The organism is Atlantibacter hermannii, from assembly GCF_009907385.1.
GTDB classification, from domain to species: Bacteria; Pseudomonadota; Gammaproteobacteria; order Enterobacterales; family Enterobacteriaceae; genus Atlantibacter; species Atlantibacter hermannii_A.
The window spans coordinates 1-53,394 of the sequence record NZ_JAAATR010000077.1; the positions used below are offsets into that span (position 1 = coordinate 1).

Below are 53,394 nucleotides of genomic sequence, written 5' to 3' on the forward strand. Positions count from 1 at the left end.
TCCATCACCGACGACGCGGCGCTGTTCGCGTTATTACCGATGTTAAATGCCGCCGCTGATGCTGATGTGCGGCTTCCCGCGTAAGCGATCCCTGGCGTGTTACTTGACGACAGGCGAAGCAACATCGAGCCGGCGATATTGGCATTACCCAGAACGGGGACATTGCCACCTGCCACGCCCGTGTCGCGCGTTGCCACACTACCGAGCCCCAGCCCGGTTCGCGCAGCTGCTGGCGTTGTGCCGCCCGTTCCGCCCTGCTCAACCGGTACCGCGCCACCCACGCCGCGCTGCGCAAGTTTGCCGAGAGCCGGAATAGCGACGGAAATGCCGTTAATGGTCACTGTCACGGTCTGATTTGCTGATGTGCCAGCAAAAGTCTCCCACGCATCGCTGCTCGCGTCGTAGTCCCGGACAAGCTGCGCGATACTTTGCGCAAGACCATCTACAGACAGCGCGTCAGTGGTAAGGATTGCGTACTTCGTGCCAGCCGCGAGCCAGGGATTTGCTGCTGCGGTGAGTGTCAGGGATGTGGCACTGTTTACGGTCGCAATCTCAAAAATCTGCGGCGGGGATGTCAGGACAAGAAGTGTCTGGCCAGCGCGAACCTGACTTGCCGCGGACGTGAAATTCGTACCGGTGCCTGTTACACCTGCACCTGCAATCGCAATAGTACCTGCGCTATAGATCATATTTACTCCGGACATAAAAAACCCGCCGGATGGCGGGTCTGGGTAAGTGTTTTTTGTTAATACATTGAGGGGATGCATGGCACGGGGATGTTTGCCAGACGCTGGCCAACCAGCGCGTATTTGTCAGTCCAGCGCCAGCGCACGCGACCGCGCCCACACCGGACGGCGTTTCCTGACCTGACGATGCCCGCCAGTTTCATATAGTCCCACCCGCCGTTGGTGTTGCTGTCGTAGCCGTAGACGCCCAGCATAATCATGGTGTCGCCGATGTCCGTCCATGACCATGACGGCGTCCATGTCTTCCGGTTATAGATGAACGGGCGGTTTGTTGTTGAAAACACGCATGCACCGTTTTTGAAGAAATTAAGACCCGGTCCGGGGGTAGGTGCAATACCCGACGCAAATATCGCGATTGTTATCGTCACTGTCGCCGGGACGTCCTCGCCGTTCCTGTCCTCGAATGCTGTAACGACTGTGCCGTCGCACTCAACCGTGGCGCTCGGGTGCGACCATTTCCCAAACACGACATAATTGGATTTTGGTGCAATCGTGTCAGGCAGAGTCCAGGTCCCGGTGAACGTTACCGAACCGCGCCAGACGCAGAACCCGGCCATGCTGTTAACGGCAATGCTCATGAAATCGGTTGAGTCCTGAATCAGCAGGCCTCCGCCCGCGCTGGCTGATGCGGGCAGTATTTGCCAGACCGATGCATCAAACCCCCTGACAAGTTTATCACCAAGCGAAGTCCAGTAGGTCTGGGTGACCGTCGCACCGTTCTGCGTAAACCCGGTCAGGACACCCACCGCCGGAATAATCGACGGACTGACAGGCGGGGCGTACCCGGCACAGACGCGGGGTAGCAGTATCACTTCACTCCCGGGGACATAATTCGCCATATCCAGCGAAACAGAAGTTGAAGCTGCCGTCCACTGCCCGCTAAACGTCGGGCACCGCAGGCCGGATGTAATTTCCATCCGGGGGCCGCCATCATTCAGATCAATCAGTAATCCTGCCGGCATCACCACATCCCCAGTCTGATCAGGCCGCCACCCGGCAGATTAACGGTTACCCCGCTGCCATCGATGACGACGGTATTGTTCGCGCCGTTAAAACTGAAATTGCCCGAAGTGGCGTAAAGATTGCCCCGCACCGTCACTCCGTTAAATGTGGCGAACCCCGATTTATTGATATGCCAGCCCACATTGCCGGTACTGCGGAACGCGAAAGCCTGGAATGTTTCCGCATAGCCCTTGCCGCGCTGGAGTCCCGCGCGGATGCGGAGCCGGTAGCGTGGCCAGAAATTCCTTTCACGTATGATGAGTTGGTAGGTATGCACGGAAAGGAATTTGCAAACGGATATATGCGAGGGTGGGAAAGAAAATGTCGTTCAGTGAAAATGAAAGGCCCACTCTACACCCGACCGCAGCCAGCGCCAACGGTCATTGATTATCGCAACATCGTCGAGAGAGTAGCTATCGCATTGCACGGTTCGGTTACTGATTTGGCATTGCTGCCGGTTACAGCGCAATCCGTAATGAATAAAGTCGCAGCACCAGAAGTACAGTCTGAACAGCGCAACTATCCGGTGATTTCTGATAGCTCAGAAGACTCGAAGCGCCTGGACTGGCTTGATGCGCAGAACAAAAGGCTTAACGAGTATTACGGTACTACATACGGGTGGAAATTTGACGCGAATTTCCAGCGCAATGCCATGATGCTTAATGACGGCAATTACCCGGTTATGAATGTCCGGCAGGCCATTGACGAGGCTATGCGCACTGCCACACACCTACAGGAGGCGCAGGAAGTAAAGAAGTAGATCGCTGCGGTATCTGTTTTGACTGGGCCCGCAATGGTTGCGGGACCTGTATTTTTAAAGAGGACCGGGTGCAGCCGGTGAAGTGGAGGAATTATGCTGAACCTCGATTGTGTTCCGATCTCGACTTATTGCAAAGAAACCGGCGAGACCCTTGAAGCCATTAATAAACGGGTGCAACGCGGCGTCTGGTTTGAAGGTGTTCAGGTGCTGAAGGTGGAAGGCGTTAAGGAAAGATGGATTGATCTTAGTGAGGTTGCTAAATGGGCAAGGCAGAGTCGCCAAAACTACCGCGCGGCGTAACTATCAGAAAGCATAGTCAGGGCGAAACCATCAATATCACTTTCACATACAGAGGGGTTAAATGCAGGGAGCCCCTTTCTAATCTTGAAGTGAACAGTAAGAATATTAAATACGCCGAGCGAACCCTCGGCGAAATCCATAATAAAATAGAGCGAGGAACATTCGTTTACGCTGAATATTTCCCGCGCTCTGCTCGCTTAAAATTATTTGGGAATGCGGCTGCAGGAAAAACAGTAAAAATGTATCTGGATGAATATATCGATATATGCGAAACGCGAAAACTTTCCCCGTCCACTATTGGCGGTTATAAAAAATGCCGTAGCGCGCTGTCCGCGCTGCATTCACTTCCGGCAAGCGAGCTCACGCCGGCGGCAATGAAAGCATGGATCCAGAGCCGCACCACCACATTGAAGACGATCCGCAATCAGCTGTCTTTTTTGCGATCAGCGCTTGATGAGGCTGTCACAGATGGAGTTTTGCAAATCAACCCCGTATCCCTCGTAACAGCATCCCGGTATCAAAGCGACAAATCGACTGCTGACAGCGACTATATTGTCGATCCGCTTTCACCAGCAGAAGTAGATGCACTCCTCTCCTCTGCCGGTAATAAGCAGTGGGAAAATTTATTTATGTTCGCAATCCAGACGGGGTTGCGCAGCTCAGAATTATGCGCGCTGCGCTGGCGCGATATCGATTTTATCGGGAAGACTGCGCATGTTCAGAACGCGAGTGTGGTAGGGGTTATTAAGGGGACGAAAACAAAGGCAGGGACACGCAAGGTAGAACTTAACGATGTGGCGATGACTGTGCTGGCAAATCAGAAAACCTTCACCTTTATGAAAGATGCGACGATATTCGAGGATCCGAAAACGAATATGCCGTGGGCCAGCGCGGATGCTATCCGTAAAAAAGCATGGGTGCCAACATTACGCAAAGCAGGGATCAGATACCGCAACCCATACCAGACTCGGCATACATTCGCGACACGCCACATCAGCCAGGGGGCAAACCTTTTCTGGCTTGCTGGGCAGATGGGGCACAAGGGGCCAGAGATGCTCTTCAGGCATTACGGATCCTATCTGAAAGAGTACGACGGAAACACCGAGCGGAGACTACTCAAGGTCAGCGGCGGGACACGAAAGGAGCCGTAAAGGAGCCGCAGAAATTTTTACAGTAAATTAATTACACTCAATCAATGGGTTACAAAATTTCGGACACGGGTTCAACTCCCGCCAGCCCACCAAAATTCTTGGTTGATGGTCACCAGAGCCACTCAACAAAGTCCTGAAAGCCCGAAAGGTTAAAACCTGGCGGGCTTTTTTGTGCCTTGAATTTGTCCCGCGAAGTCTGGTACCAACTGATTAAATCCGAATCTTTTAGGCACTTCGTAAAGCGTTATTGTTTTTGAGGTGCCTAAAACTATGGAACTCCGGCAATGGCAAGACAAACCTCTTTCCGTTAAGGAAATCGAATCCGCCAAACCCAAAGAAGCGGACTACTTTCTCTATGATGGTGATGGTGTAAGTATCCCGCATAATCGTGCCATTCACATTTAGAGATCCTCCGACATAATCAATCTGCCAACGAAGGAGATCGCTATGCGTAAATCCCGTTTTACTGAGCATCAGATCATTGCTGTAATTAAATCGGTTGAAGCCGGACGAACCGTTAAAGATGTCTGCCGGGAGGCCGGTATTTCTGAAGACACCGGTTACAACTGGAAGTCCAGATACGGCGGCATGGAGACTTCTGATATTGAAAAGATAAAGGATCTTGAGGACGAGAACCGGCGTCTCAAACAGATGTTTGCCGGCCTGAGTTTTGAGAACCGGGCGCTGAAGCTTTAAAACCAGCCTTTAAGCGTGAGCTGGTCACTCATCTGATAGCGACATTTGGACTCAGTATCCGCCAGGCCTGCCAGAGCCTGAATGTAGCGGCACACTGCATTTGACCACCAGAACAGAGATAATTTCCTCACCTCAAAACAAAACAGGTGTCCCGAAGAAAAGAAAAAATGTCAGCGCAGCGTTTAAACGCAAAGCCGCGTCTGGCCTCTGTCCGGCAGCGGTTAAAACGTCGTTATCCTGCGCGCAAAAAATGAATATCTTTTTCTCTGCTCAGCCAGCAACTCAGGGCTTCGCGAAAATAAGCGGCGGCACATTAGCATCCTTCACCCCAATGCCTTCCCCCTGAATACCAGTTCCGCCTTCGCTGTTCCTCCCTGTTCAACAACCTTTCCTTCCAGCGCAGCCACCATCAACTGGCAGGCTTTTGCAGCGAGTTTTTTTTCATCCTGACGCATAGACCAGAGATTATTCGCCAGAAATCCCAGCATGATGTTGTCATCGAAGGTGCCGATATTGATATCGTTTGGAATATACCCGCAACGTTCACGCAGTACGCTGAGCGCGCCCTGGAGGATCGGCAGGGATGACGCGATAAAATTTTGCGGCCAACGGCCATGAAGATCGATGTACTGCGCCATAAGATCTGCACCGTCGCTAATACGGTTGTGCTCCGCGCAGGTAATATCGGACGGAGAAACCGTCATCCCCAGCTCAGCCATAGCCCGCTTAAAGCCGCTAAGACGATCGATAATCGTTGGTGACGTCATGTCAGCAGTAAAAAAATGCAGCGGTTGCCCCAGGTATTCCACCATCGCTTTGGTTAGCTGGTAGCCACTGTCGCTGTTATCCGTGGTAACACACGCAGCATCCTGAATGCCAAAATCCCGGTCGAGAAACACCAGCGGTTTTTTACGGTGTTTAAGATGATGCGCCTGGCAGGCTGCGTCCGTTGACACGACAAAAATACCATCGACGTTTCGCTCTTCGAGCGACTTTACCAGCCGGTTTTCATATCGCGGTTCGCCGTTGGTGCAGCTGATCATCAGCTGATAGCCCAACTCCCGGCACGCCGCTTCCAGCTGTTCCGCCAGCGCGGAGAAAAAGGGGTTAGAGAGTCGCGGAATAACCAGCCCGAAGACATCAGTTTTATTGAGCTTCAGGCTGCGGGCGGTGAGGTTGATGGTATAACTGTGTTCCTGCACATACTCATTAATTTTGTCCTGCGTTTTCAGGCTGATGCGATACTTTTTGGCATTACCGTTCAGGACGGCGCGTACCGTTGTGATGGAAACGCCTAAATCCCTCGCGATTTCCTCAACTGTTTTTGCCATAAGTGTGCATTCCTTACTTGATGAAAAACGGGCCACCGTCGGCAGCCCGTGAATAAGTGCTATCAACCCGGTTGCTTACGCCACATGGCCTTCAGACGGGGGCCGAAAATCGGCATCAGCAGGGTGATCAACGCAATGGCCAGGAAAACAGCGCAGACCGGGCGCGTCAGAAATACGCTCGGGTCGCCTTCAGACATCACCAGCGCACGCCGGAAGTTCGATTCCGCCATTGGCCCCAGAATAATGCCAATCACAATAGGCGACATTGAGAAATCAAGCTTAATCAGGATATAAGCCGCTAATCCGGAAGCCATCATCACAAAGACGTCCGTCATATCGTGGTTTACCGAATAGGCCCCCACGGAACAGAGTACAAAGATAATGGGCACCAGTACCCGACGCGGCACGTTCATCACTTTGGCAAACAGGCGCATCCCCATAAAGCCCATGATGCCCATAAAGATATTCGCCGCGAACAGGCCGATAAAGATGGCATTCACTTCAACCGGATGCTCAGTAAATAACTGCGGCCCCAGCGCCAGCCCTTGCACCATAAATGCGCCCATGATGATCGCGGTTGCGCCATCCCCAGGGATACCCAGCGTCATCAGCGGCACCATTGCGCCGCCCGCCACCGAGTTCGCGCCAGCTTCCGGAGCGGAAACCCCTTCCGGCGAACCGTGGCCAAACTCTTCAGGATGTTTTGACCAGCGCTTGGCTTCGTTGTAGGCAATGAAAGAGGCGATATCGCCGCCGGTCCCCGGCACCGCACCGATGCCAGTGCCAATCACCGAGGAGCGAATATAAACCGGCATCACCCGCTTCAAATCTTTCCAGGTGGGCAGGATGCGCTGAATTTTGCTCTGCATGCTATGCACCACGCCAGCGACGCGTTCCCGGTGATCTTCCTCAAGGCTAATCAGCCCCTGAGAAAAGGCAAATAACCCCACCAGCACCGGAATAAACGATATGCCGCCCATCAAATAGACGGAATCAAAGGTAAAACGCATCCCGGCGGTCATCGGGTCCAGCCCGATAGTGGCGATAAATAACCCCAGCGCGCCGCCCATCAATCCTTTAATAATGGATTGCGAAGAAACGCTGGTAATAATGCTGATCCCAAACACCGCCAGCGCGAAATATTCAGCGGAGGAAAAACCGGTGGCGACTTTCGCCAGCAGCGGCGCAATGAGCACCAGCGCGATAGTACTGAAAACGCCGCCGAACATTGAGGCGCCAGTGGATAATCCCAGCGCGCGTCCGGCTTCTCCGCGTTTCGCCATCGGATAGCCATCCAGCACCGTGGCGGCAGAGGCGGGCGTGCCCGGCGTGCTGATCAGGATGGCGGTAATCGATCCGCCATAGACCGCGCCGCAGTACACCCCAAGCAGCATCAGAATACCGGTCATCCCCTGGAAGGAGTAAGTCAGGGGCAACAACAGCGCAATGCCCATATTGACGGTAAGCCCCGGCAGCGCGCCGATAATAATCCCCGCCAGAACCCCCATCAGGATCATTGCGGTGGTTTCGAAACTGAAGACCAGCAACAGGGCATCTAAAACTTCGTTCATTATGATTCCCTTATTAATTCACTCGGAAAACACCGATTCCGGCAGCGGAGAATTAAAGATCATGGTGAAGGAGATATAAATACAGACGACGATCAGCACCGAACACACGCCCAGGAACCAGGGGCGTTTTTCGCCCATAATACGCATCACAATCGGGATCAGGATCAGCGATGAGGCGATAAACCCGCCATAGCACAGCGCGATCGCATACACGCCCATTAACCCGGCGACCCAGTAGGCTTTACGAACCGGCGCCGAGGAAAGATCTACGGATATATCCACTGCGGCCCGCTGTTTATAGACGTTAATCAACTGCAAAATCCCAAGGCCAATGAACAGCCATGCCAGACAATATGGCCAGAAGCGCTCCCCTAACATGCCGCTTTCATCGAATAAATGCATATCGCGTGAGAGCACAATGATGCCCAGCCCGACTATCACGGAGACGGCACCAACAACAATATTCTGCTTTCGCATAAACCCACCCCGATAATTTCCCGGCCAGTGCCACGCCCGACCGGGAATAAGCGTTATTTTTTCATGACGTCGGCAATCAGGGCGCCATACATTTCGTCATCGTCCTTCATCATTTCGTAAGCGTCGTCACCGGTGATCACCACCGGCATAATGCCCTGCTTCTTCAGCGCTTCCTGATAAGCGGGCGTTTTCACCACCTCAGTAAAGGTGTCCACCAGCTGTTTTTTCACGTCATCGCTGACTTTCGCGGTGGTGGCCAGTACCGCCCAGGCGCGCATTTTCACGTTCACGTCCAGATTCAGCGCTTCTTTAAAGGTCGGCGCGTCCGGGAACAGCGGGAAGCGTTGCTCATCCATCACACCAAGCACTTTTAACAGCCCGGCGTCAGCCTGCGATTTCACCGAGCCCGGCGTAGTCAGTACGGCATCGATGTGCTCACCCACCAGCGCAGCAATGGAAGGTCCGGTGCCTTCGTTGTAAGGAATATGGTTAAACTTCGCGCCGGTGATTTTCTCAATATTAACCGCAGCCAGGTGATAGATCGCGCCGTTGCCGGAGTTACCCACTTTCAGCTTGCCCGGGGCTTTTTTCGCGGCATCGATAAATTCCTGTAGCGTGTTGTACGGTGATTTAGCGTTCACTACCACGGCAACCGGATCGGCGATGGTGGTAACAATCGGGGTAAAGTCTTTATAGGTCACCGGGGATTTCCCCTGGTGCGGGAACATTGCCAGCTCGACGGTGGTCATGACCAGCTTATAGCCGTCCGGGCGCGCTTTCGCGACTTCCAGCAGCCCGGTGATGCCGTTGCCCGCCGGTTTGTTGACCGGGACCAGCATGGTGCCTTTCGGCATTTTATCCCGGGCGAACTCAATCACGGTGCGCGCGGAGGTATCTGTGCCGCCGCCCGGATTTTTCGGGATCACGACTTCAATATTTTTTTTGGGATAGGTTAGCGTCTGCTCTGCCTGAACGGCGGCAAACGGCATCATCATCAGTAAGGCACACAGTAAATTCTTCTTCATCAGGTACTCCGCACTTTTAATTATTGTCGGTAAGGGTTTGGTAAATGATGTTCTTGCGATTCCATGTCCAGGTCAGGTGAATCACGCCTCCTTGTTGTACGATGGCCGGGTAGGAAAACTCGCCCTTCCCCTCTTCCAGCACCCAGGGTGGCGACCAGGTCGCGCCGTTATCCACCGAGCGCAGCAGCGCAACAGGATAACGACGGCCCCAGTTTCCCGCGACAGGATTGCAGGCAAGCACAATATCGCCGTTATCCAGCCGCACCACATCGATGCCGCTATTGTTATTCGGTAGCGCCGTGGCATAGGCCGGACACCAGCTTCTGCCATAATCTGTAGAGTCAGCGCGATAGATATACCCCCGGGTACTGCGCATAAGCGCATGAATATAACCGGGTTTTGATTCCCATAATGTTGGCTGTATAACACCATCCCACTGCATAACCTGCGTGAGATCGCATTCCCATAAAGCATCCTGTTTTAAACCCTGCCACAGGGCGCTTTCATCCGCCGCCTCGCCATGCTGATGCTCAATCGGGATCGCCACCTGATACCAGCTTTCCCCCTGGTCCGCCGAGATATCCACAAACGCGTCCCAGAAGCGGGCATTTTCTGTCGAGGCCGGGGCGATCCATTCGCCGTTACTCATCACCAGCAGCTTATTTTTGACCGGGCCGCGCGGCTGCGCATCGCCGGCGACCAGTTCACGAGGGGCGCTCCACGTTCGGCCTTCGTCATCAGAAACCGCGACGCGGGTGGTCCAGCTGTGTACATCTTTGCCCACTTTGTAGAACAGCCACAGCCGCTGATGCTGGTAATGCAATACCGGGTTCCAGTGCGCCACGCCCGGTTGCGACATCACTTTCACCGCAGGCTGCCAGACGCCGTTTTCGCTGCGGGAAAGCCAAATCGCCGTATCGCCGCTGCCCTCTTTGCTTCCGGCGAAGAACGCCGCCACCAGGGTAGGCTTCTCCGGCAGCGCCACCAGCGTCGAGGCGTGGCACTGTGCGAAATCCTGCTGGTCGTCTGCCAGCAGCGGCTGGCGTTTCTTCAGGGTAAATGCCATGGCTACCCCTCAATATGCAGCTGTTTCTGGAGATCGCGCCCCAGCCGCACCATGCTGTCGATGGCTTCCGGGTAGAAGGTGTCATCATAGTGTTGGCTATCGCGCACCCGGCAGGTCAGCGTGGAGAAATTGCCGATTTGCTGCTGGAACGCTTTGGCGCATACCGGATAATCCAGGTTTTCAACCAGCGCCGCAGTGGAAAGATAATCGGCCAGCCGCTGCGCTTTTTCCGGCTCCTGCCGCCAGTTCTCATACAGCCATACGTACAGCTCGGGATGGAAATTCGCCATCACGCCGCTGTAGGCCTGGCACCCGGCCTGCAACGAGGGAAGCAGCGTCTGGCTGTTGGCGTTCGCCAGGTGCAGCCTGCTGCCCCGGGTGAGCGCCAGCCGACGTTCAATGATCGGCAGGCTGCAACAGGTATCTTTAATAAAGGTGAAGCGGTTGCTTTGGGCGCACCAGGCGACAATCTCGTCAGACAGCAGGCGCTTGTACGGGAACGGGCATTCATAAATCCCCAGATCCACATTCTCGGGCACGTCGGCGATAAGGCGCTGTAGCGTTTCCAGCGCCAGCTCGTCGCTTTCTCCGGCCAGCGCCAGGCGATTGCTGATCAGAATGACGCCGTCGACCCCGGTTTCCGCCATTTGGGTGAGCTGCTCGCTCTGATGATGAAACGCGTTGGCGGTATGCCCTGAGGCCACCACCGGCACGCGGCCATCCACCCGCTCGATGATAAAGCGCACCAGCCGGCGGGACTCTTCATCGCTCAGAAAAAACATCTCGCTGGACTGGCAGTCAGCAAACAGACCGTGGACGCCCGCCGCCAGATACCAGTCAATCAGCCGCTCCAGCGATGTCCAGTCGATCTCTTTTTGCCGGGTAAAAGGCGTTAACATCACCGGCCAGACGCCAGCGTACTTCGTCGTATTCATGGCAGTTTCCTTTTACAGCAGATCAATGGCGGTACCCGCCACGGCAACCCGGATACCCTGGGTGAGCGCCTGGGCGACAAACGCCTGGAACACCGTTTGCAGCACCGGCTCATCCACATAGGCAATCGTCAGATGGTTGCTCTGATGGCCCGCCATTAATTCATCGCGGCCAACCCCATCAAGCACCGCGTTGAGCAGCGGCCATTCGTAGCAGGTGGCGCGGTGGCGACGTTCGAACTCCTCTTCCGGCAGCTCCACGCCCCGTCCGGTGCCGATGTGCATAATCACCTCGGTCCCTTCATAGTGGGCGCGCGCCCAGATAAAACGCCCGGCTTTGCCTTGACCGCAAATCGTCGAACCGCCATACGGGAAGTACATCGCAGGCTGGCGATAGCCCGTGGCGCCTTTGATGCCGCCTTTTAAATGCTCGAACGGGACGGCGCCGGAGATTTCCAGATCCCAGTAGAAGGTGCCGTTGTATTCGCTACCCCAGCGGATATCGTGCAGCGTGGTTTCTGCGGGCAGCGAGAGCGAACTCAGCAAACGCCACAGCATGGTCTGCGGGATGGCGGTGCCCATATCCACTTCATTAATGCAGGGGATCGGCTGGCCGTCGCAGATGATATTGCCGTGTTCATCCGGCAGCGGGAAACGCGCGGTGGAGCCAATCGCGCCTTCCGCGAAATCTGACGCCGCACAGCTGTCCTTCAGCCCTTGCTGATACTGAACGCCCACGGCGGACAGTCCAAAGCGCTGCACAAATCTCGCCATCGCGATCATCATGGCGCACTGCTCTTTCACCTGTTCACGGGTGAGCTCTTTGCTGCCGTCCTCGCCGAAGCGGAAATCCATCCCCTGGTCGATATACCATTGCAGGCACGCTTCACGCAGTGAATCCGGCACTTTTGCCATCTCCACCAGCAGCGCCGACTGGGAAAGCGACTCAATCGGCATACCGATATTCACCATCGCCTGTTGCGGGAAGACGCCGTTAATCATTCCCATGCAGAAGGTGTCGAACAAACCGATAATTTCTTTATGGCGCAGAACATATTCACCCACGTTACGCCCCAGCTGACCCGCCTCGGTAGCCATGACGGGATGCGTCGCGGGAACGGGATGCAGATAGCTCAGAGAATGTTGTAACGAACCGTAGCGCAGCCAGGTTTTCAGGCCGTCGACAAACAGCTCATCGTCGAAATTCTCAGACCATAAGCGGGAATAGGCTTTCCCCAGGCTGGTTAACGACCCGGCCAGGCAGAGCATGCCCACCAGCCCCGGCCAGGTGCCGTCGAAATTCGCCAGCAGCAGGACGGGTCCTTTGTGATGCACCAGCGACGGCGCGATGTGATGGGAATACTGCCAGGCGGTGAGCAGTACAATCAGCGGCGCGTTTTCATCAATTTGAGCAAACAGATCGCTTCCCTGGCGCTGGCTGCTGATAAATCCGTGGCCGCGCTGGTGGTCGACCGCGTGGGCGCGTTTCATCTGATAGCCAAGTTTGCCGAGCATATCCTGCAATTTGGCCTCGTATTTTTCCTGCATCGGCCAGCAGGCCAGGTTTGCAGACTCGCGCAAGTCCGCATTGGTGATCATCAGAATTTCATTTTTCCCTGCGCTGATTTTTTCCGGTGCGGCAGGTAACGTTTGTGTCATCACGTCAGCATTCCTTTTTAGTCAGATACGAGAAGTCGCCATCAGCGCCTGATAGCGCTGCTGATCCTGATACATCTGCAAATAAACCTGGTATTTTGCGTCGTGGAACGCCCTTTTCTCCGGGTTCGGCGTAATGGTGCGGTCGCGCTTAACCATGCTGCGCGCGGCGGCGCTGAGATGGGTAAACGCCCCGCAGGCCACTGCGCCAGTCAGCGCCGCGCCCAGGGTTACCGCGTCTTCTTCCGCGACCAGATGGATGGCGCGCCCGGTGGCGTCGGCATATTCACGCAGCCACAGCGGGTTTTTACTGGCGCCACCGCACAGGGTGATGGTGTCGATCTTTTGTCCGTGATCTTCCATGGTATCGATGATATGGCGCGTGCCATAAGCGATAGCCTGTAGGGTGGCGAGGTAAAGCCGGGTGAGCTGTTGCGGGCCGCTTTCCAGCGTCAGACCCGCCACCATGCCTTTCGCCTGCGCATCGGCGCGGGGCGAGCGGTTGCCATGGTGATCGCCAAGCACGTGCAAACTTTGGGTCGGATTTGCTTCTTGCGCTTCAAGGGCTTCCACGCGTTGATTCAGCAATGCATAAGGGCTACAGCCCAACGCAACGGCTTCGTCATTCAGTCCGCGCCAGTGTTCGCTCTGCTGAAGCGTCCATTCCACCAGCGCGCCAGCCGCGCTTTGTCCGCCTTCGTTCAGCCACGCGTTGGGGTACATCGCGCCAAAATAGGGGCCCCACACGCCGGGGATAAACACCGGCTGCGGGCTGATGATCATGTGACAGTTAGAGGTGCCGCTGATAAGCGCAAGATTTTGCAGCGGATTTTCAGCCACCAGCGCCAGCCCGCCTGCGTGGGCGTCGATCATGCCGCTGGAAACCACAACCCGCTGCGTCAGACCAAGCTGTTGTACGGCTTCAGGCTGAAGTGTTCCGAGCGCCTCGCCGATGTTGGCGATACGGCCGGGAATTTTCGCTGTGACGTCACCCAGTTCTACCGCATCCAGCAGGGTCTGGCTAAAGCGTGATTCATGTGCGAGGTAGTTCCATTTGCAGGTCAGCGTGCAAATACTTGCCGCGTCAATGCCGCTGGCGCGCCAGGCAAGATAATCCGCGAGATCGAAGAAGCGCCATACGCTGTGATAGCGTTCCGGGTAATGAGTTTTCAGCCACAAGATTTTCGGCAATTCCATTTCGATGCTGACGCTGCCGCCTACATATTCAAGCGCCGGATCCTGGGTGGCGTTGATTCGCTGAGTTTGTTCGCCGGCCCGGTGATCCATCCACATGATGATATCGCGCTCGGCCTCGCCGCCCTGCGCCACGGATACCGGTTCGCCGTGCTGCCCTACCGCCACCAGCGAACAGGTCGCGTCAAAACCGATGGAAGCGATACGCGCGGGGTCTACTTGCGCGAGAGACACGGCTTCGCGCACGACGGCACAAACCTGCTGCCAGATATCTGTTGAGGACTGTTCCACATAGTTAACGGCAGGGTGAAACTGCTGAACAGGACGAACAGCAAAGGCCAGGCGCTCGCCATGCGGCGTATAAACCCCCGCCCGAACGCTGGCCGATCCGACATCCACACCGATAAATAACTGGTCCATCACATGCCCTCTCAAAGTTGCTGCTTCGAGAAAGCATGATGTTTAAGACACTGGTTAAAAACAATGCACGAATGTGTAATTTGTGATCTGCACTTGATATTTCATGGTAAGCCAGAAAATCTAAAAGCACTTAAATTTATGTTTTTAAACATAAAATAACGAGGTCATTCGCCAGGAAAAATCTTATCTTTTTTGCAGGCCGCACCGCAGCGAAGCGCTAACCCAGGCTGAAAGCGCTTATGCAACCCGTCGCTCAGAATAACGGCGCAAAGAGAATCGCATTTTTCCCGCTCAATCCCGCCGGGCGCAATTATCTTTTTACACGCCCCTGCGTTGAGGACGTGAAAGCGTAAAATCCAGGAATCCGTGAAATTGCCTTTTAACCGCAGCGGGCATAATTTCAAAGTGCACCCGCACTTAGAAGGAAAACATCATGTCCAGTCAGCGTCGTTTACGTCTCGCTTTAGCGGCGGTTATCTCACTCTCAATGCTCGCCACGCCGGTGATGGCGAATCCGGGCAACGGGAATGGAGGCGGTAATGGCAATAGCGGCAATCATGGCAACAACGGTGGTAACCACGGCAATAGCGGTAATAAAGGCAACAGCGATAACCGTGGCAACAGCCAAAAAATGAACGGCAATTCATCCGACAAAGGCGCGCCGGACAAGCGTAAAAATTATGGCAAACCGGATCACGTTGAGGCGGATATCAGCTTTAACACGGCTCGCCAGCTGGCGGTGAATTATGGCCTGACCGGCTATGACTCGCTGCCTCCCGGCATCGCAAAGAATTTAGCCCGCGGTAAACCGCTTCCTCCGGGGATCGCCAAAAAAGCGGTTCCGGTCTCAATGCGCGACAGCCTGCCTTACTATCCCGGTTACGAATGGCGGATTGTCGGCGACGATCTGGTACTGATCGCGCTGAGCACCGCCGTGGTGACGGCCATTATTAACGGCGTATTTGATTAACCTCCCCTAAGCCCCGCACTGCGCGGGGCTTTTTTTGCAATCAGTCGTAGGTCAGGGTAAAGGTCGCCGTCCCGTTGGCCGTTCCGCCCGTAATAGTATTCTCCGTCTGGTAATAGCGCGCTTTCAGGGGAATGATGTAGCGTCCCGTGACGCTGGCGGTGCCGGTGGAAATCGGCGCGGCAAGCCGCAACGGCGCGTTGTTATACAATACCTGGATCCCCACGCCTCTGGCGCTGCCTTCGCCCGTACTGCTGAGATTCAGTACGCCGCGCGTCGCGTCCTTCACGTTGCCATCAATCTGCATCGCGACGTGGGTACCGGCGAAACAGGTCAGCGGCAGTTCAACATCCTGCGTGTGGCTGTCTCCCGGTGAGGTTCCCTGCCCCCGGAACGCGTTGCCGGGGACATTGCCCATCGCTACGGAAATAAGCGGTTTATCCACCGTGCAGCCCAGGGTCGTAATAGTGAAGGCGCTGGACGTGACCGTCACCGCAGGCTCTTGCCACAGCAGGCTGTTATTGAGCAATACCAGCGCCCCGGCCTGTTTCGCGGCGACCATTCCTGATCCTGTCACCGCTGCGGTTTTATAGTAAGTAATAAAGACCTGCCCTTTAATCGGTTGCGTGGAAAACATGCCTTGCTGATGGGCGCACAGCGATACCGTATCGATCCGGCCACGGATAGTTCCGCTGCCCGATACCCAGCCCGGCACGTTGCATTCCGACAAGGCGGTGCCGCCAATGGCATAACCGACGCCTTCGATATTGGTTTTATAGACGCGCCGCCCGTCGATCATCATCACGTATTCGCCGTAAGACTCCACGCCCAGATTCTGGTTCGAGATGACGCCGCTCGGCGTGTTATAGCAGTTAAACGCATTAATCATCCCTGTCGTGACCTGGGTGCCAATCACCGAGCCCACTGGCAAGTTTCTGGAGAGAGTGATAGACGGCGCGGGCGCGGGAACCGTCGCTGAGGTTGTCAGCGTATCGCAGTCCCACGCGCTGGCCGTGAACGAAAAAAAGTACAGCGGCCACACCAGGGCGCTCCATAACAATAAACGCATAAGTTTCTCCAAATCAGCGGCACTGGGCCGTTACCGTGGCCTGACCATCGGATGGATTGTTAATCTGGTACGCTGCCTGGCAGCTTCCATTTTCCCAGCGCACGCTGAGGGTTCCTTTTTCCGGCACGCCGGAGAGCCAGACCCGCTGGCGGTCATCCACGATGCTTTCCGTGGTGACGCTGCCGTTCTTCACGCTGACCGTCGCGCCAAACGGGATCGGCGCGCCCTGTAAATGGAACATGGCCTTATAGCCCGTCACCGTGGGATATTCCGCCAGCGCCAGCGCGCCTTTGGTCGGCACCACCGTGGTGGTGTCGTTTAAAATGTCGGTCCGGCTATTCAGGGACGCGCTGTCCAGCGTCAGGCTATTCCGGCGGTACGGCGTGACGTTGGGGATCACCGCAAAACCTTTCCCGTCGGTGTAAATCCCGGTGTTGTTGGAGACTTTCACTTTGCTGGCGTCATCCGCTTTCACCAGCGCCATGGTTTCGCCCAGCGGCTGGGACAGCGACACGCCATAAGGGTGAACCACCACCCCGCCCATCGCGCCGACAGTCGTCTGGTGCTGATGGCGCGAAGAGTTGTAACCCAGCTGGTACTCGCCGAATGACGCCTTGTAATTCGCCGACACGCTGCCGGAAATTTTACCGCCGCGGCTGTCGTAGCCCTGCTGCACATTCCAGCTCAGGTTATTGTCTGCCAGCGCCACGCCGGAAAGACCGGCGCTGGATGCCACATCCCCTTTCTTATTGCTGCTGGCCGACATGTTCAGCCAGCTGTTCGGCAGAAAGCGCGACAGCGGCACCTGAACGGTAAACGACACCACGCGATCGCCATTGCCGTACCACGGCTGACGGGAATAGCTGTAGTTCAGCCCGTAATTGATCGCGTCGATGCTGGTGTTGTAGCCAACATTCACCGTCTGCTCTTTATCGCCGCCCCAGTACGCCTGCTGATAAAGCGAAAGGTTAATATTCCCCCCGTCGCCGACCTGCTGGTTAATATCGATCTGCGCCTTGCTGCGCTTATTCTGGCGGTGCTGCCAGTTCTGCTCGCCATTGGCTTCCTGGAAATCGTAAAAGCCTTCTGTCGAATAGCGATAGTCCATTAACGTAAAGTGGGTGCCGCTCCAGGCAATGTCTTTGGAATATTGCGCCCGCAGGGATACGCCGTCGTCTTTGCTGCCGTCCGGCAACGGGCTGTGCGCCCAGGTGGCGTCAAAGGAGAGCGATCCCCAGCCGCCGAAGCTTTTCCCCATGCCCAGCGCACCGGAAAAATAATCTTCCGAGACGATCGCGCCGCCATACAGCGTGGAGGCCCAGGGCAAGCCGTAGCTGCCGGTCAGCTGTAAGAAGTTGGGCTGTTTTTCGCTGTCCGATGATGCGCGATATTTCCCCGCCGTGAGCGCATAGCTGAGTTGCCCTTCGCGCCGCATAATCGGCACCGCGGAAAACGCCTGAGTAAACTGGCGCACCGTGCCATCCGCTTCGCGTATCGAGACCTGCAAATCGCCGCTGCTGGAGGTCGGATACAGATCGTCAATGGCAAACGGCCCCGGCGGCACATACGACTGCCAGATAATATTGCCGTTCTGGCGGATCGTGATCTGCGCGTTGCTCCGGGCGATGCCGCGAATGACCGGAGCAAACCCGCGCTGGCTTTCCGGCAGCATGCCGTCATCGGAATAGAGCTGCACGCCGCGAAAGCCAAAGCTGTCAAACACTTCCGAGGCGGTGTAGCTTTCGCCAACGGCAAACTGGCTGCGTAAGGCTTTGATATCCCGCTGCAATGACGTGCTGATGCTGTTCCAGTGGCTGCCCCGGTCGCCGTCATTCCAGGTGGAGTAATTACGCAACCGCCACGGGCCGAGGTTAATTCCGCTGCGCAGGTTAGCGTACTGGCTGCGGGTGCTGCCGTTTTCATTACTGCCCGTCGCGCCTGAATAGCTGTAGTTCAGGAACAGCGCGTTAAGGCCGTCATCCCATTCAGATGCCGGGACCGCGCCCTGCGGGTTACGCTGCATATACTGCTGAGGAATGGACATCTCCAGCCGCTGCGCTTCAAAGTCGAGTCGGGCATAGCTGCCCGGCAACAGCGTCGATAACCCGTCGATTGGCTCATCATCCCGCATCGCCATGAATGCCGGCAGCGCATTCGCCGCCACGCCCCAGCGCAGCAGATCCGCTTTGCTGAGGACCGGGCTCAGCGCCTCATCCACCCGTTCAAAACGGACCTCCCGTTCGTCAACCTGCTGGTTATTCAGGATCACCGTCACCTGCCAGCTGCCTGGCGACTGCCCGCCCGCCTGGCTGAAGCGTGAAATATCAATATCGCGCGCGATATTGCCGCGCATTTCAATCAAATCCGGCGAGAAATAATCTTCCGCTTTGGCTGCGGGAATATTAAGCGCGCAGAAAACAACCGCGCTTAATACGCGTAATGGACAACCGTTTTGACGAACAGAAATTAAATGCGACACGTTATTTACTCAACCTATAGCTGTACTTTTACTGGCGCGGTAATCCCCCCAAAATCATTGATTGCCTGCCAGTCAATCTGCTGTCCCGGAGAAACATTATTTGGCAATGTCATTTCCTGCTGCGGTAAAACCATCGGCGCTCTGGATATCGCCTTGCCATTTATTTTTACCGCATGTAATGAAACGCTGAACGGCGTGGGATTTTTCACCACCAGCTTGCCCGCCCGCTGGCTGAACTGAAGCTGTTGGTACGCCGTTGCCGGGTCGCCTTTCATGCCGGCGGGCCGGTAAATCAGTTTCATTTTGCTCTTTACCGCGATGGTTAATTCATTTTTCCCATTGGGTGCTGACGCAGGAATCGATTTAATATTTAACCAGTACACCGACTCTTTATCCGTGGCGGGCGGCTTTCCGCTTAATACCACCCGCACCGAATTTTGTTTATGCGGATCGAGCCGGAATAACGGCGGGGTGGTAATAAACGTATCGTCGTTATCATCCGAACTTTCGTTTTTATTAACCCACGCCTGAATCAAATAAGGTCTGTCATCCGGGTTATTTACGCTGATAGCAGCCTGGTTTTTGTTACCATCGTAAATAAGGCGGGTCCCGCCAATTTCCACGCCGCTCAATGCGCTGGTGGAAAATAACGCCGCCATCAGCAGCGCTGCTTTTGAAACGTTCATCACGATTGCCTTCCTGAAAGGCAGGGCGGCTTACCGCCCTGCTTAATAATTACTGATACGTAATGGTAAATGCCGTAGAGGAGTTGGCAGAGCCCGCGCCAACCGACGTTGAAGTCGACATATATTTCGCGATATAGCTCAGCGTATTGCTGCTCTCTGAATCCAGCGTCACGCTCGCAGAAGAGGTGCCGACCGGGATCAGCGTCGCGCTGTCTTTTTCATACAGCGCGATACCGACGTGAGTGGCGGTTTGGCCGCTGCTCAGCGCCAGGATCGCGCTGTTTTCCGCATGGGTGGTGCCGTCAAAACGCACGCTGGCGCTGGTGACAGACTCCGGGCAGCTCTGAAGCACAATATCAAAGGTTTTAGCTCCTGCCGTGACGCCCGCAGAGGTGCCAAACGCCGTATTGGAAATCGTCCCCATCGGAACGGTCCGGGTCGCGGAATTCACATCAACCGTGCAGGCCTGATCGGTGATCGTACCGGTAAAATTAATGGTGCCGTCGGCGGCCTGTGCAGTAGACGCAACAAAGCATGCGACCAGCGCAGAAATAAGAGCGATCTTTTTCATGGTAAAATCCAGTTAATTGTTAATTACAGTAAAATAATACATAGCGTTCAGGGAATAATTAATAAAACAGGTGTCCTTATTGCGTGCCTTCTCCTTTAATTCAAATACGTTTATCCGTGCGTTCATTACGCCTGTTGGGAACAGGCGTTTTCCAGACGCGCGATATTTCGATACAGCGAAATACGATTGCCGACGCGTAATTTCATAACCATATTTCGTCGATGCGCGTAAAACGTTTTTATTTTTAATCCCATCAGCGAGGCAATTTCTTCTGCGCTATAGCCTTTATGCATATAGTCGAGGATTTGATATTCCCGCTGCGAAAGCGCAAATTTAATCTGGTAGTGATACCTCATGTCGTTAGCGACTAAAAAAGAGAGGATCTCATTCACCTTGCGTTTTCTGTCAATAAATAAAACATTGCCTACGGATTGCAATGCATAATAATCAATATCATTTGAGATAAACGCGACCAGCTGCTTCCCGCTGGCATCCAGTTTTTTCACTTTTGCGGCAAGTACCGTATCCATATCAACAAGAATAAAATTGTCGTCAATAAGCTCTGGCGAAAGTAACGTGCAAATACCCACCTTGAAAAAGTGGTCATTTGAAATGATCGAGTGTGACAGCCGCATAGAAATCCCTGTTAGTTTTATCCCCTTTCGAAAACTCAATGATCAACATCTGCATTCTCTGTTTAAAATTTACCTTATATTCCCCAGGGAGATCACTCGCAAAAAATTAGTGATTCCCCGATTGAGATCAAAACGATCGTTTAATTCAGGCAAAGCGGCAAATTCAGACAGATAATCTGAACATAACGAAAATAAATAAAATAATCAGAATAAAAATCTGGAATAACGATTTTCAGGGTGTATTTTATTATCGATTTTTCTTTCTCATTTCTCCGCTTCGATAGCTTAAACTTGTTAATCTGTTAAAAATGGAATTTTCTTAGGAAATATTCCAGGACGGGTTTAGGAATATATTTCCCGCGACCTGTGAGCAATTATACAGACAGCCTGGTTTAACCCTATCGGCGGATACTTATTGTTGTGCAGGCCACGCCCTACACACGTAAGCCGTTTCTTAAGAGGCGGCAGTCAACAGGCTAATCATCGTCGCTGGCGATTCGCTGCGCGGCGTTATCCAGCTCATCCAACAGCCCCTCCATGCGTCGCAGCCTGGCTAACATCCCCTGGCTATTTTTGTTATCCACCAGGTCCTGTTCGAGCTGAGCGGCCAGATCGTGTAACCGGACAGCGCCCAGCAGCTGCGCGGTGCCGTTAAGCCGATGAAGATGATGCCGCACCACGACCCAGTCGCCCCGCTCCGCCGCCGCCTGCGCCGAGGACAGATCGCGGCGATTTTCCCGTTGGGCGTCCTCAAGGGCATTTTGCATCAGGGCCTTGTTGTTCATGGTCAGTCGCGACAGTTTTTCCACGTCGAGAACCGGTTTTTCGGGCAACGCCAGCGCCGAAAGCATGGCGTGCAGCTGCGACAGACTCAGCGGTTTGAACAGGCAGGCGTTCATTCCCGCCGCCAGGCAACGCTGCTGCTCTTCCTCCTGCGCCGAGGCCGTCAGCCCCCAAATCACCAGTTTTTGCCCGGCGGCGCGCAGGGCTCTGGTGAGGGCGATACCATCCATTTCAGGCATATTGATGTCGGTGATCAGCAGGTCGTACTGGCGCTGCCGGAGCGCCGCCAGCGCCTGCGTGCCGTCGCTGGCTTCATCGGCCCGCTGCCCAAGCGCGTGCAACTGTTCCTTTAACAGCAGGCGGTTGGTGGGATGATCGTCGGCAATCAGTATTGCCAGCCGCTGCGCCAGGGCATCGGGCTGTGCGGGCGCGTGTGTGGCCCTTTGCACCCGGCCACGCTGACTGGCCGCCGCCAGGTTGAGGGTAAAGGTCGTGCCCCGACCCGGCTCGCTTTGCAATTCCAGGGTGCCGCCCATCTGCGACAGCAACTCCTTGCTGATTGCCAGCCCCAGGCCCGATCCGCTCTGCGCGCGGCCCGTATCGGTCTGGCTGAACGGCGTAAACAGCCGGCTCTGCTGGTCGACCGGAATGCCCGGCCCGGTATCGCTCACCTCAATCATCAGCTCAACCTGTTTTTCATCCACCCGCTGCGTCTGGGCCGTCACGGTAACGCTGCCCTGATGAGTGAATTTCACGGCGTTTCCAATCAGATTGGTCAAGACCTGGCGCAGCGGCTGTGGATCCAGCCACAGCCAATGATCCATCAGCGTGCTATTAACCCGTAATGACAGCGATTTCTGCGCCGCCAACCCGCTGAACAGTTGCGTCACCTCCGCCAGCAGCGCGTTGATGTCGACCCATCGCGGCGTGAGTTCGACCTTGCCGGATTCGATTTTTTCCAGATCCAGCACGTTACCGATCAGCATCATCAACGACCGGGAAGCCTGCCATGCGCGATCCACGGCGGTTTTATCGTGCCCGGCGCGGATATCCCTGGAATGATGCAGCAGCTCCAGAAAACCCATGATGGCGCTCACCGGGGTGCGGATCTCGTGGCTCATGCGCGCCAGAAAAAGGCGCTTCTCTTTATTGGCCCGCAGGGCGTTGTCTTTTTCCTGCTCCAGCTGGTGCTGCGCCCGTTTTCTTTTGCGGATTTCCGACAGCAAATACAGCCCCCAGAGCAGGCTGCTCAGCACCAGTAGCCCCGCCAGTAGCGCCACCAGGTAAAATGGCCGGTTGTATAGTTCCCAGGTGTCGATGGTCACATCGGGTAAGCGCACCCATTTACCGACGATTTGCAGGATCTCTTTTTGCGGGATGTTATCCAGCGCCTTATCGAGGATTTGCCGCAGTTCGGGTTCCGAACGCGGCATGGCAAAACCAATCGCCGACGGCGGTTCATCGGGCAGCGGCGTAAAGACCAGTTGGTCGGGATAATAGTGCTCGCTGAAGTAGCGCATGGTTAACTGGTTGGAGAGCGCCGCGTCTACCTCGCCGTTCGCGACCAGATTCAGCGCCACGCTGGCGTTATCCACCTGCCGCCAGGTGATGCCGGGGTATTTGCTGCTCAGCGCCGGGATCAGATTATGCAGCGAGGCGATGGCGACGGTCATGCCGGGCCGCAGCGCGATGGTCTGCGGCGGGTCGCTTTTCATCACAATAACGTTGGGCGTGGTAATAAAAGGATGGGTGTAGGACACATTATCAATGCGGTTCACATCCCAGGTTGCAGTCTGCATTAAATGCCAGCCGCCCTTGCCCATGGCTCCCAGCATTTCATCGTTGGATTTGACGACAATGGTTTCAAATTTCAGGCCGGTTTGCAGGCTGATTAAGTTCAGGATGTCGCCAATAATCCCCCGGGTTTCCAGATTGCTGTCCAGCAGGGTATAGGGGGCGAAATACGGATTAACAATAATCCGCAGCGTGTTGTGCTGGTTCAGCCACAGCCGTTCCCGATGGGTTAATTCCAGCGTATCCAGCGCGAAGGTCAGGTTGCCTTTTTCAATCCACGACTGGGTGATTTGATTATGAAGGTGTTCATCCATCGCCCCGAGAAAGCGGTTAACGATTTGCCGTAGCGGTTCCTGTGACGGCGCGATCAGGAAATGGCTTCTTTTCTGCTCGTCGCCCCAGTATTTTACCGCGGTCAGCGCCAGGGCGAACTCCTGGGAAATAATCGCGCTGCCCGGCAAATTGTCGCCGATAAAATAGTTGTTCTTCCCTTCCGCCACGGAGGAGAGCGCCGCATGATAGCTGGCATAGCGGTGAATTTGCGCATTGGGGAATGACTGAGCGATCCACGCGTCAGGCGGATAGTCGTCTACCGTCGCGACGGTGACAAATTTCTGGCTGCGCAGCGGCTCCATCACGTTAGCCAGGGTGGTTACCAGCGCGGGCCAGGAGGAGATCACCGGCGCGGAAAGCGCAATACCGGCAGGTGGTTCAGGTTGATACTGCAAGCCGGTGAGTAACAGATCGACCTGGTTCTGCTTCAGGGCGTCCATCGCCTGCGCGTCATTCTGATAGCGCCATACTTCAAGATTGATATTCAGCGAGCGCTGCATCAGCGCCAGATAATCGGCGTTCATCCCCCGATAGCGGCCCGACACCGTGTTGAGCACCAGCGGCGGAATATCCGGTGGGAAGATCGCCACCCGTAAGGTTTTTTTCTGACGCAGCCAGCGGTTTTGCTCATCGGTGAGATACAGCTGTACCGGCTGCAAGGGGTTAAAGCCAGACAGATCGAGTTTTTCAGCCGCAGGCATTTGCGCTTGCGCCGGGGTCACCAGCGCTGCCAGCGCAATAAACAGCATCACCAGCAGGCTTTTCATCGGTCAGATCAGCTTATTCTGGCTGGCAAAGGCCAGCAGCTCGATAAGCGTTTTGCATCCCAGTTTTTCCATCAGCCGGGTTTTATAGGTGCTGACGGTTTTACCGCTGATATGCATCTGCTCGCCGATTCTGTTGTTATCGAACCCCTCCAGCATATAGCGCATCACTTTCATCTCCTGAGTGGAAAGTAACTCGAGCTTTTCGCGATCGCCTGGCGGTAGGCCGGTAAAATCATCCAGCACGAAGGGGAAATAGCTGTAGCCATTTTGCGCCGCCTGGATCGCCGCGATGAGGGTGGTCATTTCTTCTTTTTTGCTGATGAAGGCGTGGGCGCCCGCTTCGGCGCTGCGTCGGCTGTAGTAACGATCGTTTTTCGCCGACACCACAATCACGATGCCGGGGTAATGCTGTTTGCGCAGTTTCTCGATCAGGTCGATACCGTTAACGCCGGGGATATCGACATCAATGACGATAATATCCGGGCGTTCGTGGCGCAGCGCCTTAAGGGCTGCCGTCCCGTCTTCGAATTCATGGGTCACGGTAATGGCGTGCGCTTCCAGCATGCCGCGGATCGCCATCCGCGCCAGAGGATGATCGTCGATGATAATGGCAGTGGTCACGGGCGACGTCCTCCTTCAGGCAGGAAACGCGGGGCGCGGGCAGACGTTTACTGAGCATAGCCCAAACCGCAGCGCAGACGACAGCACATTCACGCGATCAATAGCAAAAAGAGAGGGTTACGGCACAGAAGAAAAACGGCCTCCTGGGGAGGCCGTTGCGGTTAACTGCCGATAATCCCGCCGTCGGCTTTGACAATCACCACGGTGGACGAGCGCGGACGGCTGTTTTTATCGCCGTCAGGCCAGGTAGACACGGCGGTCGGGTTCGCCGGATCGCTGATGTCATCGCCCGGTTCGCCGGGATGCTGGATATTGATAAACAGCGTGCGGTTATCCGGCGTAAAGGCGATGCCGGTGATCTCGCAGCCGCGCGGCCCGGTGAGGAAGCGGCGATACTCATTGGTGCCCGGCACGGTGGCGAGCATCTGGTTGTTGCCCATGCCCTCGTAGGCTTTTTTGTTGATGGTGCTGGACGAGACGTCGGTCTGGATCCACAGCACGCCGCGATGGTCGAACGACAGGCCGTCCGGGCTGCCGAATTCCGCGCCCTTCATCGAGCCTTTAGCTTTCTCGTCGGCGCTGTCCGGCTTGCCGCCCATCACCAGGATATCCCATTTGAACGCGGTGGACGCGGGGTCGCTGTTCTCTTCAGTCCAGTGCATGATATGGCCGTAGACGTTATTGGCGCGCGGGTTGGCGGCATCGACCGGCGTTTTGCCCTCTTTGCCGCGATCGCTGTTGTTGGTCAGGGTACAGTAGACGCTGCCGGCGGCGTGCGGATCCACCGCAATCCATTCCGGGCGGTCCATTTTGGTGGCCCCCACCACGTCAGCGGCGAGACGCGTTTTGATCAGCAGTTCGCCCTGGCTGGCGAACCCGTTGCTGGCATCCAGCCCCGATTGCCCGTAGACCAGCGGCAGCCAGCTTCCGCTGCCGTCTTCATTAAATTTCGCCACGTACAGCGTGCCCTCAGAGAGCAGATCCAGGGCGGCATCGCGCTGGCTGGCGTCGTATTTATTGGCGGAAACGAATTTGTAGATGTATTCGAATTTCTGGTCGTCGCCCATATAGGCGACCACGCGATTATCCGCCGCCAGGGTGATGGCCGCGCCTTCATGTTTGAAACGGCCCAGCGCGGTGTGCTTGCGCGGCGTGGACTGCGGGTTGTACGGGTCGATTTCTACCACCCAGCCGAAGCGGTTGGGTTCGTTCGGCGTGGCGTCGACGCTGAAGCGCGCGTCGGCTTCGCTCCAGCGGTAGGATTCGTCGCTGTCGCTGATGCCGTAGCGTTTTTCCAGCGGGTTCGGGGCCGCTTTCTTCACGAAAATATCCGACCAGTTCTCTTCGCAGGTCAGATAAGTGCCCCAGGGCGTATGACCATTCGCGCAGTTCTGCATGGTGCCGAGCACCGTTTCGCCCTGCGGATCGGCGTCGGTTTTCATCAGCGTATGATTTTTTGCCGGTCCGGTGAGTTTCATCGGCGTATTGACGGTGATGCGGCGCGCAAATTCAGACGGGCGTACCACGGTCCAGCTGTCGCCCTGTTTTTTCACCTCAATGACCGAAATCCCCATGGCATTCTGCCCTTTGCGGACCTTGTCGAGGTTCCAGTTGGCCACGCCATCTTTAAACAGCAGGCCGTTATCGATGTATTCGTGGTTCATCGCCAGTAGCCCGTGGTGCGGATCGTCGCCGCCCAGCGGCAGGCTGAACCAGGCCATCCCGTCGTGGTGCATGCCCGCCTGCGCGGCCTGCTCATCGGTGGTATTGCTGCCGTCGGTTTTGAACTCCGGCAGGTTGTCCTTTAAGCCCACCGCATCGCCCCAGCGATAGAACGGGCGCGCCACGTACCCCTCCGGCACGCGCACCGTATCGTCGGTAGAAACCGCGATACTGGTGAAACCCAGCGAGGAAGGACGGGCCATCGCGGTTTCCACCGCCCAGGCCGCTGGCGATTTCATGAGTGCCGGGAAAGAGACCGCCGCACCGGCCACCACGCCCATCTGTAAGAAACGACGGCGGCTTAAAAAGGCGTTGGCAACATCGGAAAACACGGGGTTGGCGCTGCGGTTACTGATTTCGTCGCTGTGTTCCTGTTTAAACAGCGGCTTGAGGGGTCTGCTCATCATGGCTTCCTGTCGGTATTGTTATCAGAAGTGAGCAGTGTAAGAAGGTTTTATTACAAATTTATAACAATGAGAAAAGGGGCTTATCGCCCCTTACTGTTTTAGAAGTCGTAACTCATCGATACTTTCAGGGTTCGCGGCTCGCCCTGGAAGATGTAGGTGCCGCCGTCATCCACGCTCGACCAGTAGTTCTCGTTGGTGACGTTATCCACGCCCACCCGCAAGGTCATTTCGTTGCGATCCTGATTCAGCTGCATTTTGTAGCGAACGCCCAAATCCAGCGTGGTGTAAGCGTCGAGTTTTTTGGTGTTCGCCGCGTTGGCGTATTGCGATCCGGTACGGTTAACGCGCGCCGTGGCGGTCAACCCCTGTACCGGCTGGATGTCGTATTCCGCGCCCAGCACCATCACATACGACGGGATGCCGATCGGGTCATTGCCTTTATTGACGCCGTTTTGCGTTTTGGTCAACTCGGCGTCAATCCAGGTCGCGCTGCCGTTAACGCGCAGGCCCAGCATCGGTTCGCCGAACACGTTCAGCTCAATGCCGCGGTTACGCTGTTCGCCGTCCATTTTCCAGGTTGGCAAGGCATCGGGATCGCTGGAGGCGACGTTAAAGCCCGACGGCTTTTTGATTTCATACAGCGCCAGCGAGCCGCCGATGCGGCCATAGTCCATTTTCACGCCCACTTCGTTTTGCTTCGAATGAACGATGTCCGTGCTTTCGCCATAGTTGGTGGTGCCTTTCGGCGCGGCCTGGCCAGGCTGTAGCGCTTCGGTGTGGTTGGCGTAGAACGAGACCTCATCCCAGGCTTTGTACACCAGGCCGTAAGTCGGCATCCAGCGGCTCTGGTCATAGCGCGAGTTGGCGGTCTCCGCGCCGGTGGCGTTGCTGTAGTTACGCACCACCACTTTCTGATGGCGCGCCCCCAGGGTCAGCAACAGTTTGTCGTCCAGCACGCCCAGGGTATCGCTCAGCAGCCAGCCCTGAGTGCGGGTGCGGCCGGTGGTGAGCGGATCGCTGTAATTACCGCCTTTCAGATCGGCATCCGGCATCGGCACATCTTGCGGATGATAAATATTCACCGGTACCGCCGGGTTTTTCGACAGCATCGTCCAGGCGATATTGTCGCGGCGCAGCAGCGCGGAGTAGCCGACGTTCACTTTATGGGAGACGAAGCCGGTATCGAAATTGCCGCGAATGCCGCCCATGCCGCTGTAGGAATCGCGGATGGCGTTGGTATCCAGACGGCCGATCGTGGCGTTGCCGTTGACGTTATTCACTTTCGGCGAACTGTAGATCCCGGTTTCATGGCTGTGCTGCATGCCGAATCCGAGATAAGTGGTCCAGTTGTCGGTCAGATCGTATTCGGCGCGCGCCAGGCCGAACTCGTTTTCGATATTGCTGTAGCCCCACTTCTGGGCGTAGTTACTGGTATTGCGCGGCGGATCGGGTATGAAGTCTACGGCGCTGACGTTCACGCCCACGGTGCCGCCATGGAAGGTCTTTTTCTGGTAGCCCATGTCCAGCGAGCCGCGCAGGCGGTCGCCTTTGTAATCCAGCCCAATCGAGGCCAGGGTGGTGCGGCGCTTATCGTCTTCAATCGGGCTTTCGCCTTCGCGATGCAGCAGGTTAACCCGCGCGCCGAACTGGTTGTTATCGCCGAAGCGGCGGCCTGCATCCATCGAACCGCCCACCTGAGAGGCGGAGGTGTAATCCACGCCGACGCGGGTAACCGGCGTGTCGGTGGCGTGTTTCGGCTCCAGGTTGATCATCCCGCCCACGCCGGAAGAGGCGGCGCCGTTGACCAGCGCGTTGGCGCCTTTAAAGATTTCCACACGCTCCAGCATGGCGGCATCCACCACCTGGCGCGGTACGACGCCCGCCAGGCCGCCGAAAGTCATGTCATCGCCATCCAGCTTGAAGCCGCGAATGCGGTAGGTTTCAGCATAGTTGCCGTAACCCTGCACGTTCTGCACGCCCGCGTCATTGCTGACGACATCGGCAATGGTTTTCGCCTGCTGATCGTCAATCAGCTTCGACGTGTAGCCGATAACGTTAAAGGGCACGTCCATGGCGCTTTGTTCACCCAGCATTCCCAGTCGCCCGCCGTTGGCCATCTGGCCGTCAAGGAAAGCCGGAACCAGCTCATCACCGCCGGGCGTAAAGTCGCTCCCGGAAGCCTGGACCACAATGGTGTCTTCCTGACTTGTTTTAGCGGTTTCCGCGGTAGCCGCCTGCGCGCCCTGCACAGTCGCGCCAATCGCCAGCGCCAGTAGTGTTTTCGTTTTTGCGTTCATACCTGGTGACTCAAAAAATGCAAAAGAGAATGCCCTTTAACAGAGCGGTTTATTGATTGAGCGAAATTCGCACAATGCTGTCCGGGCCTTTAGTGGAGTGATCCTTGTTAAAGCCCTGTTTGACGGTGACGTACAGCGTTTGCCCGTCGGCGGAGAGCAGCAGGCTGTTCGGGTGCGGCGGCAGATCGAACTGCTTTTTCACCGTGTAACGGGTCGCGTCAAGCACCAGCACTTTTCCGCTTTCACGCTGTGAAAGGTAGATTTCGTGGCGCTTCGGGTTGAACTTCACGCCCAGGGTATCGCCGGTATCCAACTGTTTGATCACCTTGCCGGAATGGATATCCAGCACCAGTGTGGTTTTGGCTTTCGAATTGTCCGTAACGAACAGGCGGCCCGTTTCAGGATCTTCCGCCAGGTTCAGCAGCAGCGCCTTGTCCACGCCGAGCGGCGCCCAGCGCTGTTCGATGCGCTGCGTTTTCGGGTTAATCACCAGGATTTCGCCGCCGCCGTTAGCCGCGTAAAGGCGCTGAGTCTGGGCGGAATAATGCAAGCCGGTGACCCATTTCCCCGCGTTGTCGATGCGTTTTTTCAGCTTCATGGTGCTGGCGTCAACCACCCAGATCACCGCCGGATCGGCAACGCCGCCCACGTACAGCAGGTCGTCATGCAGCAGGATTTCACGCGCGCCGTAAGGGAAGCCCTCTTTATTACGCTCTTTAAACAGGGTACGGGTTTTCACTTTGCCGGTTGCGGTATCCAGCGCGCTGATGCCGCCGTCCAGCGAGTTGGTCACATACAGGGTGCTGCCGTCAGGGGAAATCGCCGCGCCGAAGTTTTTCAAATCGGTATGGGCTTCGCCGATGGTTTTCAGCGTTTTGGGATCGAGCTTGTAAACCACGCCGCCCTGCACGTCTTTGAAACTTAACGCACTGGCGACATACAGCGCATCGCCTGCCGGGTTGATGACCATTTCATACAGGCCGTTCGCCAGTTCCCGCTGTTCAACGGTTTGATTTTTCTCCACGGCCTGAGTGGCAGGCGCGGCGACGGCTTTTGTGGGCTGCGCTTTATGCGCGGCGCAGCTGGCCAGGGACGCGGCAACGGCAAGCGCCAGCAGCGTGTGTTTGATTTTCAATGCAAGCTCCTTGCTAACCATCCTGACGCGGGCGGTTAACCGCAGGCGAAAAGCGCCAGAACAGGAAGAGATTAAGTTAACCGGTTATTACTCAACCGCTTTCGGGCCACGGTTGAGTAATACCGGTCATGTTTTAAGGATTTATTTGCCTTGTCGGCGCGAGGGGTGAGGCGCACCCGCCCCGCCATGAAAAAGCAAATGAGAATTGTACGCATTTACTTTCTCATGGCAAGCGTTGTGGCCCATTGAGGGGAAGTGAGAGGCATGGGGTAATACAGAATTATCGGGGGATAAACGCAAATAACCCGGTCATCCACGGATTATGGCTATGATTACAGAGAAAAGCGTTACCGGGAACGCATCCCGGCAGCAGTATCCGCCAGGCTGTTTTTTAACGGGGTTTTACATAGCGCATATGCAAAAGCGGGAAAGGTCGACCCTGGCCGTCCAGCGCGGAACGCCCAATCACCTCAAATCCACAATGTTGATAGAACGCCAGCGCCTGCGGATTGTGTTCATTCACGTCCAACTGGTTCGCGCCCTGCTCCATCGCCCACGTCAGTAACGCGCGGCCAATACCCTTCCCCGGCTGCTGGCATCAATAAACAGCATTTCAATCGCCTCGCCAGCCAGGCCAACAAAGCCCTGGATTTGGCCCTGCGGATCGCGCCAGACGCGTAATGTCACCATCGGGAAATAGTCAGGGATTTGGGCGCGTAGCGCAGCGATATCCTGGTCGGAGAGAAAATCATGGGTCGCGCGCACGGCGCTTTCCCAGACCGGGATCAGCGCGGGGAATTCCTGCGGCGTAATGGTGGTAATCATAATCATCCTTAATAAGACAAGGATGAAGCATATCAGAGAAGGAATAACAGAGTTAAAAAAACCCGCTCAATGGCGGGTTTTTATCGCTTTATTTAACTGCTCGGGTTAAACCGTCTTCGCTATCGTAAATTCAAGCGAGAGAGTCAACACTTACAGAACAACAACGTTCGCAGCAGCCGGGCCTTTAGCGCCGTTCTCGATAGAGAATTCTACTTTCTGGTTGTCTTCCAGAACTTTAAAGCCGTTAGTCTGGATTGCGGAGAAGTGTACGAACACGTCTTTGCCGCCGTTGTCAGGAGTGATGAAGCCGAAGCCTTTATCAGCGTTGAACCATTTTACTAAACCAGTCATTTTATTAGACATTGATACTTCCTCGAAAAAATAAAGTGCCGCTCGATGCGGATATCGTGGCTCGCGTTGCAGAATTAACTTATTTAGAAGCTTAGGAGGAGACTCACGAGAAGGGGTATCAAAGATAACGCTCTAACTGAGGACTGCTTTACTAAAACTGCTTTCATAAGGTCTGTCTGACAAACCGAGGGCAATCATACAGGGGTAGAATAGTTTAGCAAGAACTATTTTCATCTGGCCGGTTCAGCAATGATTTCATGATGTTTCAGCGTCTCGCTTGAAATCGCGGAGCCTGAAACCAGGCTCCGCGGTGGATCAATACTGGTTGAACAGGGTCTGGATTTGTTGCGGATCGCTGGTCTGCGTCAAAGCCAGTTGCAGTAATACGCGCGCTTTTTGCGGGTTCAGCGTCCCGGAGGCGACAAAGCCATATTTGGCGTCATCCACTTCGGCATCCTGCGTGGTAGAGCCCGTCGGTACGCGCGATGACCGCACCACGGCGACGCCATTATGCGCAGCAGTAGCAAGGCTATCAAATACGGTTTTATACAGGTTGCCGTTACCGACTCCTGCGCTGACGATGCCTTTATAACCGCCCTCCACCAGCGCTTTCACCGGTAGATCCGATGCGTTGGCGTAGTTGTAGACGATCCCGACTTTCGGCAGCTCCGTCAGGTTATTGACGTTAAAGGGCGTCTGGGTGGTGTGTTTACGGGCTGGGGCACGCTGGTAATCGACTTTGCCATTATGGATATAACCCAGCGGGCCAAAGTTAACGCCTTTAAAGGTGGCGACATCGGTGGTGTTGGTTTTGGTGACGTCGCGGCCATCCAGCACCGTATCGTTCATCGCCACCAGCACCCCGCGATTGGCGGATTGCGGATCGGCGGCGGTAATCACCGCGTTATACAGATTGAACGGACCGTCTGCGCTCATGGCGGTAGAAGGACGCATGGCACCGACCATCACCACCGGCTTATTGCATTTGACCGTTAAATCCAGGAAGTACGCGGTCTCCTCCATGGTGTCGGTGCCGTGAGTGATCACAAATCCATCGGTGCTGTCGCAGCTGCTGTTGATCTTCTTCGCCAGCGTCAGCCAGACCTCATCGTTCATATCCTGAGAGCCGATGCTGACCACCTGCTCGCCTTTAATTTGCGCGATGGACTTCAATTCCGGTACGGCATCCACCAGGTTTTCAACTGTAACTTTACCCGCCTTGTACGCGGACTGCGTGGCTGATGCCCCACCGCCTGCGATGGTCCCGCCGGTTGCCAGAATGGTGATATGAGGTAAAGCCAGCGCGGCGCTGCTGCATCCCATCACAAAAGCCGCCAGAATCGTCTTTCTAAATAACGCCATGTGCACACTCTCCATCGGTTTTAGTTTGCGCGAATTATCCCTGTCAGCCAGATAAAAAATGTGACATATCGCCTCTTGCCGAGCATTTACGCTAAGGATTTTCTAAATATTAGAGATAGATACCAAAAATATATCAGGGAGGCGTTGTAACGGGCACGGAGAGTAGAGCGGGAGAAACAGTACGGCTCAGCGTAATGCTGAGCCGTGGATTTTTTACGGGCGCGATTGAACCCAAAATGCGTGAATCAGTCCTGGAATATAACCCAGCAGGGTAAGGATAATATTCAGTATGAAAGCCATACCAAACCCTTTACCCAATAACACGCCCAACGGCGGTAAAAGAATAGTAATAACGATTCTCCAGAAACCCATATTCGACTTCCTTATTATGCAGGTGGTTATAAAACAACATGTTCTCAAGTTTAGCCTGCCATTAAGAAACCGCCACTGTAATGACATTACTTTACCGATACCCACCAAACGCTACAGTTCAGCCAAAAAATACGCTTCCGGAAAAGTTTTAAGATTAGTACTATTTAAAAACGTAAGCTCACACTTATTTTTCTCGGTGATCTGTATCTGAAAAAAGAGACTCAGACAACGGCCTTTGCCCCGCCTGTAGCCCGGCATGATAACTGATCTCAGTGAGTAACCGGACAATCCGTGAAGCAAGACGGATTAATTCCGCTTCAGTTAATTTATCAAACCTGATCGCATGCGGGTCGCTAAACACAGATTTAATATTTTTGAGATCCCGGGATAATGTATCCGGGAAGTCATTTTCATTAAGATCGACTAACACGTTAAAATAAGCGTGAAGTAACTTTTTATTAAGTGGCGCGTCCTGCATTAACTCTATAATTAAATGTGCAAGCCGCGAACTTACAGCTCGTAAATTCATTTTTACCCTTTCCTGAAATAGCATGAAGACAGAATAAGCGAATCCATTTCGGCTTTCTATATCTCATCGATGAGAATAATTAACTTATGATCCTAATAAGATTTAAAATATTGATTTGATAAATAATTACACCGCATCTATAAACGCCAAAAAATCAGCAAAAACGCAGACCCACAAAAAACGCAACACATTGATTTATAAAATATTTATCAAGTCGCCAATGGTTTATAGCGGCAATGCGCACAAAACGCGCATTTCAGAGAATTTTATCGATTGAAAGCCAACAAATAAAAATTAATCACTAGTTGTTAGTTCTTATACAGCAATATACTCTATTGAAACACATAATACCAAATCATATAACTGGCAAGAAGATGTTAACCATCACTTCGCCATTATTATGTTAACTGATTGTTTTAAAAAGGAGTGCTGACATGTTCTCGCCTCACTCGCGCCTGCGTCACGCGGCGGCGGATACTTTCGCCATGGTGGTGTATTGTTTTGCTGTTGGGATGGTTATTGAGATTTTCATCTCCGGCATGACCTTTGAACAGTCGCTCTCTTCCCGTCTGGTGTCTATCCCGGTCAACATACTTATTGCCTGGCCTTATGGAATTTACCGGGATCTCTTTATCCGTCAGGCAAGACGCGCCAGCGCCGGAAGTTGGGCGAAGAATCTGGCGGACGTGCTGGCCTATGTGACATTTCAGTCACCGGTTTACGCGTTAATCCTGCTGTTCGTGGGGGCAGACTGGCATCAGATGGTGGCGGCGGTGAGTTCCAACGCATTGATATCGATGCTGATGGGCGCGGCCTACGGCTACTTCCTGGATTATTGCCGTCGCCTGTTCCGGGTTGCTGAGGCTCAGCCGCGCGTTCAGTTGTAACGGCGGCGTTGAAAGCGTGCGTTACTGCGGCTCGCCGAATAAACCGGAGAGATAGCGCTCCAGCGCCATGCGGGAACTAAATCCATGCGGAATGCCATAATGCTGTTCGGCTTCCCCACCCAGGTAGAGCGGGAACTGCTGATAGTGATCGCAGGTTTTGATCTCTGAGGCTGGCTCGGCAAGGGTCTGGCTGCGTTCTTTCAGCGTGGGGTGGATCACCAATGCGGTACGGCCCATCCGCGCTTCCCGATTCACATAAACATAAGCTTCACCACGGCGATAGCCATAGGTTTTCGGCGTCACCTCTTGCATGGTAAAGCCCACTTTCTCAAGAACGCGCGCTACCTCATCGGGTCGTAAATACATTTTTTTTCCTCGTCATCTTTTCACTGCATTGCCAACCTTACAGTAAGGAGCATTAGCAACGCTTTCGGAAAAGTCCATAAACCGCCTCTAAAGGCGTGACCCACCTCAACGGCAAATAATTCTGGTCTACACTGTTAAACACAGCTAACCCATTGGGAGAATTACAATGTTTAATAAAATAAACCGTAAGCAAGTCGATGATGGCGTTCAGGAAATTAATGACGATGTAAGCCGTCTGGCTGATTCGCTGGAAGATGTGCTGAAATCCTGGGGAAGTGATGCAAAAGATGAAGCCGAAGCGGCACGCCGTAAAGCAAAATCGCTGTTGCGCGAAACCCGCGCGCGGATGAGTGGCCGCAATAATGTAAGCCAGGCCGCGTGCGATGCGATGGGCTGCGCAGATACATACGTTCGCCGCAATCCGTGGTGCAGCGTTGGCGTCGCGGCAGCGGCGGGTATCTTTATCGGCGCGCTGCTCAACTGCGGCCGTAAATAATCGACGTTGCTCCCCCACGCCCTGGCAGTCGCCGGGGCTTTTTTTTGCCCTCCCGATAACCGACCGCTGAAATTTTCGCCGATCCGCCCGTGCGGGGATGCATCGGCCCTCCCCGCGCCTGGCTAGTCATCTCCGGCATAAGCTCGCAAAAATAACTATATATTGTGCGGTTGAAACTAAAACGATCTACATCTAGTATTCATTACATCAATCACCCCCTGTGACCCTGCCCGTGAAATACCCCGCAGCGTCATTTTAGATGGAAATACGAATCATGCGCATTACTATTTACACTCGTAACGATTGTGTTCAGTGCCATGCCACCAAACGGGCAATTGAAAGCCGGGGCCTTGAGTTTGAACTGGTGAATCTGGATACCCACCCGGAAGCCATTGAGGAACTGCGTGCCCGGGGCTTTCGCCAGCTGCCGGTGGTGATCGCCGACACGCTGAGCTGGTCCGGGTTTCGTCCGGACATGATTAACCGGCTGCGTCCGGCGCAGCAGGCGGTCAACGCATGAGCCAACTGGTCTACTTTTCCAGCCGCTCCGAAAACACCCACCGCTTTATTGAGCGCCTGGGATTGCCGGCGCTGCGCATCGCCATTGATGGTAAAGCGCGATTAAAAGTGGACCAGCCCTACATCCTGGTGGTGCCGAGCTACGGCGGCGGCGAAACCAAAGGCGCGGTGCCGCGCCAGGTTATCCAGTTTCTCAACGATGAACAGAACCGCGCGCTGCTGCGCGGCGTGATCGCGGCGGGCAATCGCAACTTCGGCGAGGCGTTCTGCCGGGCCGGTGACGTCATTGCTCAAAAATGCCAGGTGCCCCGGCTCTACCGCTTCGAACTCATGGGCACGATGCGCGACATCGAAAATGTGCGTAAGGGAGTGAACGAATTTTGGCAACGATAGAAAACTCGCCGGCGAACGCCGGCACGCCGGATTACCATGCGCTGAACGCGATGCTGAATCTGTACGATGCACAGGGCCGTATTCAGTTTGATAAAGACAGACAGGCGGTGGCATCGTTTATGGCGCATCACGTGCTGCCCAATAGCGTGGAATTTGCCAGCCAGCAGGCGCGGCTGCGCTGGCTGGTGGAGGAGAATTACTATGACCCCGCAGTGTTAACGCGCTACAGCGAAGATTTTGTTATCCAGCTTTTCACCCATGCCCACAACGCCGGTTTCCGGTTCCAGACCTTCCTCGGCGCATGGAAGTTTTATACCAGCTATACCCTGAAAACCTTCGACGGTAAGCGCTACCTTGAGCACTTCCCGGATCGCGCCTGCATGGTGGCGTTAACCCTGGCCCAGGGCGATGAAAGCCAGGCAACGGCCATGCTGGAGGAGATACTCAGCGGACGCTTCCAGCCCGCGACGCCCACCTTTCTTAACTGCGGCAAACAGCAGCGCGGCGAGCTGGTTTCCTGCTTCCTGTTGCGCATCGAAGACAATATGGAGTCCATTGGCCGGGCGGTGAATTCGGCGCTGCAATTGTCGAAGCGCGGCGGCGGGGTGGCCTTTTTACTGTCGAATTTGCGTGAGGCCGGTGCGCCGATTAAGCGCATCGAGAACCAGTCATCCGGCGTGATCCCGGTGATGAAAATGCTTGAAGACGCCTTTTCCTACGCCAATCAACTGGGGGCGCGTCAGGGCGCGGGCGCGGTCTATCTGCACGCCCATCATCCGGATATTCTGCGTTTTCTGGATACCAAACGGGAAAACGCCGACGAAAAAATTCGTATCAAAACGCTCTCGCTGGGCGTGGTGATCCCCGATATCACTTTCCAGCTCGCCAAACAGAACGCGCAGATGGCGCTGTTTTCGCCCTATGACGTGGAGCGCCTGTACGGCAAAGCCTTTGGGGATATCAGCATCAGCGCTATGTACCACACGCTGGTAGCCGATGACCGGGTGCGTAAAAGCTGGATCAACGCGCGCGATTTCTTCCAGACACTGGCGGAAATCCAGTTCGAGTCGGGTTACCCGTATTTGATGTTTGAAGACACGGTCAACCGCGCCAACCCAATCGCCGGGCACATCAATATGAGCAATCTGTGCTCGGAGATTTTGCAGGTCAATAGTCCATCGCAATATGACGAAAATCTCGATTACGCCACGGTGGGCAAAGATATCTCCTGCAATCTCGGCTCGCTGAACATCGCCCACGCGATGGATGCGCCGGATTTTGGCCGTACCGTTGAAATGGCGGTGCGGGCGCTGACGGCGGTTTCCGATATGAGCCAGATCCGCAGCGTACCGTCTGTTGAGGCGGGCAACCATGCTTCTCACGCCATCGGCCTGGGGCAGATGAACCTGCACGGTTATCTGGCGCGGGAAGGCATCGCCTACGGTTCGCCGGAAGGGCTGGATTTCACCAATATCTACTTCTACACCGTTACCTGGCATGCGCTGCATACCTCGATGCTGCTGGCGAAAGAGCGCAACACGCGCTTTAGCGGATTTGAACAGTCGCGCTACGCCAGCGGAGAATACTTCACGCCCTATGTGACCCAGCACTGGCAGCCCAAAACCGCCACCGTCGCCCGGCTGTTTGCGCAGGCAGGCGTTACCATCCCCACCCGGGAGATGTGGCAACAGCTGCGTGACGACGTGATGCGTTACGGCATCTACAACCAGAATTTACAGGCCATCCCGCCAACCGGGTCGATCTCGTATATCAATCACGCCACGTCGAGCATTCACCCCATCGTGTCGCGCATTGAAATCCGCAAAGAGGGCAAAACGGGCCGGGTTTATTACCCCGCGCCGTTTATGACCAACGACAACGTGGCGCTGTACCAGGATGCCTACGACATCGGGCCCGAGAAAATTATCGACACCTATGCCGAAGCCACGCGCCATGTCGATCAGGGGCTGTCGCTGACGCTGTTTTTCCCGGATACCGCCACCACCCGCGATATCAACAAGGCGCAAATCTACGCCTGGAAAAAAGGCATCAAAACGCTGTATTACATCCGCCTGCGCCAGCTGGCGCTTGAAGGCACCGACATTGAGGGATGCGTCTCCTGCGCATTATAACGCCATGACATTAAACCGAATCAGCGCCATTAACTGGAACAAAATCCAGGACGATAAGGATCTCGAAGTCTGGAACCGGCTGACCAGTAATTTCTGGCTGCCGGAGAAAGTGCCGCTCTCCAACGACATTCCGGCGTGGCAGTCGCTTACCCCGCAGGAGCAACAGCTAACGATCCGCGTATTTACCGGCCTGACGCTGCTGGATACGGTGCAAAACAGCGTCGGCGCGCCCGCGCTGATGCCCGACGCCCTGACGCCCCATGAGGAGGCGGTGCTGTCGAACATCTGCTTTATGGAAGCGGTACACGCCCGCTCGTACAGCTCGATTTTCTCAACGCTGTGCCAGACCAAAGATGTTGATGCCGCTTACGTCTGGAGTGAGAACCACGCGCCGTTGCAGCGTAAAGCCCGGTTGATCCTCGGGCACTATCGCAGCGATTGTCCGCTGAAGAAAAAAATCGCCAGCGTATTTCTGGAGTCGTTTCTGTTCTACTCCGGTTTCTACCTGCCGATGTACTGGTCGAGCCGGGGCAAACTGACCAACACCGCCGATTTGATCCGCCTGATTATCCGTGACGAAGCGGTACACGGTTATTACATTGGTTACAAATATCAGCAGGGATTAGCGGCGCAGGACGCCGCGAAACGCGAATCGTTAAAGCACTTTGCGCTGGATTTGATGATGGATCTGTATGAAAACGAAACGGTTTACACCCGCGAACTGTACGGCGAGGTGGGCTGGGTGGACGACGTCAACGCCTTCCTGTGCTACAACGCCAACAAGGCGTTAATGAACCTCGGCTACGAGGCGCTGTTCCCGCCGGAAATGGCCGAGGTCAACCCGGCGATCCTTGCCGCGCTGTCGCCCAACGCCGATGAAAATCACGACTTTTTCTCCGGCTCCGGCTCGTCCTATGTGATGGGCAAAGCGGTGGAAACCGAAGACGACGACTGGGATTTTTGACATTTTTATGACGGCCTGAAACGCACGCAAATTATTTTTCATTTCGCGTGCGTTTCCTGCTCTGATTACCCTCGCACGATAGCCGACAATCGGGAATACCCCCTGGCGCATTATTGATAAATAAGTCTGCCGAAAGTGTCGCTTTGACTGGCAAATTCGTTAGCGAAATCAAAAAATATTCATTTTTTTCGATTCCCGCTCAGCCCTTATATCATGGGAAATTCACGCCATTCGCTTGCTGTTATTCGCCTCCCATGCGGGATCGCAAGGGTTGCCTCAGATTGAGAGTGTGTTAGGGTAATGTCCGTTCATTATTTCCTGCAGGAATGAAACCGTTATCGATAAATAACAGGACCACGACCATTGCATGGCAATTAAATTAGAAATTAAGAATCTGTATAAAATATTTGGAGAAAATCCACAGCGCGCCTTTAAATATATTGATAAAGGCCTTTCGAAAGAAGAAATACTGGAAAAGACCGGGCTTTCACTTGGCGTTATCAACGCCAGTCTGGCCATTGAAGAAGGCGAGATATTCGTCATCATGGGGTTATCCGGCTCAGGAAAATCAACCATGGTTCGCCTTCTCAATCGCCTGATTGAACCCACCCGGGGGCAGGTGCTGATTGACGGCGAGGACATCGCCAAAATATCAGACGCGAAGCTCTCTGAGGTGCGCAAAAAGAAAATTGCGATGGTTTTCCAGTCATTTGCGCTGATGCCTCATATGACGGTATTAAATAATACCGCCTTTGGCATGGAATTAGCGGGCGTTGGTTTACAGGAGCGCCAGGAAAAAGCGCTGGAAGCCTTACGTCAGGTGGGGCTGGAGAATTATGCTCATGCTTATCCGGATGAATTATCCGGCGGGATGCGTCAGCGCGTCGGATTAGCCCGTGCGCTGGCGATTAACCCGGATATTTTGTTAATGGACGAAGCCTTCTCGGCGCTCGATCCCTTAATTCGCAGTGAAATGCAGGATGAGCTGATTAAACTTCAGTCGCGCCATCAGCGCACCATTGTGTTTATTTCCCACGATCTCGATGAAGCCATGCGAATTGGCGACCGAATAGCGATTATGCAAAACGGCGAGGTGGTGCAAATCGGCACGCCGGACGAAATTCTCAATAATCCGGCCAATGATTATGTGCGCACCTTCTTCCGCGGCGTGGATATTAGCCAGGTGTTTAGCGCCAAAGATATCGCCCGCCGGACGCCGGTGGGGTTGATTCGTAAAACGCCGGGCTTCGGCCCGCGCTCGGCGCTAAAACTGCTCCAGGATGAAGATCGCGAGTTCGGCTATGTGCTGGAGCGCGGCCAGAAATTCGTGGGCATTGTCTCTATCGATTCCCTGAAAACCGCGCTGGCTGCGGGCGCAGGCCTCGACAACGCGCTGCTGGAAAGCCCTGTCGCCGTCGACGCCCAGACGCCGCTCAGTGAACTGCTGTCCGTAGTCGGCCAGGCCCCCTGTGCGGTGCCGGTGGTCGGCGAAGAGGGGCAGTACGTGGGCATCATCTCGAAAGGGGTGCTGTTGCAGGCATTAGATCGTGAGGGGGCAACCCATGAGTAACGAAACCACAAATCCGTGGGATACCGGCAGCCAGGCTGCCGACAGCGCGTCCAGCGCCGCTGATGCATGGGGAACGCCTGCCGCCGCGCCGCAGGATGCCCCCGCTGCCGACTGGCTGACCAGCGCGCCGGCGCCCGCGCCGGAACATTTCAACATTCTCGATCCGTTCCACAAAACGCTGATCCCGCTCGACAGTTGGGTGACGCAGGGGATCGACTGGGTCGTGATGCATTTCCGCCCGGTGTTCCAGGGCATTCGCGTGCCGGTGGATTATATTCTTGGCGCATTCCAGCAACTGCTGCTGGGGATGCCTGCGCCGGTGGCGATTATTCTGTTTGCGCTGATCGCCTGGCAGATCTCCAGCCTCGGCATGGGCGTCGCCACGCTGATCTCACTGATCGCCATCGGCGCGATTGGTGCCTGGTCACAGGCGATGATCACCCTGGCGCTGGTGCTGACCGCCCTGCTGTTCTGTATCGTCATCGGCCTCCCGATGGGGATCTGGCTGGCACGCAGCCCGGGCGCCGCGAAAGTGATCCGCCCGCTGCTGGATGCGATGCAGACCACGCCCGCGTTCGTCTATCTGGTGCCGATTGTGATGCTGTTTGGTATCGGCAACGTGCCGGGCGTGGTGGTGACGATTATCTTTGCCCTGCCGCCGGTGGTGCGTCTGACCATCCTGGGCATCAACCAGGTGCCTGCCGATTTGATCGAGGCGTCGCGCTCGTTTGGGGCCAGCCCGCGTCAGATGCTGTTTAAAGTGCAGCTGCCGCTGGCGATGCCGACCATCATGGCGGGCGTGAACCAGACGCTGATGCTGGCGCTCTCCATGGTGGTGATCGCCTCGATGATCGCCGTGGGCGGCCTCGGCCAGATGGTACTGCGCGGCATTGGCCGCCTGGATATGGGTCTCGCCACCGTGGGCGGCGTGGGGATCGTGATCCTCGCCATCATCCTTGACCGTCTGACTCAGGCGATGGGCCGCGACGCCCGTTCGCGTGGCAACCGCCGCTGGTATGCCACCGGACCGATTGGCCTGCTGATCCGTCCTTTCTCGAAATAACCGCCAGTACCTCCGGGGCGGCACGCGTTCGCCGCCCCGCTCCCCTTCTTTACTCAAAAAAAGGAACAACGATGCGACACAGCCTGATTTTAGCCACAGCCATTGCCACCCTTGTTTCCGCGCCCTCTTTTGCCGCCGATCTGCCGGGTAAAGGCATTACCGTTCAACCGGTACAGAGCACCATTTCTGAAGAGTCGTTCCAGACGCTGCTGGTGAGCCGCGCGCTGGAAAAGCTCGGCTACACCGTGAATAAAACCAGTGAAGTGGATTACAACGTCGGCTATACCTCCATTGCGTCCGGTGATGCGACATTTACCGCCGTGAACTGGCAGCCGCTGCATGACGACATGTACAAAGCCGCGGGCGGCGACAACAAATTTTACCGCGAAGGGGTATTCGTTACCGGCGCAGCGCAGGGTTATCTGATCGACAAAAAAACCGCCGAACAGTACAAGATCACCCGCATCGATCAGCTTAAAGATCCAAAAATCGCCAGCCTGTTTGACGGCAACGGTGACGGCAAAGCCGACATGATGGGCTGCTCGCCGGGCTGGGGCTGTGAAGCGGTGATTAATCACCAGAACAAAGCGTTCGAACTGGAAAATACCGTGACCGTTAATCACGGCAACTATGCCGCGATGATGGCCGATACCATTGCCCGTTATAAAGAAGGCAAACCGGTGCTTTATTACACCTGGACGCCGTACTGGGTGAGCGACGTGCTGAAGCCGGGTAAAGACGTGGTATGGCTACAGGTGCCGTTCTCTTCCCTGCCGGGCGAGCAAAAAGATATCGATACCAAACTGCCGAACGGCGCGAACTATGGTTTCCCGGTGAACACCATGCACATCGTGGCGAACAAAGCCTGGGCCGAGAAAAACCCGGCGGCGGCCAAACTGTTCTCCCTGATGAAACTGCCGATTGCCGACATCAACGCCCAGAACGCCATGATGCACGACGGCAAAGCCTCTGAAGCCGACATCCAGGGCCACGTCGACGGCTGGATCAAAGCCCACCAGCAGCAGTTCGACGGCTGGATCAACGAAGCGTTAAAAGCGCAGAAGTAACTTAAATCCCACTCCGTGGCCAAAGCCGGTGGTTTTTGGTCCGGCATCAACATCGCCGAGGCGGAATTGACAAGCCAGGTCAGCCAGCATGGATGCTGGCTGAGGTCGTGAGCTACAGGATGTAGCATCACGACCGACCTGAAGCGAGGAGATGGAGCCGAGGACAAATTTGCCGGGAGCAAATTTGAACGCCGCTTGCGGCGGCCCCGAAGGGGCGAGGCCCATGGATGGGCCGAGTAATGCGCGCAGCGGCGATTTTGTTAGCCGGGAGCCTGGGGTGTCGGGGACGCGGCGGCGAGCGTCCCTGACTCGTTCGCGTACTCCGATGTCGCATGGATGTACATCGTATAAGCGAACGAAACATCCCACCGCTCTCAAAAAATCTTAAAGCCCCCCTTCTCCCCACCGCACATTCCGACACTCAACAATTTAATAACATCCCTCCATCATGCGTTATCATGCCCGCCTGGCAAGAATGTATGAACCTGAAACCTGATAATGACAAAAACTTCTCAAGGGCTTAGCCCGGCGCTGATCGCGCTGATGTCCCTCGCTACCGGCCTCGCGGTAGCCAGCAACTATTATGCGCAACCGCTGTTAGACACCATCGCCACCGCGTTTGATCTGTCGGTCAACCAGGCGGGATTTATCGTGACCGCCGCCCAGCTCGGCTATGCCGCAGGCTTGCTGTTCCTGGTTCCGCTTGGCGATATGTTTGAACGGCGCGCCCTGATTGTTTCGATGACGCTGCTGGCGGCAGGCGGAATGCTGATCACCGCCAGCAGCCACAGCCTGTGGATGATGATTCTGGGCACCGCCCTTACCGGGCTGTTTTCGGTGGTGGCGCAAATTCTGGTGCCGCTGGCGGCGACGCTCGCCAGCCCGGATAAGCGCGGCAAGGTGGTCGGCACCATCATGAGTGGCCTGCTGCTGGGGATCCTGCTGGCACGTACCGTGGCCGGGCTGCTGGCGAGTCTCGGCGGCTGGCGCACCGTTTACTGGGTGGCATCGGTACTGATGGCGCTGATGGCGATAGCCCTGTGGCGCGGACTGCCGGTGGCGAAATCTCAGACGCACCTGAATTATCCGCAGTTACTGCGTTCGGTATTCACGCTGTTTATTCACGATAAACTGCTGCGCACGCGCGCCGCGCTCGGCTGCCTGACCTTCGCCAATTTCAGCATCCTCTGGACCTCAATGGCGTTTCTGCTGGCTGCCCCACCGTTTAATTTCTCCGAAGGCACCATCGGCCTGTTTGGCCTGGCGGGCGCTGCAGGCGCCCTGGGCGCACGCCCGGCGGGGGGCCTGGCGGATAAAGGTAAATCGCATCTCACCACCACGGTCGGGCTGGCGCTGCTTTTGCTGTCGTGGATCGCTATCGCCCTTGGCCAGGCGTCGGTGCTGGCGCTGATTATCGGTATTCTGGTGCTCGACCTGACGGTACAGGGCGTGCATATCACCAACCAGAGCGTGATTTATCGCATTCACCCGGATGCGCGTAATCGTCTGACGGCGGGCTATATGACCAGCTATTTTATCGGCGGTGCGGCGGGATCGTTGATTTCCGCTTCCGCCTATCAACATGCGGGCTGGAATGGGGTGTGTATTGCCGGCGCGACGGTGGCGCTAGTGAATTTACTGGTGTGGTGGAGAGGGTATCACCGCCATAACGGTCAGGAATAAAATCGGGCGGCCAGGCTTATCCAATTGTGCTTAAGGGTGTTATGACGGTTAAGTCTCTGTTAAGGTTATCGGGAACAATTCACCTCGTGATTTTACCGTCGATAACTAATTAATTATAAATATGGACAGTCCTGCCGCCGTCACCGAGAGTCACCCCGGCAATGAGGCCTCATTGTGGGAAGGCGTGAAAGATAGCCTGCCGATCGTTATCAGCTACCTGCCGGTGGCATTCGCGTTTGGAATGAATGCCACCCGTCTTGGATTTACCCCTCTCGAAAGCGTTTTTTTCTCCTGCATAATCTACGCTGGCGCCAGCCAGTTCGTGATTACCGCGATGCTCGCCGCCGGGAGTTCACTGTGGATCGCCGCGCTCACCGTGATGGCGATGGACGTGCGCCATGTACTGTACGGCCCTTCCCTGCGCAGCCGCCTTCTCCGCCCGCTTGAAAAACCGAAAACCGCGCTGTGGGCGTTTGGGTTGACCGATGAAGTGTTCGCTGCCGCCACCGCGAAACTGGTGCGCGATAACCGCCGCTGGACCGAAAACTGGATGATCGGCATCGCCTTCTGCTCCTGGCTCTCCTGGGTCACGGGGACACTCGTGGGCGCTTACTCCGGTAATGGCCCGCTGGAGGGCTACCCCGCCATTGAAGCGGCAATGAGCTTTATGCTGCCCGCGCTGTTTATGAGTTTCCTGCTGGTCTCTTTCCAGCGCGCCCAGTCGCTGAGCGTCGCGGCCTCGCTGACCGGCGCGGTGCTGGGGTTGACGCTGTTTTCCATCCCGGTGGCGATTCTGGCGGGCATTGTGTGCGGTTGCCTGGTGGCGGTGATTGAGCATCTCCGGAGGGGCGGCGATGCGCACTGACGTCCTGCTGCTCGGACTGCTGGTTGGCCTGGTGAACTATTTGTTCCGCTATCTGCCGCTGCGGGTACGCGCGGGAAGCGTGCGTCCGGCCAGGCGCGGCGCTACCGGCGTGCTGCTTGATACCATCGGCATCGCCTCGATTTGCGCACTGCTGGTGGTATCCAGCGTGCCGGAAATTGTCCATGACGCCCGCCGCCTGCTGCCAACGCTGATCGGCTTTGCGGTGCTGGGCATCAGTTTTTACAATACTCGCAGCATCATTATTCCGACGCTGTTGAGTGCGCTGGGCTATGGAATAGCCTGGAAAGTGTTGACGGTAATATAGCGTTCTTCTATTCGTAGAAATAAATAATACATTTACATTATTTGTTACCGTCGTTACTATATCGACTGCAATTAATGAGGTCATACCTGATGGATAGTTCGTTTACGCCCATTGAGCAAATGCTTAAGTTCCGCGCCAGTCGCTACAAGGATTTTCCGTACCAGGAAATTCTGCTGACACGCCTGTGTATGCACATGCAGGGCAAGCTGCTGGAAAACCGCAATAAGATGCTGAAAGCGCAGGGCATTAACGAGACCCTGTTTATGGCGTTGATTACCCTTGAGTCTCAGGAAAATCACAGTATTCAGCCAAGCGAATTGAGCTGCGCGCTGGGTTCTTCGCGCACCAATGCCACGCGCATTGCCGATGAACTGGAAAAGCGCGGCTGGATTGAACGCCGTGAAAGCGATAACGATCGCCGTTGCCTGCACTTACAGTTAACCGAGAAAGGCCAGGAGTTCCTGCGCCAGGTGTTGCCGCCGCAGCATAACTGCCTGCAACATTTGTGGTCGTCTCTGGACGTTGCAGAGAAAGAGCAGCTGGAAAACATCACCCGCAAGCTGCTGACCCGCCTGGACCAAATGGATGCCGACGACACCATCCTTGAGGCAACGCGTTAATACGCTAAGCCGCTCGTTTCGCAAACGCCCAATCGATACATCTAAGCTACAGTTACAGGCCAGCAGTTCACTGCTGGCCTTTTCTGACAACAGGTCGGCTCAGCCGACGAGAAAATAAGAAGATCGTGGAGAAAAACATGAGCGCAAATGCGGAGAATACGACCCCGCAGCAAACGGTAAATAAGAAAGGCAAACGTAAAAGCCTGCTTATCTTATTGACGTTGCTCTTTATTATTCTGGCAGTGGCATATGGCATTTATTGGTTTTTAGTACTGCGTCATTACGAAGAAACCGACGATGCGTATGTGGCAGGGAATCAGGTACAGATCATGGCGCAGGTCTCTGGCAGCGTCACTAAAGTCTGGGCAGACAACACCGACTTCGTAAAACAGGGCGATGTGCTGGTGACGCTCGACCCGGTGGATGCGCAGCAGGCGTTTGAAAAAGCGCAGACCGAGCTGGCCTCCAGCGTGCGTCAAACCCATCAGCTGATGATCAACAGTAAGCAGTACCAGGCCAATATCGACGTGCAGAAAACCGCACTGGCCCAGGCGCAAAGCGACCTCAACCGTCGTATCCCGCTGGGTACCGCCAATTTGATTGGTCGCGAAGAGCTGCAGCACGCCCGTGACGCCGTCGCCAGCGCCCAGGCGCAGCTGGATGTGGCGATTCAACAGTACAACGCTAACCAGGCGATGGTGCTGGGAACCAAACTGGAAGAGCAGCCGGCGGTAAAACAGGCGGCGACCGAGGTGCGTAACGCCTGGCTGGCGCTGGAACGGACCAAAATCGTCAGCCCGATTACCGGCTATGTTTCGCGCCGCGCGGTGCAGCCGGGTGCGCAGATCAGCCCAACCACGCCGTTGATGGCGGTAGTGCCCGCCTCCAATCTCTGGGTGGACGCTAACTTCAAAGAAACCCAGCTGGCGCATATGCGTATCGGCCAGCCGGCTACCGTGGTGAGCGATATCTACGGCGACGACGTGAAATATACCGGTAAAGTGGTCGGCCTGGACATGGGCACCGGCAGCGCATTCTCGCTGCTGCCCGCGCAAAACGCCACCGGCAACTGGATCAAAGTGGTTCAGCGTTTACCGGTGCGCATTGAGATCGACGCCAAACAGCTGGAACAGCATCCGCTGCGTATCGGCCTTTCCACGCTGGTGGAAGTCGACACCAGCAACCGCGACGGCCAGGTGCTGGCAAGCCAGACCCGTTCAGAACCCGTCTATCAAAGTAACGCCCGTGAGATTAGCCTTGAGCCCGTTAACACGCTTATCAACGATATCGTACGGGCCAACGCGAATTGAGTGGCGGAGGGGTTATGCAACAACGTAAACCGCTGGAGGGCGCGCAGCTGGTCATTATGACCATTGCGCTCTCGCTGGCGACTTTTATGCAGGTGCTGGACTCCACTATCGCGAACGTGGCGATCCCCACCATCGCCGGCAACCTTGGCTCGTCGCTGAGCCAGGGGACCTGGGTGATTACCTCGTTCGGCGTGGCGAATGCGATCTCGATTCCCATCACCGGCTGGCTGGCCCGACGCGTCGGGGAAGTGAAGCTGTTTTTGTGGTCGACCATTCTGTTTGTGCTCGCCTCCTGGGCGTGCGGCGTGTCGTCCAGCCTGAATATGCTGATTTTCTTCCGCGTGATCCAGGGGATTGTTGCCGGTCCGCTGATCCCGCTCTCCCAGAGCTTATTGCTGAACAACTATCCGCCCGCCAAACGCAGTATTGCGCTGGCGCTGTGGTCGATGACGGTGATCGTCGCGCCGATCTGCGGCCCGATCCTCGGCGGTTGGATCAGCGATAACTACCACTGGGGCTGGATCTTCTTTATCAACGTGCCGATTGGCGCGCTGGTGGTGCTGCTGACCCTGCAAACGCTGCGCAACCGTGAAACCCGCACTGAACAGCGGCGCATCGATGCCGTGGGTTTAGGGCTACTGGTGATCGGTATCGGCAGTTTGCAGGTGATGCTCGACCGGGGGAAAGAGCTCGACTGGTTCAGCTCCAATGAGATCGTTATTCTGACCATTGTCGCGGTGGTGTCGCTAAGTTTCCTGATTGTCTGGGAGCTGACGGACGATAACCCGATAGTCGATCTCTCATTGTTTAAATCGCGCAACTTTACCATCGGCTGTTTATGTATCAGCCTGGCGTACATGCTTTACTTCGGAGCCATCGTTCTGCTGCCGCAGCTGCTTCAGGAGGTATACGGCTACACCGCAACCTGGGCGGGTCTGGCATCTGCGCCGGTGGGGGTCATACCGGTATTGCTGTCGCCGATCATTGGGCGGTTCGCCCACCGGCTGGATATGCGCCGCCTGGTAACGTTCAGCTTCATTATGTATGCGGTCTGTTTCTACTGGCGTGCCTACACCTTCGAACCGGGCATGGATTTCGGCGCGTCGGCCTGGCCGCAGTTTATTCAGGGCTTCGCGGTGGCGTGTTTCTTTATGCCGCTGACCACCATTACCCTCTCCGGCCTGCCGCCGGAGCGCCTGGCGGCCGCATCGAGTCTGTCGAACTTTATGCGTACCCTGGCGGGCTCTATCGGGACGTCCATCACCACTACGCTATGGACCAACCGCGAGTCGCTGCATCATGCCCAGCTTACCGAGTCGGTTAACCCGTACAACCCGAACGCCCAGGAGATGTATAACCAGCTCCAGGGCCTGGGAATGAGCCGGGAGCAGGCGTCGGGCTATCTGGCGCAGCAGATCACCAACCAGGGGCTGATCATCTCGGCAAACGAGATTTTCTGGGTCTCTGCGGGGGTATTCCTGGTGCTGCTGGGGCTGGTGTGGTTCGCCAAACCGCCGTTCGGGGCGGGCGGCGGAGGCGGTGGCGCGCATTAGCGCCCTGCCGATAAGCAAAAAAAGCGCCAGCATTGAAGCTGGCGCTTTTTTATTGAACCGGGAACTAGATATGCAGTTCTTTCAGCGTTTCTTTCGGCAGGGCCAGCTCGTCATTGCTGTTCACGCCAACGCCGCGCTCAACGATGTGACGGGCGATTTCCTGCGCTTCTTCCAGAGAGTGCATGTGGTAAGTGCCGCACTGGTAAACGTTCAGTTCCGGGATCTGGTTCTGCTCTTTCACCTTCAGTACGTCTTCCATCGCCGCTTTCCACGCGTCTGCCACGCGCTGTTCCTGCGGCTCACCAATCAGGCTCATGTAAAAACCGGTGCGGCAACCCATCGGTGAAATGTCGATGATTTCCACGCCGTTGCCGTTCAGGTGATCGCGCATAAAGCCCGCGAACAGGTGCTCCAGGGTATGGATGCCTTTCTCCGGCATCACTTCCTGGTTAGGGACGCAAAAGCGCAGGTCGAATACAGTGATGGTGTCGCCGTGCGGAGTGTGCATGGTTTTGGCTACACGCACCGCCGGCGCCTGCATACGGGTATGGTCAACGGTAAAGCTATCCAGTAATGGCATCGGGTCACCTCCAGGCAGTGATATTTTTTAAATTAAAATGAACTATTGGTTTCCAGGCGAGTCTGAATAAGTGAAAGACGCGCATTTGTTATCATCATCCCTGTCTTCAGAGATGAAATTTTTGGCCACACACGGTGTGGCCTTTTTCTTTTCTTAGCCTTGTTTCGCCAGAAAATCTTCAAACGATTCCGTATCTGCCGCTTCAATAGCGCGCTGACGCTCCCAGGATTCCGCCTGCTCTTTGGCAAAATCGGCTTCGCTCAGCACTTCCAGCGGCTCTTCACGCAGCTGCGCGCGATACTGTTCCGCCAGCGCCCGACCGGTGCCGCCAATCCCTTTTTCAATCATCGAACTCAGGATACGCGCCGAGTAGGTTAATTCAGGATTGTCAAAACAGGCGACCAGCTGTTGGCAAACGTCCTGATACTGACGGTTGCCCGCAATGCCGTCGAGCGTATGGGCCACGGTCATCAAATCACGGAACAGATCTTTACCCACTTTCTCAAGCGGATGCTGCGCCGTTTCGCAGCCCATGCCCAGGGTTAAGCCCGGTTTACGGCCTTCGAGGATCACGCGGTTCCAGTTTTTACGGGTGCAAAGCAGTTCATCGCTGCTCATCTCAGGCGCATCCGCCAGCACGCACCAGATCATAAACAGATCCAGGAAACGCACCTGCTGCTCGTCCACGCCCGTCGCTGAGAACGGGTTAATGTCCAGCGAGCGTACTTCAATATACTCAATGCCGCCGCGCATCAGGGCATCCGACGGCGATTCGCCTTTGCGGGTGACGCGTTTCGGGCGGATCGGCGCGTACAGCTCGTTTTCAATCTGCAGAATATTGGTATTAATTTGCAGATGCTTATCGCCATCTTTGAGGCCGATTTTCGCGTACTCTTCCGACGGGGTTTTAATCGCGCGCTTCAATCCTGCCACATAGGTGTCGAGATCGTTAAACGTAATCCCGAGATTGCTTTGCGATTTATTGGTATAACCCAGATCGCTCAGGCGCAGCGAGGTGGCATACGGCAGGTAGTACATGCCGCAGTCGGTTTTCTCAAACGGCAGCGTGGTCGGTTTGCCCTGCAGGAAAGAGGCGCAAATCGCCGGGGATGCGCCGAACAAATACGGGATCACCCAACCGAAGCGATAATAGTTGCGGATCAGGCGGAAATAGCCGGCGGAAATGTCGGCTTTACCGCTGTCGCTGTCTTTTACGCCACATTTCGCCTGCCAGAATGCCAGCGGCAGCGAAAAGTTATAATGCACGCCGGAGATGGTCTGCATCAGCGCGCCATAGCGATTTCTCAGCCCTTCGCGGTACAGCGTTTTCAGGCGGCCAATATTGGAGCTGCCGTACTGCGCCAGTTCGATATTCTGGCCGTCTTCGATATAGCACGGCATGCTGAGCGGCCACATACGCTCATCCCCCAACTTGCGCGCCACGTGACGATGAATATCGCGCAGCACCGCCAGCATATGGTCGATGTCGTCATCAACCGGAGTAATAAACTCCAGCAGCGCTTCCGCAAAATCGGTGGTGATCCACTGATGGGTCAGCGTTGAACCCAGCGTCTCCGGATGCCCGGTTTGGGCCAGATGCCCCTCTGGCGTCACGCGTAGTGTTTCGCGCTCCAGCCCACGACGAATGCCCTGTAGCACATCAGGATGTTTTTCCAGCCAGGCCAGCGCCTGAGATACGTCCGGGATCAAATTGACCTCCCGCCTGTCGAATGCATTTTTATTAAGCATAATTGTAATGGTTGACGATTAAAGGTCACTCAAACAATCCAATTAGTGCCACCACGCCATCCCCTGGAGCGTTGCCAGTGCCACAATGATGTAGCGCAGCGCTTTACCCAGGCATAAAAAAAGTACCACCGGACCCCACGATAAACGCAGCCATCCGGCAAGCAGGCACAACAAATCGCCTGTAACAGGCATCCAGCTAAGTAATAGCGCAGCTGGACCAAAACGTTGTAGCCAGTGAACCGCTTTTTCCTGCCAGCGCGACGTTTCGCGTAACGGAAAAAACCGCCCAAGAATAACGTTAGTCAGCCCTCCAAGGCTATTACCTATTGTTGCTATTAAAACGAGTACCCACGGCTCACCTTTACCGGCCAGTAACAACGCGATCAACACCGCTTCGGAACTGCCGGGTAATAAAGTAGCACTCAAAAAACTGCTGGAGAACAGCGAGAACAGTGACAGTGCGTCACTCACAGTAAGCGAACGTCCACAGCATCCATCCCTGCCAGCCGCGCAGCCTGAATGCCAAAATCGGCATCTTCAAACACCACGCATTTTTCAGGCACCACGCCCATTAGCGCTGCGCAACGCAGAAACGTGTCCGGAGCGGGTTTGTGATGCTGTACGTGATCGGCGGCGACAACCGCCTGGAAATAGTGGCGCAGGCCTAAATGCGCTAATAACGCCTCGGCAATGGCGCTTTCGCTGCCGGTGCCAACCGCCATAGGACGACGGCCATGCCACTCTTTAACGACGTCGATTAACGGCAGCGGGCGCACGGTATCCAGCAGCATGGCTTTCACCGCCAACGTTTTTTCGCGTGCCAGTTCGTGCGGATCGAGCGTTGCGCCGTTCATGGCGATAACCGCCTCGGCAATGCGCCAGGTGGGGGAACCGTTGAGCGCAACCATCGCTTCGAGGTCAAACTGCATCCCGTAACGGCCTAATACCTCGCTCCACGCCTTACGGTGTGTGGGTTCGGTATCCAGGATGGTGCCATCCATATCGAAAATGAGTCCGTCGTAACGATGATACATTTAGCCCCCAAAGATGATTACAGGAGCGTTACTTTAGCGTAAACAAGGGGAAATGTCGCTGACTGAACTGGAGGTAAGGTTTGGGCGATGAAGGATTGAGCAAAAAAGTGTTTGTCATGCTGAGTCAGCCTGACAACGTCCTGCGTCACGCTGAAAGAAGATGGTGCATCCGGGAGGATTCGAACC

At 55.5% G+C, this 53,394-nt stretch carries 47 protein-coding genes and 5 pseudogenes; 21 read left to right on the forward strand and 31 right to left on the reverse strand.

The window, feature by feature from the left end; genetic code table 11:
- The 3 genes and pseudogenes from GV764_RS17965 to GV764_RS17975 all read right to left on the reverse strand — a co-directional run.
- Positions 1-689 (reverse strand): annotated as a pseudogene (locus tag GV764_RS17965) (hypothetical protein); the annotation flags it as partial.
- Positions 690-745: 56 nt separating this feature from the next.
- Positions 746-1,708, reverse strand: a complete 963-nt coding sequence (locus GV764_RS17970; protein ID WP_161661319.1) for a DUF6453 family protein — start codon at positions 1,706-1,708, stop codon at positions 746-748.
- Positions 1,708-1,902, reverse strand: a pseudogene (locus GV764_RS17975) (hypothetical protein); the annotation flags it as partial. The pseudogene GV764_RS17975 and the gene GV764_RS17970, both read right to left, overlap by 1 nt.
- On the opposite strand from GV764_RS17975, the gene GV764_RS17980 reads away from it, so the two are divergent.
- The 5 genes and pseudogenes from GV764_RS17980 to GV764_RS17995 form a co-directional block, all read left to right on the forward strand.
- The gene (locus GV764_RS17980) at positions 1,879-2,508 is read left to right on the forward strand and encodes a hypothetical protein (RefSeq protein WP_201743254.1); all 630 of its coding nucleotides are present in this window, start codon (positions 1,879-1,881) and stop codon (positions 2,506-2,508) included. The pseudogene GV764_RS17975 and the gene GV764_RS17980 overlap by 24 nt on opposite strands.
- A gap of 93 nt (positions 2,509-2,601) precedes the next feature.
- Positions 2,602-2,808, forward strand: a complete 207-nt coding sequence (locus GV764_RS17985; RefSeq protein ID WP_043866593.1) for a hypothetical protein — start codon at positions 2,602-2,604, stop codon at positions 2,806-2,808.
- Entirely contained in the window at positions 2,769-3,959 is a 1,191-nt protein-coding gene (locus tag GV764_RS17990) for an Arm DNA-binding domain-containing protein (protein ID WP_161661321.1), read from the forward strand. The genes GV764_RS17985 and GV764_RS17990 overlap by 40 nt, the downstream gene beginning before the upstream one ends.
- Before the next feature lie 270 nt (positions 3,960-4,229).
- Positions 4,230-4,337 (forward strand): annotated as a pseudogene (locus tag GV764_RS22170) (hypothetical protein); the annotation flags it as partial.
- A gap of 69 nt (positions 4,338-4,406) precedes the next feature.
- Positions 4,407-4,744, forward strand: a pseudogene (locus tag GV764_RS17995) (transposase); the annotation flags it as partial.
- A gap of 234 nt (positions 4,745-4,978) precedes the next feature.
- Here GV764_RS17995 and GV764_RS18000 read toward each other — a convergent pair.
- From GV764_RS18000 to GV764_RS18035, 8 genes are all read right to left on the reverse strand, one after another.
- Positions 4,979-5,986 (reverse strand): LacI family DNA-binding transcriptional regulator, encoded by a 1,008-nt coding sequence (locus GV764_RS18000; protein ID WP_161661322.1) that lies wholly within the window; start codon positions 5,984-5,986, stop codon positions 4,979-4,981.
- Positions 5,987-6,048: 62 nt separating this feature from the next.
- Entirely contained in the window at positions 6,049-7,557 is a 1,509-nt protein-coding gene (locus tag GV764_RS18005) for a tripartite tricarboxylate transporter permease (protein WP_161661323.1), read from the reverse strand.
- A gap of 18 nt (positions 7,558-7,575) precedes the next feature.
- Positions 7,576-8,034 carry a tripartite tricarboxylate transporter TctB family protein gene (locus GV764_RS18010; protein WP_161661324.1) on the reverse strand — a complete coding sequence of 153 codons (459 nt, stop codon included), beginning with the start codon at positions 8,032-8,034 and terminating at the stop codon, positions 7,576-7,578.
- A gap of 53 nt (positions 8,035-8,087) precedes the next feature.
- Complete coding sequence (locus GV764_RS18015; RefSeq protein WP_161661325.1) at positions 8,088-9,059, reverse strand: tripartite tricarboxylate transporter substrate binding protein; 972 nt, start codon at positions 9,057-9,059, stop codon at positions 8,088-8,090.
- 16 nt (positions 9,060-9,075) lie between these two features.
- On the reverse strand, positions 9,076-10,125 hold the full coding sequence (locus GV764_RS18020; RefSeq protein ID WP_161661326.1) for a sialidase family protein: 1,050 nt from the start codon (positions 10,123-10,125) through the stop codon (positions 9,076-9,078).
- A gap of 2 nt (positions 10,126-10,127) precedes the next feature.
- Positions 10,128-11,060 (reverse strand): dihydrodipicolinate synthase family protein, encoded by a 933-nt coding sequence (locus GV764_RS18025; RefSeq protein WP_161661327.1) that lies wholly within the window; start codon positions 11,058-11,060, stop codon positions 10,128-10,130.
- A 12-nt stretch (positions 11,061-11,072) separates the two neighbouring features.
- Entirely contained in the window at positions 11,073-12,719 is a 1,647-nt protein-coding gene (locus tag GV764_RS18030; protein ID WP_439954657.1) for a signal transduction protein, read from the reverse strand.
- Between the two features lie 18 nt (positions 12,720-12,737).
- On the reverse strand, positions 12,738-14,330 hold the full coding sequence (locus GV764_RS18035) for an FGGY-family carbohydrate kinase (protein ID WP_161661329.1): 1,593 nt from the start codon (positions 14,328-14,330) through the stop codon (positions 12,738-12,740).
- Positions 14,331-14,760: 430 nt separating this feature from the next.
- On the opposite strand from GV764_RS18035, the gene GV764_RS18040 reads away from it, so the two are divergent.
- Positions 14,761-15,297: an anti-virulence regulator CigR family protein gene (locus GV764_RS18040; RefSeq protein ID WP_161661330.1), complete on the forward strand. Its 537-nt coding sequence runs from the start codon at positions 14,761-14,763 to the stop codon at positions 15,295-15,297.
- A 40-nt stretch (positions 15,298-15,337) separates the two neighbouring features.
- On the opposite strand, the gene GV764_RS18045 is transcribed toward GV764_RS18040, so the two are convergent.
- The 15 genes and pseudogenes from GV764_RS18045 to GV764_RS18115 form a co-directional block, all read right to left on the reverse strand.
- A complete protein-coding gene (locus GV764_RS18045; RefSeq protein ID WP_161661331.1) occupies positions 15,338-16,363 on the reverse strand; it encodes a fimbrial protein in 1,026 nt (341 codons plus the stop codon).
- 13 nt (positions 16,364-16,376) lie between these two features.
- Positions 16,377-18,842: a fimbria/pilus outer membrane usher protein gene (locus GV764_RS18050; RefSeq protein WP_328515183.1), complete on the reverse strand. Its 2,466-nt coding sequence runs from the start codon at positions 18,840-18,842 to the stop codon at positions 16,377-16,379.
- A 14-nt stretch (positions 18,843-18,856) separates the two neighbouring features.
- Complete coding sequence (locus tag GV764_RS18055; protein ID WP_161661359.1) at positions 18,857-19,528, reverse strand: fimbrial biogenesis chaperone; 672 nt, start codon at positions 19,526-19,528, stop codon at positions 18,857-18,859.
- A 49-nt stretch (positions 19,529-19,577) separates the two neighbouring features.
- The gene (locus GV764_RS18060; protein ID WP_161661332.1) at positions 19,578-20,099 is read right to left on the reverse strand and encodes a fimbrial protein; all 522 of its coding nucleotides are present in this window, start codon (positions 20,097-20,099) and stop codon (positions 19,578-19,580) included.
- Positions 20,100-20,224: 125 nt separating this feature from the next.
- Complete coding sequence (locus GV764_RS18065; protein WP_161661333.1) at positions 20,225-20,734, reverse strand: helix-turn-helix domain-containing protein; 510 nt, start codon at positions 20,732-20,734, stop codon at positions 20,225-20,227.
- A 476-nt stretch (positions 20,735-21,210) separates the two neighbouring features.
- Complete coding sequence (locus GV764_RS18070) at positions 21,211-24,411, reverse strand: ATP-binding protein (protein WP_161661334.1); 3,201 nt, start codon at positions 24,409-24,411, stop codon at positions 21,211-21,213.
- Positions 24,412-24,414: 3 nt separating this feature from the next.
- Positions 24,415-25,032: an acid-sensing system DNA-binding response regulator EvgA gene (evgA, locus tag GV764_RS18075; protein ID WP_328515184.1), complete on the reverse strand. Its 618-nt coding sequence runs from the start codon at positions 25,030-25,032 to the stop codon at positions 24,415-24,417.
- Between the two features lie 161 nt (positions 25,033-25,193).
- A complete protein-coding gene (locus tag GV764_RS18080; RefSeq protein ID WP_161661335.1) occupies positions 25,194-27,158 on the reverse strand; it encodes a PhoX family protein in 1,965 nt (654 codons plus the stop codon).
- Between the two features lie 101 nt (positions 27,159-27,259).
- Entirely contained in the window at positions 27,260-29,458 is a 2,199-nt protein-coding gene (locus tag GV764_RS18085) for a TonB-dependent receptor (protein WP_161661336.1), read from the reverse strand.
- Between the two features lie 49 nt (positions 29,459-29,507).
- Positions 29,508-30,593 carry a YncE family protein gene (locus GV764_RS18090; RefSeq protein ID WP_476561225.1) on the reverse strand — a complete coding sequence of 362 codons (1,086 nt, stop codon included), beginning with the start codon at positions 30,591-30,593 and terminating at the stop codon, positions 29,508-29,510.
- 391 nt (positions 30,594-30,984) lie between these two features.
- A pseudogene (locus GV764_RS18095) lies at positions 30,985-31,424 on the reverse strand (GNAT family N-acetyltransferase).
- Positions 31,425-31,568: 144 nt separating this feature from the next.
- Positions 31,569-31,781 carry a cold shock protein CspG gene (cspG, locus tag GV764_RS18100; protein ID WP_125294852.1) on the reverse strand — a complete coding sequence of 71 codons (213 nt, stop codon included), beginning with the start codon at positions 31,779-31,781 and terminating at the stop codon, positions 31,569-31,571.
- A 303-nt stretch (positions 31,782-32,084) separates the two neighbouring features.
- Positions 32,085-33,131, reverse strand: a complete 1,047-nt coding sequence (ansB, locus tag GV764_RS18105; RefSeq protein WP_161661338.1) for an L-asparaginase 2 — start codon at positions 33,129-33,131, stop codon at positions 32,085-32,087.
- Between the two features lie 213 nt (positions 33,132-33,344).
- Complete coding sequence (locus tag GV764_RS18110; protein WP_125294917.1) at positions 33,345-33,503, reverse strand: YqaE/Pmp3 family membrane protein; 159 nt, start codon at positions 33,501-33,503, stop codon at positions 33,345-33,347.
- A gap of 184 nt (positions 33,504-33,687) precedes the next feature.
- Positions 33,688-34,032: a hypothetical protein gene (locus tag GV764_RS18115; protein ID WP_161661339.1), complete on the reverse strand. Its 345-nt coding sequence runs from the start codon at positions 34,030-34,032 to the stop codon at positions 33,688-33,690.
- A 434-nt stretch (positions 34,033-34,466) separates the two neighbouring features.
- Between GV764_RS18115 and alaE the strand changes: the two genes are divergently transcribed.
- Positions 34,467-34,919: an L-alanine exporter AlaE gene (gene alaE / locus GV764_RS18120; protein ID WP_161661340.1), complete on the forward strand. Its 453-nt coding sequence runs from the start codon at positions 34,467-34,469 to the stop codon at positions 34,917-34,919.
- 21 nt (positions 34,920-34,940) lie between these two features.
- Here the strand turns inward: alaE and GV764_RS18125 are convergent, their stop codons facing one another.
- A complete protein-coding gene (locus GV764_RS18125; protein ID WP_125294856.1) occupies positions 34,941-35,285 on the reverse strand; it encodes a DUF2002 family protein in 345 nt (114 codons plus the stop codon).
- 166 nt (positions 35,286-35,451) lie between these two features.
- Between GV764_RS18125 and GV764_RS18130 the strand changes: the two genes are divergently transcribed.
- The 14 genes from GV764_RS18130 (at position 35,452) to emrB (ending at position 49,845) form a co-directional block, all read left to right on the forward strand.
- Entirely contained in the window at positions 35,452-35,781 is a 330-nt protein-coding gene (locus GV764_RS18130; RefSeq protein WP_161661341.1) for a DUF883 family protein, read from the forward strand.
- A 274-nt stretch (positions 35,782-36,055) separates the two neighbouring features.
- Entirely contained in the window at positions 36,056-36,301 is a 246-nt protein-coding gene (gene nrdH, locus GV764_RS18135; protein ID WP_328515185.1) for a glutaredoxin-like protein NrdH, read from the forward strand.
- Positions 36,298-36,693, forward strand: a complete 396-nt coding sequence (gene nrdI / locus GV764_RS18140; RefSeq protein WP_161661343.1) for a class Ib ribonucleoside-diphosphate reductase assembly flavoprotein NrdI — start codon at positions 36,298-36,300, stop codon at positions 36,691-36,693. The genes nrdH and nrdI overlap by 4 nt, the downstream gene beginning before the upstream one ends.
- Positions 36,681-38,825 (forward strand): class 1b ribonucleoside-diphosphate reductase subunit alpha, encoded by a 2,145-nt coding sequence (nrdE, locus tag GV764_RS18145; protein WP_161661344.1) that lies wholly within the window; start codon positions 36,681-36,683, stop codon positions 38,823-38,825. Before nrdI ends, nrdE begins: the two co-directional genes overlap by 13 nt.
- Positions 38,826-38,829: 4 nt before the next feature.
- Positions 38,830-39,789: a class 1b ribonucleoside-diphosphate reductase subunit beta gene (nrdF, locus tag GV764_RS18150; RefSeq protein ID WP_161661345.1), complete on the forward strand. Its 960-nt coding sequence runs from the start codon at positions 38,830-38,832 to the stop codon at positions 39,787-39,789.
- A 367-nt stretch (positions 39,790-40,156) separates the two neighbouring features.
- Complete coding sequence (gene proV / locus GV764_RS18155; RefSeq protein WP_161661346.1) at positions 40,157-41,359, forward strand: glycine betaine/L-proline ABC transporter ATP-binding protein ProV; 1,203 nt, start codon at positions 40,157-40,159, stop codon at positions 41,357-41,359.
- A complete protein-coding gene (gene proW, locus GV764_RS18160) occupies positions 41,352-42,422 on the forward strand; it encodes a glycine betaine/L-proline ABC transporter permease ProW (protein ID WP_161661347.1) in 1,071 nt (356 codons plus the stop codon). The genes proV and proW overlap by 8 nt, the downstream gene beginning before the upstream one ends.
- 71 nt (positions 42,423-42,493) lie before the next feature.
- Positions 42,494-43,489 (forward strand): glycine betaine/L-proline ABC transporter substrate-binding protein ProX, encoded by a 996-nt coding sequence (proX, locus tag GV764_RS18165; RefSeq protein ID WP_161661348.1) that lies wholly within the window; start codon positions 42,494-42,496, stop codon positions 43,487-43,489.
- Between the two features lie 498 nt (positions 43,490-43,987).
- The gene (locus GV764_RS18170) at positions 43,988-45,172 is read left to right on the forward strand and encodes an MFS transporter (RefSeq protein WP_161661349.1); all 1,185 of its coding nucleotides are present in this window, start codon (positions 43,988-43,990) and stop codon (positions 45,170-45,172) included.
- Positions 45,173-45,293: 121 nt separating this feature from the next.
- Positions 45,294-46,037, forward strand: a complete 744-nt coding sequence (locus GV764_RS18175) for an AzlC family ABC transporter permease (RefSeq protein ID WP_161661350.1) — start codon at positions 45,294-45,296, stop codon at positions 46,035-46,037.
- The gene (ygaH, locus tag GV764_RS18180) at positions 46,027-46,362 is read left to right on the forward strand and encodes an L-valine transporter subunit YgaH (protein WP_161661351.1); all 336 of its coding nucleotides are present in this window, start codon (positions 46,027-46,029) and stop codon (positions 46,360-46,362) included. Before GV764_RS18175 ends, ygaH begins: the two co-directional genes overlap by 11 nt.
- Positions 46,363-46,451: 89 nt before the next feature.
- A complete protein-coding gene (mprA, locus tag GV764_RS18185; protein WP_161661352.1) occupies positions 46,452-46,982 on the forward strand; it encodes a transcriptional repressor MprA in 531 nt (176 codons plus the stop codon).
- A 137-nt stretch (positions 46,983-47,119) separates the two neighbouring features.
- Positions 47,120-48,292 carry a multidrug efflux MFS transporter periplasmic adaptor subunit EmrA gene (gene emrA / locus GV764_RS18190; RefSeq protein ID WP_161661353.1) on the forward strand — a complete coding sequence of 391 codons (1,173 nt, stop codon included), beginning with the start codon at positions 47,120-47,122 and terminating at the stop codon, positions 48,290-48,292.
- Between the two features lie 14 nt (positions 48,293-48,306).
- Positions 48,307-49,845, forward strand: a complete 1,539-nt coding sequence (gene emrB, locus GV764_RS18195; RefSeq protein WP_161661354.1) for a multidrug efflux MFS transporter permease subunit EmrB — start codon at positions 48,307-48,309, stop codon at positions 49,843-49,845.
- Positions 49,846-49,909: 64 nt separating this feature from the next.
- On the opposite strand, the gene luxS is transcribed toward emrB, so the two are convergent.
- The 4 genes from luxS to yqaB all read right to left on the reverse strand — a co-directional run bounded on the left by luxS (position 49,910) and on the right by yqaB (position 53,208).
- The gene (gene luxS / locus GV764_RS18200) at positions 49,910-50,425 is read right to left on the reverse strand and encodes an S-ribosylhomocysteine lyase (RefSeq protein WP_125294871.1); all 516 of its coding nucleotides are present in this window, start codon (positions 50,423-50,425) and stop codon (positions 49,910-49,912) included.
- Between the two features lie 153 nt (positions 50,426-50,578).
- Positions 50,579-52,135, reverse strand: coding sequence for a glutamate--cysteine ligase (gene gshA, locus GV764_RS18205; protein ID WP_161661355.1), 1,557 nt, complete (start codon positions 52,133-52,135; stop codon positions 50,579-50,581).
- Between the two features lie 81 nt (positions 52,136-52,216).
- On the reverse strand, positions 52,217-52,645 hold the full coding sequence (locus GV764_RS18210) for a YqaA family protein (RefSeq protein ID WP_161661356.1): 429 nt from the start codon (positions 52,643-52,645) through the stop codon (positions 52,217-52,219).
- A complete protein-coding gene (gene yqaB / locus GV764_RS18215; protein WP_161661357.1) occupies positions 52,642-53,208 on the reverse strand; it encodes a fructose-1-phosphate/6-phosphogluconate phosphatase in 567 nt (188 codons plus the stop codon). Before yqaB ends, GV764_RS18210 begins: the two co-directional genes overlap by 4 nt.
- Positions 53,209-53,394 lie beyond the last annotated feature (186 nt).

Coding starts and splice junctions, on each gene's coding strand:
- ansB (WP_161661338.1), bottom strand. CDS start 33,131: ATGGCGTTATTTAGAAAGACGATTCTGGCGGCTTTTGTGATGGGATGC.
- GV764_RS18020 (WP_161661326.1), bottom strand. CDS start 10,125: ATGGCATTTACCCTGAAGAAACGCCAGCCGCTGCTGGCAGACGACCAG.
- GV764_RS18065 (WP_161661333.1), bottom strand. CDS start 20,734: ATGCGGCTGTCACACTCGATCATTTCAAATGACCACTTTTTCAAGGTG.
- GV764_RS18170 (WP_161661349.1), top strand. CDS start 43,988: ATGACAAAAACTTCTCAAGGGCTTAGCCCGGCGCTGATCGCGCTGATG.
- GV764_RS17990 (WP_161661321.1), top strand. CDS start 2,769: ATGGGCAAGGCAGAGTCGCCAAAACTACCGCGCGGCGTAACTATCAGA.
- alaE (WP_161661340.1), top strand. CDS start 34,467: ATGTTCTCGCCTCACTCGCGCCTGCGTCACGCGGCGGCGGATACTTTC.
- emrB (WP_161661354.1), top strand. CDS start 48,307: ATGCAACAACGTAAACCGCTGGAGGGCGCGCAGCTGGTCATTATGACC.
- ygaH (WP_161661351.1), top strand. CDS start 46,027: ATGCGCACTGACGTCCTGCTGCTCGGACTGCTGGTTGGCCTGGTGAAC.
- GV764_RS18040 (WP_161661330.1), top strand. CDS start 14,761: ATGTCCAGTCAGCGTCGTTTACGTCTCGCTTTAGCGGCGGTTATCTCA.
- GV764_RS18000 (WP_161661322.1), bottom strand. CDS start 5,986: ATGGCAAAAACAGTTGAGGAAATCGCGAGGGATTTAGGCGTTTCCATC.
- luxS (WP_125294871.1), bottom strand. CDS start 50,425: ATGCCATTACTGGATAGCTTTACCGTTGACCATACCCGTATGCAGGCG.
- nrdI (WP_161661343.1), top strand. CDS start 36,298: ATGAGCCAACTGGTCTACTTTTCCAGCCGCTCCGAAAACACCCACCGC.
- GV764_RS18060 (WP_161661332.1), bottom strand. CDS start 20,099: ATGAAAAAGATCGCTCTTATTTCTGCGCTGGTCGCATGCTTTGTTGCG.
- cspG (WP_125294852.1), bottom strand. CDS start 31,781: ATGTCTAATAAAATGACTGGTTTAGTAAAATGGTTCAACGCTGATAAA.
- GV764_RS17970 (WP_161661319.1), bottom strand. CDS start 1,708: ATGCCGGCAGGATTACTGATTGATCTGAATGATGGCGGCCCCCGGATG.
- emrA (WP_161661353.1), top strand. CDS start 47,120: ATGAGCGCAAATGCGGAGAATACGACCCCGCAGCAAACGGTAAATAAG.
- nrdH (WP_328515185.1), top strand. CDS start 36,056: ATGCGCATTACTATTTACACTCGTAACGATTGTGTTCAGTGCCATGCC.
- GV764_RS18070 (WP_161661334.1), bottom strand. CDS start 24,411: ATGAAAAGCCTGCTGGTGATGCTGTTTATTGCGCTGGCAGCGCTGGTG.
- GV764_RS18080 (WP_161661335.1), bottom strand. CDS start 27,158: ATGAGCAGACCCCTCAAGCCGCTGTTTAAACAGGAACACAGCGACGAA.
- GV764_RS18045 (WP_161661331.1), bottom strand. CDS start 16,363: ATGCGTTTATTGTTATGGAGCGCCCTGGTGTGGCCGCTGTACTTTTTT.
- GV764_RS18115 (WP_161661339.1), bottom strand. CDS start 34,032: ATGAATTTACGAGCTGTAAGTTCGCGGCTTGCACATTTAATTATAGAG.
- yqaB (WP_161661357.1), bottom strand. CDS start 53,208: ATGTATCATCGTTACGACGGACTCATTTTCGATATGGATGGCACCATC.
- GV764_RS17985 (WP_043866593.1), top strand. CDS start 2,602: ATGCTGAACCTCGATTGTGTTCCGATCTCGACTTATTGCAAAGAAACC.
- GV764_RS18010 (WP_161661324.1), bottom strand. CDS start 8,034: ATGCGAAAGCAGAATATTGTTGTTGGTGCCGTCTCCGTGATAGTCGGG.
- nrdF (WP_161661345.1), top strand. CDS start 38,830: ATGACATTAAACCGAATCAGCGCCATTAACTGGAACAAAATCCAGGAC.
- proX (WP_161661348.1), top strand. CDS start 42,494: ATGCGACACAGCCTGATTTTAGCCACAGCCATTGCCACCCTTGTTTCC.
- proV (WP_161661346.1), top strand. CDS start 40,157: ATGGCAATTAAATTAGAAATTAAGAATCTGTATAAAATATTTGGAGAA.
- GV764_RS18085 (WP_161661336.1), bottom strand. CDS start 29,458: ATGAACGCAAAAACGAAAACACTACTGGCGCTGGCGATTGGCGCGACT.
- GV764_RS18055 (WP_161661359.1), bottom strand. CDS start 19,528: ATGAACGTTTCAAAAGCAGCGCTGCTGATGGCGGCGTTATTTTCCACC.
- mprA (WP_161661352.1), top strand. CDS start 46,452: ATGGATAGTTCGTTTACGCCCATTGAGCAAATGCTTAAGTTCCGCGCC.
- GV764_RS18015 (WP_161661325.1), bottom strand. CDS start 9,059: ATGAAGAAGAATTTACTGTGTGCCTTACTGATGATGATGCCGTTTGCC.
- GV764_RS18025 (WP_161661327.1), bottom strand. CDS start 11,060: ATGAATACGACGAAGTACGCTGGCGTCTGGCCGGTGATGTTAACGCCT.
- GV764_RS18130 (WP_161661341.1), top strand. CDS start 35,452: ATGTTTAATAAAATAAACCGTAAGCAAGTCGATGATGGCGTTCAGGAA.
- GV764_RS18175 (WP_161661350.1), top strand. CDS start 45,294: ATGGACAGTCCTGCCGCCGTCACCGAGAGTCACCCCGGCAATGAGGCC.
- GV764_RS18110 (WP_125294917.1), bottom strand. CDS start 33,503: ATGGGTTTCTGGAGAATCGTTATTACTATTCTTTTACCGCCGTTGGGC.
- proW (WP_161661347.1), top strand. CDS start 41,352: ATGAGTAACGAAACCACAAATCCGTGGGATACCGGCAGCCAGGCTGCC.
- GV764_RS17980 (WP_201743254.1), top strand. CDS start 1,879: ATGCCAGCCCACATTGCCGGTACTGCGGAACGCGAAAGCCTGGAATGT.
- GV764_RS18005 (WP_161661323.1), bottom strand. CDS start 7,557: ATGAACGAAGTTTTAGATGCCCTGTTGCTGGTCTTCAGTTTCGAAACC.
- GV764_RS18125 (WP_125294856.1), bottom strand. CDS start 35,285: ATGTATTTACGACCCGATGAGGTAGCGCGCGTTCTTGAGAAAGTGGGC.